General features: G+C 40.0%; 49 protein-coding genes, 2 tRNA genes and 2 pseudogenes (1 of these 53 running past the window's edge). 23 read left to right on the top strand and 30 right to left on the bottom strand.

The features are described 5' to 3' along the window. From ACWIUO_RS06265 to rplI, 10 genes are all read right to left on the bottom strand, one after another. Nucleotides 1-255: the start of a TSUP family transporter gene (locus tag ACWIUO_RS06265; protein ID WP_454177053.1), read on the bottom strand. It extends 519 nt beyond the left edge of the window; the window shows 255 of its 774 coding nt (coding positions 1-255); its start codon is at nt 253-255; the stop codon falls past the left edge of the window. A gap of 186 nt (nt 256-441) precedes the next feature. Then, on the bottom strand, nt 442-1,173 hold the full coding sequence (gene fliP / locus ACWIUO_RS06260) for a flagellar type III secretion system pore protein FliP (RefSeq protein WP_454177101.1): 732 nt from the start codon (nt 1,171-1,173) through the stop codon (nt 442-444). Nucleotides 1,174-1,558: 385 nt separating this feature from the next. Beyond that, nucleotides 1,559-2,710 carry a L,D-transpeptidase family protein gene (locus ACWIUO_RS06255; protein ID WP_454177052.1) on the bottom strand — a complete coding sequence of 384 codons (1,152 nt, stop codon included), beginning with the start codon at nt 2,708-2,710 and terminating at the stop codon, nt 1,559-1,561. 151 nt (nt 2,711-2,861) lie between these two features. Further along, nucleotides 2,862-3,926 (bottom strand): GTPase Era, encoded by a 1,065-nt coding sequence (gene era, locus ACWIUO_RS06250; RefSeq protein ID WP_454177051.1) that lies wholly within the window; start codon nt 3,924-3,926, stop codon nt 2,862-2,864. Between the two features lie 3 nt (nt 3,927-3,929). After that, the gene (locus ACWIUO_RS06245) at nt 3,930-6,548 is read right to left on the bottom strand and encodes a hypothetical protein (protein ID WP_454177050.1); all 2,619 of its coding nucleotides are present in this window, start codon (nt 6,546-6,548) and stop codon (nt 3,930-3,932) included. 54 nt (nt 6,549-6,602) lie between these two features. Continuing rightward, nucleotides 6,603-6,872, bottom strand: coding sequence for a type II toxin-antitoxin system YafQ family toxin (locus ACWIUO_RS06240; RefSeq protein ID WP_454177049.1), 270 nt, complete (start codon nt 6,870-6,872; stop codon nt 6,603-6,605). Further along, entirely contained in the window at nt 6,865-7,080 is a 216-nt protein-coding gene (locus ACWIUO_RS06235) for a hypothetical protein (protein ID WP_454177048.1), read from the bottom strand. The genes ACWIUO_RS06240 and ACWIUO_RS06235 overlap by 8 nt, the downstream gene beginning before the upstream one ends. A gap of 189 nt (nt 7,081-7,269) precedes the next feature. Further along, complete coding sequence (gene hslU / locus ACWIUO_RS06230; RefSeq protein ID WP_454177100.1) at nt 7,270-8,592, bottom strand: HslU--HslV peptidase ATPase subunit; 1,323 nt, start codon at nt 8,590-8,592, stop codon at nt 7,270-7,272. A gap of 70 nt (nt 8,593-8,662) precedes the next feature. Beyond that, the gene (gene hslV / locus ACWIUO_RS06225) at nt 8,663-9,217 is read right to left on the bottom strand and encodes an ATP-dependent protease subunit HslV (protein WP_454177047.1); all 555 of its coding nucleotides are present in this window, start codon (nt 9,215-9,217) and stop codon (nt 8,663-8,665) included. A gap of 96 nt (nt 9,218-9,313) precedes the next feature. Then, nucleotides 9,314-9,763 (bottom strand): 50S ribosomal protein L9, encoded by a 450-nt coding sequence (gene rplI / locus ACWIUO_RS06220; RefSeq protein ID WP_454177046.1) that lies wholly within the window; start codon nt 9,761-9,763, stop codon nt 9,314-9,316. Between the two features lie 182 nt (nt 9,764-9,945). Between rplI and ACWIUO_RS06215 the strand changes: the two genes are divergently transcribed. The 6 genes and pseudogenes from ACWIUO_RS06215 (at nt 9,946) to ACWIUO_RS06190 (ending at nt 19,589) form a co-directional block, all read left to right on the top strand. Further along, nucleotides 9,946-10,839 carry a M48 family metallopeptidase gene (locus tag ACWIUO_RS06215; RefSeq protein ID WP_454177045.1) on the top strand — a complete coding sequence of 298 codons (894 nt, stop codon included), beginning with the start codon at nt 9,946-9,948 and terminating at the stop codon, nt 10,837-10,839. A gap of 363 nt (nt 10,840-11,202) precedes the next feature. Continuing rightward, complete coding sequence (locus tag ACWIUO_RS06210; RefSeq protein WP_454177044.1) at nt 11,203-12,483, top strand: citrate synthase; 1,281 nt, start codon at nt 11,203-11,205, stop codon at nt 12,481-12,483. A 533-nt stretch (nt 12,484-13,016) separates the two neighbouring features. Next, nucleotides 13,017-14,504, top strand: coding sequence for a TolC family protein (locus ACWIUO_RS06205; protein ID WP_454177043.1), 1,488 nt, complete (start codon nt 13,017-13,019; stop codon nt 14,502-14,504). Nucleotides 14,505-14,577: 73 nt separating this feature from the next. Beyond that, nucleotides 14,578-15,291 (top strand): annotated as a pseudogene (locus ACWIUO_RS06200) (efflux RND transporter periplasmic adaptor subunit); the annotation flags it as partial. 347 nt (nt 15,292-15,638) lie between these two features. Further along, complete coding sequence (locus ACWIUO_RS06195) at nt 15,639-18,725, top strand: efflux RND transporter permease subunit (RefSeq protein WP_454177042.1); 3,087 nt, start codon at nt 15,639-15,641, stop codon at nt 18,723-18,725. A 99-nt stretch (nt 18,726-18,824) separates the two neighbouring features. Beyond that, the gene (locus ACWIUO_RS06190) at nt 18,825-19,589 is read left to right on the top strand and encodes a hypothetical protein (RefSeq protein ID WP_454177041.1); all 765 of its coding nucleotides are present in this window, start codon (nt 18,825-18,827) and stop codon (nt 19,587-19,589) included. Nucleotides 19,590-19,747: 158 nt separating this feature from the next. Here ACWIUO_RS06190 and lepA read toward each other — a convergent pair whose 3' ends face one another. The 16 genes from lepA to glyQ all read right to left on the bottom strand — a co-directional run bounded on the left by lepA (nt 19,748) and on the right by glyQ (nt 35,200). After that, a complete protein-coding gene (gene lepA / locus ACWIUO_RS06185; RefSeq protein WP_454177040.1) occupies nt 19,748-21,541 on the bottom strand; it encodes a translation elongation factor 4 in 1,794 nt (597 codons plus the stop codon). Nucleotides 21,542-21,584: 43 nt separating this feature from the next. Continuing rightward, nucleotides 21,585-22,184, bottom strand: a complete 600-nt coding sequence (locus ACWIUO_RS06180; protein WP_454177099.1) for a methionine ABC transporter permease — start codon at nt 22,182-22,184, stop codon at nt 21,585-21,587. Between the two features lie 683 nt (nt 22,185-22,867). Continuing rightward, nucleotides 22,868-23,929: a methionine ABC transporter ATP-binding protein gene (locus ACWIUO_RS06175; protein ID WP_454177039.1), complete on the bottom strand. Its 1,062-nt coding sequence runs from the start codon at nt 23,927-23,929 to the stop codon at nt 22,868-22,870. Nucleotides 23,930-24,045: 116 nt separating this feature from the next. Further along, nucleotides 24,046-24,132, bottom strand: a tRNA-Leu gene (locus ACWIUO_RS06170). Between the two features lie 144 nt (nt 24,133-24,276). After that, nucleotides 24,277-24,361, bottom strand: a tRNA-Leu gene (locus tag ACWIUO_RS06165). Nucleotides 24,362-24,511: 150 nt separating this feature from the next. Beyond that, nucleotides 24,512-24,877 carry a F0F1 ATP synthase subunit C gene (locus ACWIUO_RS06160; protein WP_454177038.1) on the bottom strand — a complete coding sequence of 122 codons (366 nt, stop codon included), beginning with the start codon at nt 24,875-24,877 and terminating at the stop codon, nt 24,512-24,514. 87 nt (nt 24,878-24,964) lie between these two features. After that, entirely contained in the window at nt 24,965-27,232 is a 2,268-nt protein-coding gene (locus tag ACWIUO_RS06155) for a polyribonucleotide nucleotidyltransferase (protein ID WP_454177037.1), read from the bottom strand. Between the two features lie 157 nt (nt 27,233-27,389). Next, nucleotides 27,390-28,307 (bottom strand): prolipoprotein diacylglyceryl transferase, encoded by a 918-nt coding sequence (lgt, locus tag ACWIUO_RS06150; RefSeq protein WP_454177036.1) that lies wholly within the window; start codon nt 28,305-28,307, stop codon nt 27,390-27,392. Nucleotides 28,308-28,362: 55 nt separating this feature from the next. Continuing rightward, nucleotides 28,363-28,794 carry a hypothetical protein gene (locus ACWIUO_RS06145; RefSeq protein ID WP_454177035.1) on the bottom strand — a complete coding sequence of 144 codons (432 nt, stop codon included), beginning with the start codon at nt 28,792-28,794 and terminating at the stop codon, nt 28,363-28,365. 17 nt (nt 28,795-28,811) lie between these two features. Beyond that, a complete protein-coding gene (locus ACWIUO_RS06140; protein WP_454177034.1) occupies nt 28,812-29,513 on the bottom strand; it encodes a hypothetical protein in 702 nt (233 codons plus the stop codon). Then, complete coding sequence (locus ACWIUO_RS06135; protein WP_454177033.1) at nt 29,467-30,522, bottom strand: RluA family pseudouridine synthase; 1,056 nt, start codon at nt 30,520-30,522, stop codon at nt 29,467-29,469. Before ACWIUO_RS06135 ends, ACWIUO_RS06140 begins: the two co-directional genes overlap by 47 nt. A 36-nt stretch (nt 30,523-30,558) precedes the next feature. After that, on the bottom strand, nt 30,559-32,079 hold the full coding sequence (locus tag ACWIUO_RS06130; protein WP_454177032.1) for a 3-deoxy-D-manno-octulosonic acid transferase: 1,521 nt from the start codon (nt 32,077-32,079) through the stop codon (nt 30,559-30,561). Between the two features lie 191 nt (nt 32,080-32,270). Further along, the gene (locus tag ACWIUO_RS06125; protein WP_454177031.1) at nt 32,271-32,612 is read right to left on the bottom strand and encodes a hypothetical protein; all 342 of its coding nucleotides are present in this window, start codon (nt 32,610-32,612) and stop codon (nt 32,271-32,273) included. Nucleotides 32,613-32,662: 50 nt separating this feature from the next. After that, complete coding sequence (locus tag ACWIUO_RS06120; RefSeq protein ID WP_454177030.1) at nt 32,663-33,436, bottom strand: zinc ribbon domain-containing protein; 774 nt, start codon at nt 33,434-33,436, stop codon at nt 32,663-32,665. Between the two features lie 10 nt (nt 33,437-33,446). Continuing rightward, the gene (locus ACWIUO_RS06115; protein WP_454177029.1) at nt 33,447-34,247 is read right to left on the bottom strand and encodes a Nif3-like dinuclear metal center hexameric protein; all 801 of its coding nucleotides are present in this window, start codon (nt 34,245-34,247) and stop codon (nt 33,447-33,449) included. A 62-nt stretch (nt 34,248-34,309) separates the two neighbouring features. Beyond that, on the bottom strand, nt 34,310-35,200 hold the full coding sequence (gene glyQ, locus ACWIUO_RS06110) for a glycine--tRNA ligase subunit alpha (protein ID WP_454177028.1): 891 nt from the start codon (nt 35,198-35,200) through the stop codon (nt 34,310-34,312). 328 nt (nt 35,201-35,528) lie between these two features. On the opposite strand from glyQ, the gene ACWIUO_RS06105 reads away from it, so the two are divergent. Beyond that, a complete protein-coding gene (locus ACWIUO_RS06105; protein ID WP_454177027.1) occupies nt 35,529-35,759 on the top strand; it encodes a hypothetical protein in 231 nt (76 codons plus the stop codon). Between the two features lies 1 nt (nt 35,760). After that, a complete protein-coding gene (locus tag ACWIUO_RS06100; RefSeq protein WP_454177026.1) occupies nt 35,761-35,889 on the top strand; it encodes a hypothetical protein in 129 nt (42 codons plus the stop codon). A gap of 168 nt (nt 35,890-36,057) precedes the next feature. On the opposite strand, the gene ACWIUO_RS06095 is transcribed toward ACWIUO_RS06100, so the two are convergent. Both ACWIUO_RS06095 and ACWIUO_RS06090 read right to left on the bottom strand, forming a co-directional pair. Next, complete coding sequence (locus ACWIUO_RS06095; RefSeq protein WP_454177025.1) at nt 36,058-38,772, bottom strand: TonB-dependent receptor domain-containing protein; 2,715 nt, start codon at nt 38,770-38,772, stop codon at nt 36,058-36,060. Nucleotides 38,773-39,179: 407 nt separating this feature from the next. Beyond that, entirely contained in the window at nt 39,180-39,605 is a 426-nt protein-coding gene (locus tag ACWIUO_RS06090; RefSeq protein ID WP_454177024.1) for a hypothetical protein, read from the bottom strand. Between the two features lie 464 nt (nt 39,606-40,069). Here ACWIUO_RS06090 and hemH point away from each other — a divergent pair. From hemH to ACWIUO_RS06065, 5 genes and pseudogenes are all read left to right on the top strand, one after another. Continuing rightward, nucleotides 40,070-41,059, top strand: a pseudogene (gene hemH / locus ACWIUO_RS06085) (ferrochelatase); the annotation flags it as partial. A gap of 247 nt (nt 41,060-41,306) precedes the next feature. Beyond that, the gene (locus ACWIUO_RS06080) at nt 41,307-42,089 is read left to right on the top strand and encodes a thioredoxin fold domain-containing protein (RefSeq protein WP_454177023.1); all 783 of its coding nucleotides are present in this window, start codon (nt 41,307-41,309) and stop codon (nt 42,087-42,089) included. A 93-nt stretch (nt 42,090-42,182) separates the two neighbouring features. Beyond that, nucleotides 42,183-45,551, top strand: coding sequence for a cytochrome c biogenesis protein CcsA (gene ccsA, locus ACWIUO_RS06075; RefSeq protein WP_454177022.1), 3,369 nt, complete (start codon nt 42,183-42,185; stop codon nt 45,549-45,551). A 28-nt stretch (nt 45,552-45,579) separates the two neighbouring features. Further along, nucleotides 45,580-48,195 carry a hypothetical protein gene (locus tag ACWIUO_RS06070; RefSeq protein WP_454177021.1) on the top strand — a complete coding sequence of 872 codons (2,616 nt, stop codon included), beginning with the start codon at nt 45,580-45,582 and terminating at the stop codon, nt 48,193-48,195. 40 nt (nt 48,196-48,235) lie between these two features. Then, entirely contained in the window at nt 48,236-48,430 is a 195-nt protein-coding gene (locus ACWIUO_RS06065) for a hypothetical protein (RefSeq protein WP_454177020.1), read from the top strand. 39 nt (nt 48,431-48,469) lie between these two features. Here the strand turns inward: ACWIUO_RS06065 and lpoB are convergent, their stop codons facing one another. After that, nucleotides 48,470-49,102, bottom strand: coding sequence for a penicillin-binding protein activator LpoB (lpoB, locus tag ACWIUO_RS06060; protein WP_454177019.1), 633 nt, complete (start codon nt 49,100-49,102; stop codon nt 48,470-48,472). A 47-nt stretch (nt 49,103-49,149) separates the two neighbouring features. Continuing rightward, a complete protein-coding gene (gene ppsA / locus ACWIUO_RS06055) occupies nt 49,150-51,576 on the bottom strand; it encodes a pyruvate, water dikinase (RefSeq protein WP_454177018.1) in 2,427 nt (808 codons plus the stop codon). A 313-nt stretch (nt 51,577-51,889) separates the two neighbouring features. Here ppsA and ACWIUO_RS06050 point away from each other — a divergent pair, with 313 nt between their 5' ends. From ACWIUO_RS06050 to ACWIUO_RS06005, 10 genes are all read left to right on the top strand, one after another. Beyond that, a complete protein-coding gene (locus ACWIUO_RS06050) occupies nt 51,890-52,264 on the top strand; it encodes a hypothetical protein (protein WP_454177017.1) in 375 nt (124 codons plus the stop codon). A 13-nt stretch (nt 52,265-52,277) separates the two neighbouring features. Beyond that, nucleotides 52,278-53,120, top strand: coding sequence for a hypothetical protein (locus ACWIUO_RS06045; RefSeq protein ID WP_454177016.1), 843 nt, complete (start codon nt 52,278-52,280; stop codon nt 53,118-53,120). An 83-nt stretch (nt 53,121-53,203) separates the two neighbouring features. Further along, the gene (locus ACWIUO_RS06040) at nt 53,204-53,518 is read left to right on the top strand and encodes a hypothetical protein (protein ID WP_454177015.1); all 315 of its coding nucleotides are present in this window, start codon (nt 53,204-53,206) and stop codon (nt 53,516-53,518) included. 252 nt (nt 53,519-53,770) lie between these two features. Beyond that, nucleotides 53,771-54,097 (top strand): hypothetical protein, encoded by a 327-nt coding sequence (locus ACWIUO_RS06035; protein WP_454177014.1) that lies wholly within the window; start codon nt 53,771-53,773, stop codon nt 54,095-54,097. 9 nt (nt 54,098-54,106) lie between these two features. Beyond that, nucleotides 54,107-54,625, top strand: a complete 519-nt coding sequence (locus ACWIUO_RS06030; protein ID WP_454177013.1) for a hypothetical protein — start codon at nt 54,107-54,109, stop codon at nt 54,623-54,625. 79 nt (nt 54,626-54,704) lie between these two features. Next, nucleotides 54,705-55,112, top strand: coding sequence for a hypothetical protein (locus tag ACWIUO_RS06025; protein ID WP_454177012.1), 408 nt, complete (start codon nt 54,705-54,707; stop codon nt 55,110-55,112). A 134-nt stretch (nt 55,113-55,246) separates the two neighbouring features. Beyond that, the gene (locus ACWIUO_RS06020; protein WP_454177011.1) at nt 55,247-55,621 is read left to right on the top strand and encodes a hypothetical protein; all 375 of its coding nucleotides are present in this window, start codon (nt 55,247-55,249) and stop codon (nt 55,619-55,621) included. Nucleotides 55,622-55,631: 10 nt separating this feature from the next. Continuing rightward, on the top strand, nt 55,632-56,396 hold the full coding sequence (locus ACWIUO_RS06015; protein ID WP_454177010.1) for a hypothetical protein: 765 nt from the start codon (nt 55,632-55,634) through the stop codon (nt 56,394-56,396). Continuing rightward, entirely contained in the window at nt 56,389-57,000 is a 612-nt protein-coding gene (locus ACWIUO_RS06010; protein ID WP_454177009.1) for a T6SS effector amidase Tae4 family protein, read from the top strand. The genes ACWIUO_RS06015 and ACWIUO_RS06010 overlap by 8 nt, the downstream gene beginning before the upstream one ends. A gap of 19 nt (nt 57,001-57,019) precedes the next feature. Further along, entirely contained in the window at nt 57,020-57,541 is a 522-nt protein-coding gene (locus ACWIUO_RS06005) for a hypothetical protein (protein ID WP_454177008.1), read from the top strand. Nucleotides 57,542-57,671 lie beyond the last annotated feature (130 nt).

Here is a 57,671-nt window from a genome sequence, read left to right as displayed (position 1 = left end):
GGCAAAAAGCGCGAATAACGCGCACTTTTTCATATCTAAATGCCCCTTTTTATAAAAATGCAATGCCGCGCTAAAACTCCCAAAAACCGCTTGAAATTTGTTTGTCCCTAGTGCTTCGTGTGGCGGGATTCCCACCATATATAGCGCGGGGATTGTTATCATTCCCCCGCCACCTGCGATACTATCCACAAACCCCGCCACAAGCGCGACAAGTGCGAGTAAAATAAGCGTGCTAATGCCTATGTCAAAATCCATTTTTGTCCTTTTGGTTTTGTCCTTTTAGGTTAAAAATGTGCGCTAAATTTTGCCAAAAAACACTTGCTATATTTTTGGTGGATTTTTGTGTTTTGTCATAATGGCTAGATTTTAGGGCTAGATTTTACTTTAAAAATTATAGAATTTAGTCTTAAAAAGTGGAGCAAAATAAACATTTTGGCAAAGCTACTTAAATCCTTGCACAAGCGAGCCTATGAGTAGATTAAACCCATCGACAAGCACAAAGACTAAAATCTTAAATGGCAGTGAAATCATCACGGGAGGCACCATCATCATACCCATCGCCATAAGGATAGAGCTTACCACCATATCGATGACTAAAAATGGCAAATACAGCAAAAATCCTATCATAAAAGCCGTCTTTAGCTCGCTAATCATAAACGCAGGAATCGCAATGCTTAGCGGGACATCGGCGGTGGTTTTGGGGTTTGGCAGGGAGCGGATACGATAAAAAAGGGCTAAATCTTTTTCGCGTGTGTTTTTTAGCATAAAGTTTTTGAATGGCTCGCTAGCCCTCTCAAATGCGACATCATAGCTGATTTTCTCATCGATATAAGGCTTTACGCCCTTTTCCCACGCTTCTTTGCCCACAGGCTCCATTATGAAAAATGTAAGAACTAGGGCAAGGGAGATTAGAATCTGTGTGGGTGGGGACTGCTGTGTGCCTAGCGCGGTGCGGAGAAAAGAAAATACAATCGCAAGTCGCATAAAACTTGTCATCACAAGTATGAGCGATGGGGCTAAAATCAGTAGCGTTAGGACAACTACGACATTTAGCGAGGTAACAAGCTGGGCTGGGCTATCTGGCGCGCTTAGAGATAGATTTACGGTGGGAATGGTGGTGGGGGCAGCGTGGATTAGGCTTGGTATAAATGCGAAAATGCTAAAAAAAAGCAGGGCAAAAATGCGTGATTTTAGGTGTAGTTTTGGGGGCAAAAGGTTTTTTGATTTTGGGGGAAGCAAGTTTTGTGGTTTTTGGGGTGAAAAGCTTTGTGATTTTGTGTGTGAAATATTTTTTGTTTTTGTGAAGTTGTGAAATTTTGCAACTTTGCCAAAATCTATAAAATCACAAAAAATAGATTTTGTAAAAAATGTAGCAAGGCAAAAATAAGATTTTGCAAAAATCTTAAAAACGCTAGAATCCATTAGATTTTGGGGTAGATTTTTTGCCACATTTTGCACTGCATTTTGCGCTATATTTTGCATTTGTGGATTTTGCCCCGTTTTTGTTTGCATTTGCGTTTCTTTAAGCTATTGGATTTGGTGTCGCTAGATTTTGCTTTTATCGTTCGGTTAGGATTTGCATTTTGCCATTTTCATAGGACACATAGAGGATTTTATAGTGGTTTGAAGCGTAGCTGATTTTGCCATTTTTATAGGCTTTGTAGTCTTGCTGAAAACTCACGCGAAACATTACGCGTTTTTCGTCATTTGGGTAGGGGACGACAGAGATATTACTAAGGATTATGTCTTTTTGCTCGGCTTTGGCAAAGACTTGCTTTTTTTGCGCTTTAAATGCGTTTAGCTTGCTACCATCGATTCTCATAAAATCCCTGTGATAAAACGCAAGATAGGCGTTTAGATTGTTTTTTTTCCACGCTTCGCGCCACTGATAAAGTGAGGATAAAATATTTGCCAAATCATCTTTGCTAGGCTTTGCCAACTCGCTTTCATAAGTGATAAGCACGGCTTTTTTGTAATCCACCATTTTGCCAAAATCGCTTAGCACAGCATTGTCAATCGCAATGCAACCACGCGTATTTAGCTCCTCTCTATTGCCATCAAGTGGCAACCCGTGTATCCATATCCCGCCACCTGTGCGTTTTAGGGATTTGTCGTAGTTGTTTGGGTAGTCTGTGGCGTAGGCTAGGGGACCATAGTAGGGCGGAAGCCCTGTGAGTTTGCCTGTGAAATCATACGCGCCAATGGGTGTCGTCAAATCCCCTTGCACGCGCTTATCCCCCTTGCCTTTGCCGACAAGTGCGGGGAGTTGTTTGATAAGTCTTAGATTGCCATTTGTGATTTTGTATAGGGCTAGATTTGGAGCGGATTTATCTGAAACAAACAAGTATTCATAGCCTTCAAAATACCCAAAATCCGTGTCTTTATCCTGCAACACAGACACCCAAAAATCTTTTCTTTGCAGATATTGCTCTAGCAAAAGTGCGGTTTTTTCTACGCCTTGCGTGCGGTAAGTTTGGATAAGTTTGGTTGTGTCTTTGTCGATTGCTAGTGCAAAATCAAACGCCAAAAAAGCAAGGCAAAAGCACAAAAATCTAGCCAAAAAAGCGCGGTGGATAAAATCAAAAAAAGTGTGAAAAAAGATTGTAGATTTTGCAAGGGGGGATTTTGCGGTGTTTGCGTTATTTATGGGATTTGTAGATTTGATTACATAAGATTTTGTGGATTTATAAAGTGTTTTTTTGGCTGGCATTTTTGTCCTTTGTCTTGCCGATTTTGTATTTTTGTGGATTTTTGGGCTTGTAATCGCGTTGTAATTGCGCAGTAATCGTGTAATAATCGCCGTAGCAATGGCATAATAATCGTGCGAAAACCCTATATTAAGCCCTAAATTTTGCGCAAAATCACAAGTCAAAATTATAACCTAATCTTTGTAAATCTTTTTTGCTTTTTGCCCACTCTTTGCGGACGACTACGCTAAGGCGTAAAAATATTTTTTGGGCTAGGATTTGTTCGATTTTTTGTCTTGCACAAATGCTTATGCGCTTGATTGCGCTACCATTTTTGCCAACTACGATTAGCTTTTGGCTTTGCTTTTCTACGAGTATGCGAGCGGTGATATGCGTGGTGTGAGATGTTGCATTTGGCTTATCATCTGGCTCTGTAAATGATAAAATCTCAACATCGCTTTGGTAGGGAATCTCATCGCTACAAAGGTTAAAAACCGCTTCTCTTATCGCTTCTTTGGCGATTTGTCTGCTTGTGTGAGTGGTTAGCAAATCCTCATCATAAAGTGCTGGCGAGCGAGGCAAAATCTCACAAATAGATTCTAGGAATGTTTCTAAATTTATACGCTTTTTTACGCTTAATGGCACAAGGGCGTAAAATCTATCGCTAAAACGAGAAAAAAGAGAAATATATCGCGCTAGATTATCGCTATTTGCGCTATCAATCTTGCTAATTACCACAATATGTTTTTTGTCATAGTTTGCCAAAAACTCCTCATAATGCTTCAAATCATCGCCAAAAGCGCACATAAACGCGCAAATATCGCAATCCCCTATCGCTTTTATGGTGGATTGTAGCATAAACTGATTTAGCAATTTTTCACGCTTGTGGATTCCGGGCGTATCGATAAAAACGATTTGGCAATGCTCGCTTTTTGTGCTTTGGCTAGAATCATTTGTGTTTGTAGATTTTGGCTTGGTGGTGTAGGGGACAATAAAGTGCATAATGCTACGCGTGGCGTTTGCTTTGTGTGAGACTAGGGCTAGATTTTCGCCACTTAGGGCGTTTAGCAGGCTAGATTTTCCTGCGTTTGGTCGCCCGATGAGCGCGACAAATCCCGCTTTTGTTACTTCATTTTTCTCATTTTTAGTGATTTTGTTTGTTTGATTTTTTGTTGGATTTTGTGCCATTTGGCTTTTTTGGCTTTTTGGATTGCTGTTTTTTTGCGTTTTTTGAGGCATTGTTTATTCCTCTAAAAATCCGTATTCATAGATTTTGGGTTCTAGTTTTTTGGCGAGATTTGAGAGGGCTAGATTTAGGCTAGACATAAGCGCGTTAAAATGCTCATCTTTGCTTGTGGCGTTTAGTTTGCCTTTTTTAGTTTTGCCATTTTCGCCCTCTTTGTCGCTCATTTTGCGCCCTTTGAAAAACTCTTTTATATCATAGAGGCTTGCGTTTGCATTGTAGGGCGCGTAGGGGTTGGCTAGGCTTTGTGGGGAGGTTTTATCGCTTGCGCTTGCGTGGTAATATTTCCAAATCTCTTGCCCTGCTTTAAAAACTGCCTTTGCTTGCTCGCTAAACTCTAGGGGGGCTTGCGGGGTAAAGTCTTTGGATTCTACATAAAGGCTTGATTCTTTGAAGCCTTGTGGTTTTGGCGATTGAGGTTTGATTTTGCCATTGATAAAGTCGTGTAAAAAATGCGAAGTGAAGCTAGATTTTGCATTGACTTCCTTTTCGCTAAATGGGATAAAGTGGTTTATGGATTCTACCCCACCCCCTTTATCCACCTCCGCAATGGAGGGGGAATTTTTGGTAGAATCTCCACGCGCAAGGGAGGGGGAAATATTTGCGCTAATGCGATTTTGGGAGTGAAAGAGGGCGAATGCTAGGCAATCGTTTTGAAATTCTTTGTCTTTTTGCCATTTTTTATTTGGATAGAGAAATTGGTCTCTGTCGTTTATCCAAGAGGCTTTGATTGCTTGACGCACGGCGATATAAACGCTAGATTGAATCAAATTATACTCATTTATCCACATACCGCGCGGATTTACAACTTGCCTTTTTTGATTGACAAGATAAATTATGTTGTTATGCTGAAAATCATTGCCGTTGATTCCATCAAGCCAGCCTACGCTTTTTGCATTGTTTTTGTATTTATTTATCCATTTATTGATAACCTTATTTTTTTTAAATAGATAAAAATTCTTTTTGCCGTTTCGTTTATTGCTTTCATTAAAAATATCCACTTTTATTTTTTTGATTTCTTTTTTATCGCCTAGATTCCACACTAAAAAGCCGATAGGGAATTGCCCATTGACATTATCAAAAGTATGGGCAGGACAAATAAAACCTTTTAAAAATTTTGCCTTAAATTCTTTTCTAAAATTTGCAAAAGCACTGCCTTGTATATGTTTTAATTTTGAAAAACTGCCCAAAATGCAGTTTGGGATTTCCTTATAGATTCGTATAAAAAACTGCGCAAAAAGCTCACGCCCCGCTGTTTGTAAAATATCTTTGTATTTAGAATGTATTGCCGATAAATTCACGCCTTTTTTGCCTTGAGGTTTTTTGCTAGAAACTTCCGCATACGGAGGATTGATAAAGACGACTAACTTTTGTGGCGTGTTTTTGATGATATGTTGCAAGGATTTTGGGAGCTTTGATTCTGCTAAAATCTCGCCATTTTTATCTATCGTGTCAAACAACTCATCATTTAAAAAATCAAATTGGAAAATATGCTCCTCGCAGAGATTTGCGCCATTGTGTATGCGCTCTTTGATGATGTCTATGTCGGCTTTATCTATCGTGCTTGCGTAAATTTTGTATTTATCGCTTAGATTTGCTAGTAGATTGCCAGTCCCTGCGGCACAATCCCAAATATAATACTCATCTTGCCAATCCTCCCCTAAGGCTAATGCTAGATAATCTTGTGCTTTTTGCACCCAAATTTGCGGGGTAAAATACGCTCCCTTGCGCTCTCTAATGTCTTGAGGCACAAGCAAATCGCGCCGCTTAATGATATAATCCCAAAATTCCTCTTTGGGCGGTCGCTCATAGATATTCCAAAACTTGCTATGCGCTTTTTGGCTATCTTTAAAAAACACTTCGCCAATGTTTAGCCTGCCACTTTTTAGCTTCTCTAAGGCGATACGATAGTGGTCTTTGCTTAGCAAGATTCTAAGGTTTTCATAGATTGCTTTGGTGGTGTTATCATAGCTTAGCAAATCTGCGAGATAAAAATCGCTATCCAAAATCTCTGGCTTCTCCGCCTCCCAATCAATGCTAATGCTAGGCTTCACAGCGTTTAGCCATTTGGCGTAAATAGCGATAAAGTTGTTTTTGGTTATGGTGATTTTGGAGAGATTTTTGTTGTTTAGTGTGAAATTTGTAGCGATGAAATTTTGTAGTTCTGCGTTGTCTTGCGCAAAATCAAAAATAAGGCTTTTTGATTCTAAAAGGCTTTTGATTTTGGCGTGGAGTTGCTTAAATTCCTTCGTGGTGTAATCACTTGGGGCTACATTCCAATTAAAATCATTTTGGTTAAACACGGTCATTATTTCGTGGTATTCGATAAAGGCGATTTTCTCACAATCAAACGCGCCCAAAAACGCGGGCGGTAGCATATCCTCATACAAATCCGCCTTGCCGATAGTCAAAATCAGCTGGACAAATGAGGTGTAAATATCGCTTTTGCCCTTTTTTGCCTCTGCCCATAGGAATTGTAAAGATTCTGTGTCGTATCGGTAGCTTATGCAAAAGTCGATTTTGCCAAATGGCTCGTAATCAAATGTCGCAAAAAATTCCTTTGCTACGCGTGCTTTAAGTGCCTCTTCGCTAATGTCAAGGGGGAAGTATGGTTGCATTTTTGTCCTTTTGGGTTTTGGGTGATTAAAACTTGTGAGTAAAGATTTTGTAGCTCAGAATAGCTCGCTATGTGAGCCTACACGCAAGCAGGTAAGCACCAAAATATCATCGTGCTTTTTGTAGATAAGTAGCAAATCTGGCTCTATGTGGCACTCTCTTGAGCCTTTATAGATTCCTTGCAATGCGTGGTCTTTGTATTTTGCCTCCAAAATCTTGCCACTTTCTAGTTTCTCAATCACGCTATCTACAATTTCAGCCTTGCCCTGCTTAGCAATTTTTTTATAATCTTTTTTAAATCTGCTTGTCCAATCAACTTTATACATTTAACAACGCCTTTTTTGCCTCTTTCCACGAATTATAAGGCTTTCTTTTGCCTTTTTTGATGTCTTTTATGATTTTTTCACTCTCAATAATCGCTTCAAGCGTTTCAATGTTTGGACTTTTTAGGACTTTTAGCTTTTTGTTAAAGCCTTTTAAACTCTCAATCACGCGTAAAGTTTCAACATTTGCATTTTCTATAATCAAAGTCATTGTATGCTCCTTAATGTTTATTTTGAGATTATAGCCAAATCGCGTATTTGTTTAGTTTTGCTATGCGTTTTTGACTTCATCTTAACTTTGCAAAAATTTGCAAAATTTCACAAAAACTTCACAAAAACTTCGCAAAATTTACCAAAATCTACCCTTCAAATCCACCCACCAAAATTTACACGCCAAAATTTACAAAATATAGCGCGACATATCCGCATTTTCTACAAGATTTGAGAGTTTTTGCTCGATTAGGGATTTGTCTATTTTGATTTTGGGGCTTTTTTTGGCGTATTCATCTGCGCTAAAGCTAATATCCTCAAGCACGCACTCTAGCACAGTGTGAAGCCTCCTAGCTCCTATGTCCTCTGTTTTTTGGTTTGCAAGATATGCAAAATGTGCCAACGCCTCCAACGCCTCCACTTCAAATTCAATCTCTAGCCCCTCTACGCTAAGTAAATGCTGATATTGCGTGATAAGCGAGTTTTTAGGCTGGGTTAGAATCTTTAGCATTGTCTCTTCGCTTAGCGAATCTAGCTCCACGCGCAGTGGGAATCTCCCCTGAAGCTCTGGGATTAAATCACTTGGCTTGCTTAGATGAAATGCCCCTGCTGCTACAAATAAAATATAATCTGTTTTTATGTTGCCAAATTTCGTAGCGACATTGCTGCCCTCTATTATGGGGAGCAAATCGCGCTGCACGCCCTCTTTGCTAGGGTCAGCCCTAGAATCCTTGCTAGAAGTGGCGATTTTGTCAATCTCATCGATAAAAATCACTCCGCTAGATTCAGCCCTTTTTAAGCCTTCAAGTTTGATTTCCTCCATATCTAGCGTGTGTTCTTGTGCTTCGGTTTTTAGGGCTTGTTTTGCTTCTTTTATAGTGAGTGTTTTTTTGATACTCTCACTTTTGCTAAGCACTTTGATTATGGATTCTTGGACTTTGATGATGTCTGGGGGCATACCATTTTCTAGCTCATTTAGCTCGCCTTTTTTGGATATTTCTATGTCGATTTTTAGATGGTCATTTTCGCCTTTTATTACCTTTTGGCGCATTTTGGCAAAGCTTGTTTCATACTCGCGTTTTTTGTCCTCGCTTACGCTATTTGGCAGGGGTGGGAGCAGGGCTCGCGTGATTTTATCGATGATATAATCTTGGATTTTTTGCTCATTTTTGCTTTGGTATTCTTTTTGGACTAGGGCGATACTAGCATTTACCAAATCCCGCACCATAGATTCTACATCTCTCCCCACAAAGCCCACTTCTGTATATTTGCTAGCCTCTACTTTGACAAATGGCAGGTGCATTATTTTTGCCATTCGTCTTGCGATTTCGGTTTTGCCAACGCCTGTTGAGCCTATCATCAAAATATTTTTAGGCGTGATTTCTTCTTGCACTTCTTTTGGCAAATTCATACGGCGGTAGCGATTGCGCAGGGCGATTGCGATGGCTTTTTTGGCTTCATTTTGCCCGATTATGTATTCGTCTAAAAACTCTACGATTTGCTTAGGCGTCATTTGCAGATTTGGATTTTGCAAATTTGTTGTTTGCAAAGTCGTTGTTTGTGGATTTTGATTTTGTGGATTTTCATTTGTCATTTTCTAGCTCCAAAATTTTGATATTTTCATTGGTATATATGCAAATCTCACTAGCGATTTTTAGCGATTCTTGCACGAGCATTTTTGGCTCTATGTTGGCGTGTCTATCAAGCGCGCGCGCAGCACTTAGCGCGTAGTTTCCACCACTGCCTATGGCTGCGATTTTGCTATCCTCTGGCTCTAGCACATCGCCACTGCCACTTAGGATAAAGATTTTTTGCGTGTTTAGCACTATCATCATCGCTTCTAGTTTGCGCAAATATTTATCACTCCTCCATAGCTTTGCAAACTCCACCACCGAGCGCATCAAATCCCCCTTTTTGCCCTCCAAAATCCGCTCAAAGCTATCAAACAAACTAAACGCATCAGCCGTGCTTCCTGCAAATCCGCTCAAAATCTGCCCATTATAAAGCGTGCGGATTTTGGTAGCATTGCCTTTTAGCACGCAGTTGCCAAAGCTTACTTGCCCATCGCCACCGATGATGGCGCATTTTTTGCCATTATGCTCGCCCAAATAGCCTAATATTGTCGTTGCGTGAAACATTTTTTCTCCTAGATTTTGTATTTTTTCGCGTTATGTTTTTGCGTATATTTTGCGTTGGTAATCCATAAAATTGCAAATCCATAAAATAAGTAGAATCTAAAATCTAGATTCTACCACTTGGAGTTTTAGCGTGGCATTTACGCCTTCTCCTAGCTTTATTGCTATTTCAAAATCCCCGATTTGTTTGATAGCGTCTTTGATTTCTATGTGTTTTTTATCGATTTCTATGCGGTGTTGTGTTGCTAGCTGGGTAGCGATTTCTTCTTTTGTGATAGAGCCAAATAGCGTGCCATTATTTGCTTTTTTTTCAATGGTGATTTTTAGTGCATTTAGCTTATCGGCTAGCCCTTTTCGCTTAGCAGATTCTAGGGCTTTTTGCTCGGCTAGGGCTTTTTGCTGGGCTTTGTATTTGTTTATGACTTCATTAGTGGCGTGTTTGGCTTTGTTTTTGGCGATTAAGAAATTTTGCCCATAGCCGTCTTTGACTTCGCACACTTCGCCTTTTTTGCCAAGCCCTTTTATGTCTTCTAGTAGCAATACTTTCATTTTATGTCCTTTTTTGTGGGATTGCATTTGTTGTTTGTTTAGTGTTGGGATTTGAAGTTGATAATTTTACCAAAAGTATGAAAAATCTATTGCTTAAAATTTGCCCTGCAAATGCAAAGCAAGAAAATCAAAGCGCGCAAATCAAACCAAAATCAATATCAAAAATATCAAAAAGGGTGGCTATGCTTTATAATAAACCAATCAATTTGTTGAATTATAATGAACGAAATTTGTTTAGCGTGGATTCTAAAGGCGAGATTGATTTTGAGCCTAGTGAGGAATTTTTGGTGTTTGAGGGGCGCAAAATCTTGCTAAAAAGCAAGATAAAGGGGCGAGGGTTTAGGCTTGGAATCTCACTGCTAAAAAAAACAAAGACACAACATCTAGCAAGCAAAATCAAAATAATGCTAAGCCACCCAAAAAATGCAAGACACGAAGATATAATGGAATTTTTACAAAAGCACAACAAATGGATAGCAAAAATTTGTGCAAACTATGAAAAAGAAATCCTAGATTCAAACCAAATCATAGAATCCCATAATGATGAGGTGCTACTTTTTGGCGAGTGGGTAAGCAAAGAAACTCTACTTCAAAGGGCGCAAACTTGTGAGAGGATATATACGATTTGCAAAGGGCTTGCTAGTAGGGATAGGGTTTCGCCATATTCGATAAATTCTACTTTGGAAAATCCTTCAAAGCCACCAAAAAAGCCCAAAAAACCAATGACAACAAAGCAGTTATTGACCCAGCAATTACTTTTTTATGTCGCTTGTCGCACCAAAGAAATAGCCGAGCAAATGGGGCTAGAGTATGGCAAAATCATCATTAGAGATACGGTTAGTCGCTTTGGGAGCTGCACGGAAAATCGGCTTAGTTTTTCACTGCTACTTGTGTGCGCTAAAAAAGAGCAAATCGATTATGTGATAATCCACGAGCTATCACATATCGTGCATAAAAATCATTCAAGCAGATTTTGGAATCTTGTGGCTACTTATTGCCCGCAGTGGAATGAATTGCGAAAATCCTTAAAGCAAGATTACGCGCTTTTTCGCAATTTTTTGCAAGCCATAGAATAATTTGCAAGCCCTAGAGTAATTAGAGAATAAAATCTTTTGTGCAAAAACTTTTTGCACAAAATCTTGCAAAATCTTAGAATCTACTTAGAATTTATTTAGAATCTAAGTCGCTAGATTTTGTGGTTTATTTTGTGATTATTTTGCGATTAGATTTTGTTATGAGAGGTTGTGGCTAGATTTTGGCAAAATCTTATGTTGCTTTTTGGTATAAGGGTTTTTAAGATTTTGGCAAATAGTTACGATTTTGGACATTTGGCAGAAAACTTTGCAAAAAGTCAAACAAAAATTTACTTGTAATAATAAAATCGTGTTATGCTATTTTCCACAGAGAGATTCTCTAAATCTACATAAAAAGGAAGTCAAATGGGCAACATTACTCTTACCAACAACGAAACCAAGCAAAGTTACGATTTTGAGCTAATCCAATGCACTCGCGGACCAAAAGCGATAAATTTCTCCAAACTTTTTGAAACTACGGGGATTTTTGCTTATGACCCGGGCTATGGTAGCACGGCAGGCTGCACTTCAACGATTAGCTATGTAAATGGCAAAGATGGCGAATTGCTCTATCGTGGGCAGGCGATACAGGATTTGGTAGAAAAATACAAATTTACCGACATTTGTAAATTACTCATTAGTGGCGAGCTACCCAAAGGCAAAGATGAATCACTAGAATTTGACTTAGAGCTGCGACATAGGAGCTTTTTGCACGAGCGATTGAAGGGAATCTTTAGCGTATTTCCAGATTCTGCGCATCCTATGGCGACACTTTGTGCGCTTGCCTCCGTGCTAGCCACGCTATATCAAGACCACAAAGAAATGGACGATGAAGATGACTATCAAACAATGGCAAATCGTATGGTGGCAAAAATCCCCACAATGATAGCGTTTTGCTATCGCAATTCTGTGGGTGCGCCTTTTGTCGAGCCAGATGTAAGCAAAAGCTATGTGGAAAATTTTTTATATATGCTTCGGGCGTATCCACACGGGCGATTTAAGCAATCTAAAAAAGGCGAGTTAGAAACCACTCCGCTTGAAATAGAGGCGTTGGATAAGATTTTGATTTTGCACGCTGACCACGGGCAAAATGCTTCCACGACTACCGTGCGCAATGTCGCCTCAACAGGCGTGCATCCTTACGCTGCGATTGCTTCGGGGATAAACGCGCTATGGGGACCAGCACACGGCGGGGCAAACGAAGCGGTGCTAAGCCAGCTAGCCCAAATCGGCGATGTCAAAAATGTAGAAAAATTTGTCGCAAAAGCAAAGGACAAAAACGACCCATTTAGGCTAATGGGCTTTGGACATCGCGTGTATAAAAGCTACGACCCACGCGCAAAAGCCATCAAAAGCCTAAAAAATGAGCTTGATAAAAAAGGCATAAAAATGGACGCAAGACTTAGCGATATAGCTGAAAGGCTAGAAGAAGTCGCGCTAAGTGATGATTATTTCAAAGAGCGCGGATTGTATCCAAATGTGGATTTTTATAGCGGAATCATTCTAACCGCACTAAAAATCCCTACAAATCTATTTACGCCGATTTTTGTGCTAGGGCGAATGCCGGGCTGGTGTGCCCAGCTAATCGAGCATACCAAATCAGGTGCTAGAATCACGCGTCCTAGACAAGTGTATCTTGGGAAATAATTACGCGTTTTTGGTGTTATGATTGTTGCACGCATTGTGTTTTTTATAAAATCTGCAATGCGTGTATTTTTTATTGCGTGCTTTTTTTGATTTTTATTGATTTTTGTCATCGCGCTTAGGTGAGTGCGAGTGATAAAATCCGCTTTTTGTAGATTTTACTTTTTTTGATTCTTGCGACAAACCCCGCTTTTTTTTGACAAACCCACATATTCTTTGCAATAAACCTGCATATTTTTTTTGACAAACCTGCAAAAATATTTTTTTTATCAATTTATTGCATAGCGACTTTTTTTGCAAAATCGTTGTGAAAAAAAACATTATCGCAAAATATTATTGCAAAATTTGAGTGCAAAAACTTGAGCGCAAAACTTGTGTGCGTAATACAAAAAATACAAAATAGTTGTATATGCAACTATTTTACAATCGATTAAACAAAAATGTGCTATACTGCGACCACTTGTTAGTTTGCAATATTTGCAGTATTTGCAATGTTTTGAATCGTTTTTAAGTTTATTGTTTTTAGGAGAATTGCTATGTGTTTGTTTTTGCGTTTTTTGGGAGTGGCGTTTGCAAGTTTGTTTAGCATTGTTGCAAGTCCGCTTTGTGCTACTCCAAATCCAATCCAAAATCCTATTTCAAATTCGCTAGATTCTAGCCTAGATTTTGGTGAAAATAAAGATAATGCTCTAAATTCTGCGTTTGGCTCTCTTGCGAAAGAAGAGCAACTAGCAAATGAGTATTCCTCTCAAAATCTACAAGATGAAGTGGATTCTCTACTAAAAGAATCCAAACACCAAGTAAGCCTAAGCGAGCTTTTAGAAGCGGCAAAAAGTAATGATTATTTGCAAGCCCAGCTACTCCAAGTAGAATCCAATCGCCAAATCGCCCGTGTAGCAAAGATAGGCTTTATCCCACAACTTGATGTAAGCTATGGTTTGCAGCACGATTATGGAAGCATTGATGGGCAGACAAAATTTGGGCAAAGAGGTAACTATCGCACGCAAAATCTAAACGCTAGATTTTCGCTTGATTTGTTTAGCGGATTTAGCACGATAAATCTTATAAGAGAGAGGGCTGCGACATATCGCTCATCTGTGGCAAACGCCGAATACGCAAAGCAAAGTATCTACCTCCAAGTAATCCAAGAATATTACAGCTATTTTAATAACCTATCCCAACTACTATCCCTAAAGCGCAAATATGAAGAGGTGCGCTCAGATGAAACGCGTGTAAAAAAGCTATATAGCGCGGGACTATCCACCATCGATGATTTAGAATCCTTGCGTTCTCAACTATCCCTCACAGAGTATCAAATCGCAGATATGAAACTAAGTGTGGAGCAAAATCTACTTATGCTTCGTTATCTTACAAATTTAGATTTTGATGGACTATCTAGGCAGGATATTGCCACGCCTAGACTTAGTAGCGAGGAGCAAAGGCAAGATATTATCGCTTTATCCGAGCAGACAAAGGCATTAGAATTTCAAAAGCGACAATATCATTTTTATCCCACCATTAGCCTAGCAGATACTTATAGTTATAGGATAGAAGCACCAGCGTTTATAAATGACGCAAGTAATCCACAAATGGAGTTTTTTAAAGCGATGTATCCAGACCACTCAAACACCATTTCGCTAACCGCGACATTTCAGGTATTTGACAAAATCTCTGTTGGATTTCAACGCCAAAGCTACCAGCTAAACAAACTATCCAAACAAAAAGAGCTAGCCTATAAGCAAGCCGAAAAACAAAAAGATGAAGCGTTGTATCGCAAGCGACTAGAAATCGCCAAAAGTCAAATCCGCTCATCGCAAGCAAGCCTAAAATCTGCCAATATTTCGTTTGAAAATGTGCGCAAGCGATACAACTCACAATTAGTCAATTTCACAGACTACCTGCGCTCACTTAGCACCAAGTATGACGCAGAATCCACTTACAACCAAGCCTTAAACAACTACGAATTGCAAAAAGCAAACTATATTTTTTATAGCGGACAGCAAATAGAGGAGTATGTCAAATAACCTAATGCGCGAAAACATAGCGTGCCAAATATCGCACAAAAATAGCGCAAAATGTCGCATAAGATAAGGAGTGATGATGAGGATTTTATTGGCGAGTTTGTTTGTAGCGTTTTGTTTGGGGGGCAAAATCTATGCAGAAGATGTGTATGCGGTGTTTAATGTCAAAGCAATCAAAGATGCAAATTTAGCCATAGATGTGAGTGGCGTGGTGGAAAAAATCTTTGTCGATGTGGATAGCGAGGTAAAAAAAGGAGCGCAACTTTTAATCCTAGATAACAAAGACAAAGCAGCCCAACTAGAATCCATAAAGCAACAATATCTCTTTGCCAAAGCCCAATGGGAGCGATACGCCAAAAGCGCGGATGCTGTGGATAAAAACACCCTAGACCAACAAAAATCAAACTTCAAAAAACTAGAAGCAGACTACCAATACTACCAATCAATGTATAACAAAAGCGTGTTGCGTGCACCCTTTGATGGCGTAATCGCTGAAAAAAAAATCGAAGTAGGCGATGGGGTAGGGGGGACTAGCACGGCGTTATTTCGGCTTGTGAGTGCGGAAAAAAAGCTAGTCTTGCAGTTTGATTCTAAGCATTTAGACAAAGTCAAAGTAGGCGATAGCTTTGAATACTCAATCGATGGCACAAATAGCAAAGGCAGCAAACAATCTGTAACTATCAACAAAATCTACCCCACAATCGATAAATCCACCCGCAAAGCCACCGCAGAAGCTAGCGCGCCAAGTAGCCTAAAACCCGGACTTTTTGGAGATGGTTTTATCAAAACAACTAAAATCAATGCTCAACATTTGCCGAGTATGCAAAATCCCCAAAATCCACAAGAAAAACAGCAGATTTTGCAAAATCCGCAAAATCCGCAAAATCCGCAAAATATCCAAAATCCACAAATCCCACAAAATAAAGCCCAAACAAATGGGAATCCACCAAGCAAAAATGCTCCAAACAATGGCATTCAACGATAGTTTGGTTTCTACGATTTTGCGTGCAAATCAAAAAATATCAAAGTCAAAAAGCCCAAAATCTAAAATTTCAAAATCCAAAAATCTAAATAAAGACTAAGGCATAGCAATGAAACACCAAAAAGCACAAATAACCAACAAAAAGGGAAGCGGTAATGTATAAATTTGCCATAAATCGCCCCATTAGCACGATAATGTTTAGTTTGGGGATTATGTTTTTTGGCGTGCTAGGGCTAAAAAAACTCCCCGTTGCGCTGTGGCCTAATATCGATTTTCCTATCGTGATGATTTCTACTGTATATCCGGGGGCTTCTGCTACTACGATTGAGAGCAAGGTAACTGATAAAATCGAAGAGCAAGTGCTAGGAATCGATGGAATCAAAAATGTAACCTCTGTAAGCTCACGAAATACAAGCCTTGTAATCGTGCAGTTTCAGCTAGAAAAACCCATAAGCGAAGCGGTAAATGATGTCATAAACAAAGTCTCTTCGGTGTATTTCACAGACGCGGAGATACGAAAGCCATCGATTGACAAAATCGATACCAATGGACAGGCAATCATTTCGCTTTTTGTTAGCTCGACTACGCATTCTGCGCCAGAGCTTATGAAGCACGCAGATACAATCATAAAACCCCAGCTCCAAAAAATCAGTGGCGTAGGTGGCGTGCAGCTAAACGGATATAGAGAGCGACATATCCGCGTATATCCAGACCCTACTTTGATGGCAAAATATGACATCACTTATAGCCAAATATCCCAAAAACTAGGAAATGAAAATGTCGAAATCGATGGCGGTAAAATCATAAACGCCACGCAACAATTTTCAATCACCATAGATGGCAATAGCCCAAGTGTCGAAAAAGTCGGCAATATCCGTTTGAATGATAATATCTTGCTAAGCGACATAGCCGTAATCGAAGATGGGTTAGAGGAGTATAACACGCACGCCGCGTTTAATGGCGAAGCAGGCGTGATAATGGAAGTGCAAAAAATCGCAGGCTCAAATGACATAGCCATAGCCGATGGTGTCAAAAAGGCATTGCCCATCATAGAATCTGTAAGCGCGGGGTATAATATCCGCCCGTTTTTGGATACTACAGATTTTATCAAAGAATCTATCCACGATATTGAGTTTGATTTGATTTTGGGTGGGATTTTGGCAGTGCTTGTAGTATTTGTATTTTTGCGAAATCTAACCATTACGCTAGTGTCTGCTATCTCGCTTCCTATTTCGGTGCTAGGGACATTTGCGCTAGTGCAGGCTATGGGATTTTCGCTAAATATGCTTACGATGATGGCTATCACGCTTTCCATTGGAATCATCATCGATGACGCCATAGTCGTCATCGAAAATATCTACAAAAAGCTAGAAGAGGGCAAACAAAAAAGAGAAGCAGCCTATGAGGGCGTGCGCGAAATCGCATTTGCGATTTTTGCCATTTCGGCGATGCTTTTATCGGTGTTTGTCCCTGTGGGAAATATGTCTGGCATTATTGGCAAATTTTTCCAAAGTTTTGGGATTACAGTTGCGCTTGCTATCGGGATTTCATACATTGTGGTGATGAGTGTTATCCCTATGGTTAGCTCTCTTATCGCAAGCCCAAAACAAAGTGCGTTTTATACCAATACCGAGCCGTATTTTGTGGCATTGCAAGATTTTTATGCACGCACGCTACAAGTGGTAATGCAAAAAAAGATTTTGGTTTCTTTGGGCGTGTTTGCGGTGTTTGCAGGCTCTATCTTTTTGGCAATCAAGCTAGGAATGGAATTTATGCTAAAAGAGGATAGAAGTCAAGTGTATTTTTGGGTGCAAACAAACCCCGGGATAAGTATCTATGAGATGCGTGCAAAAACTGAAGCATTGCAAAAAGAAATAATGAAAGATAGCGCAAATGTGGAATACTCCACCATACAAGTAGCCTATGGACAAACCCAAAACGCTCACAAATCCAAAATCTATGTCCGCTTAAAAGAGCGCAAAGAGCGCAAAATCGACCAATTTGTATGGATGCGCGAAATGGGCAAAAGGCTTTATGCTTTGAGAGAATCTAGCGGGCTTACTATCACTCCCGCAGAAGTCCCGCTTATGAATGGCGGGGATAATTCCGCGCTTCAAGTCGCCATATACGCGCCAGAGCAAAGGCTAGTCGATGAGAGTGCAGCAAAGCTAAAACATCTATTATTTCACGATGAGAGGTTGAAGGGCAAAATAGTTGATTACCACGAAAATAGCTCGGATTGGCAGCCTGAATATCGATTGAGAGTGATTCGCGCAAATGCAAATGAATACGGCGTAAGCGCGCAAGATATAGGGCGCGCTATTAGCACGGCTTTTTCGGGCGAAACGCAAGTGGCGTATTATAGGGAAAATGGCAAAGAGTATAAAATCACTTTGCGCGTGCCAGATGAGAAGCGAATGAGTGTGGAGGACATAAAGCGCATACAGATTCCAAACAAAAACGGCGATATGATGTTTTTGGAAGGTTTGGTTGAGATAGAGGAGGGCAAAACCCCCACTACTATCAATCGCTATAACCGCCAGCGAAGCATAATGCTCTATGCCAACACCGCCACAAAGCCAAATGGCAAAAAATATCCGCTAAGCGAAATCTTACAAATACTTGAAGACACAAAAGGCGAATGGCTAACACAGGGCGCGACATACTCTCTAAGCGGGGAGGCAGAAAATCTAGCCGAGACGGGAGAGGCATTTGGCATAGCGGTGGCTACGGCGTTTGTGCTGATATATTTGATTTTGGCTGCATTGTATGAATCCATTTTAGAGCCTATTATCATTATGGTAACGATGCCTCTAAGTTTTTCGGGGGCGTTTTTTGCGCTAGGGATTGTAGGGCAGCCTTTTAGTATGTTTTCATTGCTAGGGCTTATACTGCTGATAGGAATGGTGGGCAAAAACGCCACTTTGCTAATCGATGTGGCAAACGAAAAACGAGAAGAGGGGCATAGTGTCGAAAAAGCGATTTTGCTAGCAGGGGAATTGCGACTTCGCCCCATACTTATGACGACTATTGCTATGGTGTTTGGTATGCTACCACTTGCACTTGCCACAGGGGAGGGCAGCTCTATGAAATCCGCTATTGGCATTTGTATGATAGGCGGGCTTATCGTTTCTATGCTTTTGAGTTTACTTATCGTGCCTGTTTTTTATCGGATTTTAGCCCCTATCGATGATAAAATCAAGCGATTTTATCGCGTGAAAAAAGCGCAGAGAATCGCGTAGTTTTTGCGCTATTTTGGGAATGATTTTGTCGATTTGAAATTTTGGTTAATGTTAAAAATTTGTTAAGATTTTTATATGGTGGATTTTATGGATTTTGATTTGAAAAAATTTTTTAGATTTTATCTTGTTTTGGCATTTGCCCTAGCAAATATCGCAGGTGCAAAGCCCACGACAAACCCCAAAACAAACCACAAAAATCTAAAAACAAGCAAGACAAAAAAATCTAGCAAAAACGATATAAATCCATCGCTAAAAGTTACGCTCACACAAGAAGAGATAATCTCCAAAAACGCCAAATTTGATAGCCCTCATCGCATTTTCATAGGTGCGGGTGCGGGCTATGGGATAGAAATGAAAATCCCAAAAAATCCTAGCGCAAATGCCTTAGAAGCAAAAAATATCCTTCAAAGCAGCCAAGAATGGCTACATTTGGGATTTCGCGCAGGGTATGAGTATATGCCTTTGGCACTTAGGCGTTTTTTGGGACTGCGCGTGTATTTGGACTATTTTTTGGGTGTGCGTCCTATCGGGCTAGAGACAATCACTAGCTCTACATTTTTAGCAAATCTAAACGCACAGGGCAAAATCTATGCTTTTAAGCGAGTAGAGATAGGCTGGGCAGGGGGAGTGGGCGTAGGCTATGGCACGCACGATAAGCAAATCTCTACAAACGATGAGCCAAACGCTGATAAAAACACAGATGATGGATTAGGTATTTTTCTAGGAAGTGTGGGGATTTTTGGGATTATCGATAAACGCCATAGAGTAGAGATTAGCTCTAAAATCCCTATTCGCTCATTTGGCGAGAGATTTTATACTTACAAACCATATAGCATTCTTTTTGTGTATGACTATCTTTTTTAGGTAGATTTTTAAGTTTTTTTGACTCAATTTAGTTTAAGTTTTTCTTGTTTGGGCTTTAAGTTATTTTAAGCCAAATAACAATTTAAATACAACGCACCAAGACACAAAATAATAACCTAACTAAAAAATAAGACACAAAATAACGCCCAAAATCCACACTAATCAATCTTAAGCACCGCTAGGAACGCCTCTTGAGGCAAATCCACCTTGCCGATGGCTTTCATTCGCTTTTTGCCCTCTTTTTGTTTTTCTAGCAGTTTGCGCTTGCGCGTGATGTCGCCCCCGTAGCACTTTGCCGTTACATTTTTGCCCATAGATTTCACCGTCTCGCGTGCGATGATTTTGCTCCCAATGCTCGCTTGAATCGCCACTTCAAAGAGTTGTCGCGGGATTAGCCCTTTCATCGCTTCGACTAGCGCGCGCCCCTTTTCTTGCGCCTTGCTTCTATCGACAATGATTGAGAGCGCATCGACTATTTCGTTTGCCACGCGTATATCAAGCCGCACCAAATCCCCTTCGCGTGATTCTATGGGTTCATAGTCAAAGCTCGCATAGCCCTTCGTGCAGGATTTTAGCTTGTCATAAAAATCCATTACGATTTCATTGCTCGGCAGGGCGTATTGCAGTAGCACGCGATTTTGCGTGATATAGTCCATTTTTTCTTGCACGCCACGGCGGTTTGAGAGAAGCGTTATGATATTGCCGACAAACTCGCTGGGGGTTATGATATTTGCCCGCACAAAAGGCTCTTTGATAAATGCGATTTTTTGCACTTCGGGGAGCTCGCTAGGATTTTGCACGCTTAGCACGCTCCCATCGGTGCAATGCACCTCATACACCACGGTGGGCGCAGTGGCGATGAGACTTAGCCCAAATTCGCGCTCCAATCGCTCCTTTACCACCTCCATATGCAGCAGTCCCAAAAACCCAACTCGGAATCCAAAGCCCAATGCCACCGAAGTTTCAGGCTCATAGCTAAGCGCGGAATCATTGAGGGCAAGTTTATTAAGCGCGTCTCGTAGCTCCTCAAATTTGTCCGTTTCAATCGGGTAAAGCCCCGCAAACACAAATGGCTTAGCAGGCATAAATCCCTCAATCGCTTCGCTTGTGGGATTGCTAGAATCTGTAATCGTATCGCCCACGCGCAAGTCATTAAGCGATTTTAGCCCTAGACATACGATACCGATTTCGCCACAAGAGATTTGCTTGGTAGCGATTTTTTGCACGGGGTGGGGATAATAAAGGCTTAGCACCTCGTATTTTTTGCCCGTGCTCATTATCAGCACTTCGCTTCCTTGCGCAAGATTCCCATCTTTTAGTCGCACGAGGGCTAGCGCACCCAAGTAATTATCAAACCACGAATCATAGATTAACGCCTTTGTGGGTGCATTTGGATTCCCACTTGGGGCGGGGATTTTCTCTATTATTGTTTCGATTAGATTTTGGATTCCTACGCCACTTTTGGCACTCACTTGCAGGGCATTCGCACAATCTAACCCTATGCTTTCTTCAATCTCTATGCTGACTTTGAGCGCGTCTGCGGCGGGCAAGTCGATTTTGTTGATGACAGGGAGAATCTCTAAATTATTATCCAGCGCGACATAGACATTTGCAATCGTTTGTGCTTCCACGCCCTGCGTAGCATCGACAACAAGCAACGCCCCCTCACAAGAGCTAAGTGAGCGCGAAACCTCATAGCTAAAATCCACATGACCGGGGGTGTCGATGAGATTGAGCGTGTAAGTCTTGCCTTTGTAGGTGTAGTTTAGTCGCACGCTTTGTGCCTTTATCGTAATGCCTCTCTCTTGCTCTATATCCATAGTGTCCATCATTTGGGCGTGCATTTCGCGCTCACTCACCGCGCCACATACTTGGAGGATTCTATCTGCGAGCGTGGATTTGCCGTGATCGATATGGGCGATGATAGAGAAATTACGGATAAGATTTTGCATTTTACGCCTTTGAATGTGCTTTTAAAAAATATTTATCAAAAGATTAGCGATATTTGCGCAAATGCGCGACTAGAGAATCCCCTATGCCCTGCACGCATTGCACCAAGATAATAATCACAACCACAGTGCTACATAAAATATCAGGCTGATAGCCTTGAAATCCTAGCCGAATGGCTGTATCACCTAGCCCACCAGCCCCTACCGCACCGCCCATAGCCGAGTAGCCTATAAGCCCGATAATGGTGATAACTACGGCATTGCAAATGCTAGGCAGGGCTTCGGCTATCATCATTTTTATTACAGCGATTTTAGAAGCACCTAGACTTAAAGTCGCTTCGATTAGCCCTTTATCCACTTCATCTAGCGCGCCTTCAAAAAGCCTAGCGATAAATGGAATCGCTGCGATTGAAAGCGGGATAATCGCGGCACTAGAGCCAATAGAAGTGCCTACAATCAAGCGCGACAACGGAAGTAGCAAGATGATAAGAATGATAAAAGGAAAAGAGCGGATAATATTTACTATCGAGCCGACAATAGAATTTAGCCATTCACAAGCAAAAATCCTCCCCCTTTTTGTTAGGCAAAGTAGCACCCCCAAAGGCAGCCCAAAAATCACTGCAATAATCGTAGAAATGCTAACCATATAAAGCGTGTCATAAGTGGGGGTGGAAATCTGCGTGTAGTTATAAACTAGCTTTTGAGAAATGAAGTTTTCTAAAATCTTATTGGTGGAATCTTGTGGTTTTTGTGAATTTTGTGGGCTTTGTGGATTTTGCGATTCTTGCGATTCTTGTGTGGATTTTGTGGTATCGGTATGAAAATCTGTAAAATTTTGCATTGATTCTACCTCGCTAGAATCTAGCACAAAATCGCGTAAAATACCGCCAAAATATTTGATGATAGCAGGGCTTACAAAATGCAAAAAATCGCTAAAGGCAGAATCTATATCTTGTGCTTTGTTTTCTAGAAAATGTGAAAATGCGTGCAAAAAATACTTGTTTGATTGTGCGTTTGCCTCTTTAGCCAAATCTAAGGATTCTTGCGGATTTTGTGAGTTTGTAACATCTGATTTTAATAAAACTTCCTCACTATGCCAAAATTTTTCATACGCCACATTGCTAAGTGTGCTTATATCGCGCAAAAATGGCGCAAGACTTAATCCAAACAATAATAAAATCCCAAAAATGATAAGGCAAAATCGCACAAAAAAAAGCATTTTTTTAAGCATAATTTTTGCCACAGAGCTAGCGGAATTATTTGCCACAAAATCTATTAAAGCGTTTGTAAAATTGCTTAAAAAATTTATGTTTTTTGCCATATTATCCCTTATGTTGCTTGTTTCTCTTGGCTTGCTAAATGTGTAACAAGCAATCCTTTTTCTTGCAAATACTTGATAGAATCTTGCATTTTTTGCAAATCGCTAGAATTGTTTTGGCTAAATTCTACAAGCAAATGCCCAACCTTAGTCGTGCTAAGAGGCTCGATATTGCCTGCCAAAATATTGATTGTTGCGCCAAATTTTTGGATTACTTCGGTGATTAGGGGTTCGTTGATATGCTCGCCTACAAAAGAGATTTTATAGACATTGTTAGGATTTTTGATTAGGGAATTTGTGCCACTGCTAAGATTGCCACTGAAAAACTGCTCATCAAAAAGATGGGTAGGCATATATGAGAGTAGCTCGCGGGTTATGTGGTTTTGCGGTGCGCTAAAAATCTGCTCCACACTCCCCCTCTCCACTATCTCTCCCGCGCTCATCACGCAGGCTTTGTTGCAGATTTGCTGGACGACTTCGATTTGGTGTGTGATAAGCACGATAGTAAGCCCCAAATCCCCTTGAATGCGTTTAAGTAGCTCTAAGATAGATTTTGTAGTCTTGGTATCAAGCGCACTAGTAGCCTCATCGCATAGCAAAATATCAGGGTAGTTGCTAAGAGCGCGGGCTATGGCTACGCGCTGTTTTTGCCCCCCACTAAGCTGGCTTGGATAAAAATCCGCCTTTTCACTAAGCCCCACGATTTCTAGCAATTCTTTGACACGAGAGTCGATTTTGTCTTTTTGCCATTTTGCAATCTCAAGCCCAAAGGCTACATTTCCATATACAGAGCGCGAGGACAAAAGATTAAAATGCTGAAAAATCATACCGATTTTTTGCCGTTTTTTTTGGAGTTTTGCTTGGGAGAGGTTTAAGATATTTTCGCCATTGATAAAGACTTCGCCACTGCTTGGATTTTCTAAACGATTGATAAGGCGAATAAGGGTTGATTTGCCCGCACCTGAATAGCCGATGATTCCCATAATATCGCCTTTTTGCACTTCTAGGCTAAGAGGCTTTATCGCGCAAAATCCATTTGGATAAACTTTAGAGACATTGCGGAGGGAAATCATTGTTTATCCTTATTTGGTTATTTGGATTTGGTTATTTGGTGCAAAAATCATAAAAATCATAAGCATAAAAATCATAAGGAAGTTTAAAGGGAGTTTTAAATATTTTTGTGAATTTATGGTGCCGAAGGTCGGACTTGAACCGACACAGGGTTGCCCCTACTAGATTTTGAGTCTAGCGCGTCTACCAGTTTCACCACTTCGGCGTTTTGGATAGCATTTTGGAAAATCACAAATCAAAATGTATTTTTTGCTACGCTATCGCATTGTTTGTGATTGCTTATTGTTTGTGATTTGCGTTATGAGGGTGTATCGCAACTTTTTTGCAAACCTCAAAATGCCAAACTAGATGGTGCGCTGAGCGAGACTTGAACTCGCACGAGTTGCCCCACCACCCCCTCAAGATGGCGTGTCTACCAATTCCACCACCAGCGCAACAAAAATAAAAATCTAAATAACACAAGAATCTAAAAAGATTCTCTTTGCCACAGGGCTAAAATACGGCTAAATACGCTAAAAATGTCAATAAAAAAACCCGCTTAAAAAAGCCAAAGGCTACATTTAAGCGGGCATACAAAAGCTAAATTATTTTAGCAACGCGCTAAACGCATCAACGATTGCGCCTGAATCTGGTAAAAAAGGATTACCATAAATAGCGATAATCGCAAATACAAGCGTGTAGATAACTTGCGCTTCGATAAGTGCTAGCGCGATAAACATTGTCCCTAGCAATTTACCACCGATTCCCGGATTTCGCGCTGTGCCTGAGATAGTCGCAGCAGCGGCATTTCCCATACCGATAGCACCACCAAGCGCAGCGATACCAAGTCCTACCACACCGCCTGCCACAGACAATGCCATAAGAAGTGATAAATCACTACCGCTAAACACGCTCTCACCTGCAAAAGCAAAACCTACAAGTCCAAAAAACAAAATTCCAAGTGCTTTCATTCTTTTCTCCTTTCTAGCCTTTCGGATTTATCCCCTACTCGCGCTTTTTGAATGTGCAAATACGATTATGCCAAAACAAAGTTAAGATTACGCTAAAGCTAGCCCGATTTTGCCACGAAAAGTTTCTATAACTACGCATTTTAGAACTTGCCCTTGAGAGTATCGCTCTTTTAGTGGCGTATTTTCGCGCGGCAACTTGCTAATATGCAACAAACCATCGCCACCTTTTGGTAGCTCGATAAATAGCCCAAAATCTGCCACAGATTTGATTATGCCATCAAAAATCTCGCCTTGAGTGTAAGTTTCCTTAGGCGTGATAAGTGCTAGGATAAACGCCTTTGCATTGCTAATCGCCATAGAATCTAGCGCGTTTATTTGGATTTCGCCCTTGTCTCTAAAAATATCAATACTTACTCCAAATCGTTCCGTGATTTCTTTTATCGTCTTTCCGCCTTGTCCGATAATATCAGCGATTTTGGCACTTGGCACGGCAAATAATTCACTTTTTGGCAAAATCTCATCTTGGATTTTGATAGATTTGCACGCTTCTTGCATAATGCCTAAAATATGCTCCCTTGCTTCTTTTGCTTGATACAACGCTTCTTTTAAAATATCAAAATCTAATCCGCCTAGTTTTATATCCATCTGCATTGCGTTTATGCCATTTTTGCTTCCTGCTACCTTAAAATCCATATCCCCATCGTGGTCTTCTAGCCCCATAATATCCGTCAAAATCGCGTATTTTTTTGCGTTATTTGTAGAATCTTTTTTGCTAGATTTCGCGCTAGATTTTGTCTGCGCTTCATCGCATATAAGCCCCATAGCCACGCCTGCGACTAGCTCATTTTCTATCCCGCACGCCCTTAGTGCCATAGCCCCGCCACACACGCTTGCCATAGATGAGCTTCCGTTTGATTCTAGGATTTCAGAGACTAGGCGAATGATATTGCGACTTGCCCTATTGCTTGGCAGGCTAGATTCTAACGCTTTTTTGGCAAGATTTCCGTGTCCTAGCTCGCGTCTGCCCACTCCCCCTATCATACTTGCCTCACCCACGCTAAAGCTAGGGAAATTATAATGAAAGCTAAATTTTTCTTTTACAGGGGTGCTTTGAGGCTGGGGAGAGGCATTTACACCGCTAAAATCATCTAATATTTGCGCGTCATTTTCGCCACCTAGCGTGCAAGTAACAAGGGCTTGCGTCTCACCACGCGTAAAAAGTGCGCTAGAATGCACGCAGGGCAAGATATTTGTCTCAATGCTGATTTGGCGCACATCTTTTAGCCCCCTGCCATCAGCGCGGATATTGGATTCTAGCACCATTTTGCGCAGTTCTTGTTTTTTGTAGAGATTTAGCATTTCTTTTATGCAGGATTTTAGCTCTTTTGTTTGGGTTTCATCTAGCTCTGTGCCTGCGTTTTTGGATTCTAAGATTTTGGATTCTAGGATTTGTTTGGCGATAGAATCTATCTCGCTACTTCGTTCGGATTTGCTCATCGCTTTTATCGCTTCTAGCACGGGTTTTTTATAGTCTTTGGCGATTAGCTCATAGATAGATTCATTTACGATGGCTGGCTTTATGGGGAGGTCTAGGGTAGGGGCTTTGTGTGGTTTTAGTAGTTTGTCGTATTGTTTGCAGTCTTTTTGTATGGCATTTTGTGCTAGGGCAATCGCTTCAAGTAGGGAATCCTCATCGATGTATGGGTTAGATTGGCTAGAATCTATTTTAGATTCTGTGTTGGATTCTTTTGGGGTTTGTTTTTTGCCTTTCATTTCTATCATCAGCACATCTTTGCCACTGCCTGATACATACAAATCAAGGCTAGAATCTTGCATTTGAGAGTTGCTAGGATTTATCACAAATTTATTATTGATTTTGCCAACCCGAACGCTACTTACCGCAGGGATAAAATCTAGCCCCGATATTAGCAGGGCATTTGCCGCAGCGTGCAGAGCGCATACTTGCAAATCGCTCTCCCCCTCATAGCTAAGCGCAAAAATGCTAATTTGGGTTGGATAATAATAGCCCTTAGGAAAAAGTGGTCGCAAAGAGCGGTCTATGAGCCTAGAAGTCAAAATCTCAAATTCACTAGGCTTGCCCTCGCGCTTCATAAAGCCACCGGGGATTTTGCCTATGGCGTAGGATTTGTGGATATATTGCACTGTGAGTGGCAAAAACTCCTCTTGTCTTGCTTCATCATCTATCGTTACAACGGCTAGCATAATGGTTTTTTTGGACTCATACCACACACTTCCACAAGCTTGTTTAGCGACATAGTCTAGCTTGTAGGTTTCGTCTAAATTTTGCAGAGATACTTTTATGGATTTTGCCTGCGTTTGAGATTTGGGGTGCATTTTGCTCCTTTTTGACTTCTAATTTTTATCAACAAAAAAACGCATTATTTTAGCAAGCATAAACTTAAATTTATTTTATGATTGCACAAAAAATCAACATAAATTTTGTCTTTATTTTGAAAATTTCATTTTATTTGCATATAAAAGTGTATTTTTGCTATTTTTTGTTGATTTTGGCACAAAATCTATCTTTTATGCTATCCCACAAATATACATAAAATAAAATGCAAAATCCTGCAAATATCATAATCCCACACAAAATCTGCCCCATACTAAATCCGCTAAATCCCCCATCTATGCCAAAATAAAGCCCCATTTGCACATCTGGCTCCCTCCAATACTCCGCGATAAATCGCGCCACCCCATAGCCTATGCCATAAATGGCGATAAGCGCGCCACTTTTGCGCAAAAATCTAGCAAAAAACGCCACCACGACAAAAAGCACCACCCCTTCTAAAAAGCTCTCCAAAAGCTGGCTTGGGTAGCGAAGCTCGCCATTTACTAGGATTCCCACCATTTGCCCGAAACTATCATCATTTGGGACGATTCTGCCATAAAGCTCTTGGTTTAAAAAATTGCCCAGCCTGCCAAAAACATAAGCAAGCGGGACGCTAATCGCTAGCAAATCCATCAACTTCAAAAAGCCTTGTTTTTTGAAGCGACAAAAAAGCCACGACATAAGCAAAAATCCAACCGCCCCGCCGTGAAAACTCATACCGCTGATTCCTACAAAATTGCCATAGCTATCAAAGGGGCTAAAAATCTCTAGCGGATTTCTTAGATAATACATCGTATTTGTATCATAAATCAGCACATAGCCTATGCGAGCGCCCAAAATCACGCCCACTTCTGCCCACAAAAAATAGCTATCAATGGTGGATTCTGCGATGTCAAAACGAGTGGGATAGCGGCGGATAAAAAATTTGGCGATAAAAAATGCTAGGATTAGCGCGCACGCATAAGCGATACCATACCAATGCACTTTTAGCCCCAAAACGCTAAACGCCACAGGGTCAAATTGTGAATAAATGGTGTTCCAAAAGCTAAAATTTGCTTGATTAAAATCTGCTTGCAAAGTTGCTCCTTATCGTGTGGTTGTGCATAAAATTTAGTGTAATTTTCGCGTGCGATTATTGCGAATCTAAGACTTTGCCCTTTGTGGTAAGTCTAGGATCGGTGTCGATATTTATGTTAAAAACTTTGTTAAACTCGATATGCTCTAGCATACTTAGCAAACGATAATGATCAGTGGCTATGTCAAAATCATATTTGTTGTTTAGTTTTAGCTTTAAAATAAAGCCTAGCGCGTGGGTATTAAACGGATAGGCATTTACAAGCATAAGCCTAAAAAATGTATATTTTTGGATAGGCGTTATTTGTGTTTCCTCTTTTGGTTTAGTTGTGTCTTTGCTTTTTGGCATAGGCAAGGTGTGCGGATTGTCGATAAATTTTTCTAATGCGTTGTTTAGTTGGGATTTAAAAAGCAAAAACTCTTCATTGCTCTTTACTCGCCCAACCCAGCACACATAAAGCCTCTCATCTTTTAGCACGACACTTACCATTATTGCTCCTAAATGCTCTAAATTTTGGGCAGGATTCTCACGCGCAAAATCCGCTCTCTTGCGTTTAGAAAAAAGATTTTGGGTGTATCATAGCAGATTTTTTCTGCAAGATAGGCAATGACTTTGTTGCCTAGATGACTAGAATCTATGTGGCTAAAATCTTGTGATTGTAGCTCATAGTAGTGCAAAGAGTAAGTTTTAGGCGGGGTTATGGCAAAAGTCATAGTAGATTTTGGCATAGTAGATTTTGGATTTTTAGGTGGATTTTTGGTTATTTTTTCTGCGTTTTGTTTGGTGTTTTTTTGGGTGTTTTGTTTGTTGGGATTTTTTGCGTCATTTTTGGTGTGAAAATTTGCTAGTGTGAAGCCTGTTTTATAATGCAGTGATATTTCTACAAAATCGCTATAAACAAAGGCTTTTAAGTTGATTTTGCTAGAATCTATTTTTTCTAAATCTATATTTTTTAAATCTAATTTTGTGGATTTTACAAAATCCGCATTGCAGGAAGTTTTAGAGCTAACATTTTGGCTAGATTTTCTTAGTCCATATTTTAGCACATTGCTCCCTAGCTCCCAAAGTAGCGCGTATATATCATCGCTTGTAGATTTTGCGAAACAAAGGGCGTTTATGTTGCCAGATAAGATTTCTAGCCCATTTTCTAGCCCCACAAAGCTAGCTTCTAAGCGCAAATTCACTAGGCAACGCAGAGGTAAAAACATACTCAAAAATCCTAATCTCGCTAGCGTGTAGCATAAGCCTTGAAGCATTTAGCCCACCATAAAGACTATCGCCTAAAATAGGGTGTCCTATGGCTTGGAGGTGGGCGCGGATTTGGTGTGTGCGACCTGTGATTATTTGTGCTTCAAGCAGTGTTTTTTTGCCTTGAATAAATTTAGGCATTATGCGCGTAATGGCGGATTTTAGTTGGGTTTTGTTGTGCTGATTTGTGTCTTTGTTTGGGGTTTTGGGGGTGGATTTTGGGATTATGGCTATGGATTTTGCAGATTTGCCTTTTTTGATTAGCAGGGGCAGTGATATTTCGCATTCATCATTTATGATTCCGCTCACAATGGCGGTGTAGAGCTTATAAACGCGATTTTTGGCAAACTCATCTATGGCTTTTTTTGCAAAATCGCTACCATTTTTTACAAGCAACAAACAACCACTTGTTTGCTTATCTAGCCTATGAAGTAGCACCCATTCCTTGCTTTGTGTGTCTTGGCATTGATTTTGGATTTCGTAGCTATCCATAAATGCGGGCTTATCCACGCATAAAATATCCCTATCTTGGTATAAAATCCGCATTTCTTGGATTTGTGCTATGTGAAATTTGGTGCTTTTTGGCAGGGGGATTCTAGCAAGTGCTAGCTTTTTGCCATTTACGCTTACAAGCCCTCTATCGATGAGGGATTTTGCTTTTGCGTTTGAAATATTTAACTGCTCGCTTAAAAGTTTGTAGGCTTTTTGCTCTTTGTTTGAGGGTGGATTTTGCGAAGTTTTTGTAAGGCTTTTTTGTGGATTTTGTGGATTTTTTATCGTGCTTTTTTGCGGGTTTTTTTGCGTGCTTTTTGCAGGGCTTTTTTGCAAATTTATTTGAGTAGATTTTGCGTTTTTTGCAAATGTGTTTGTGCTTTGTTTTGTGGATTTTGTGCTAGCTTTTTTTGTCGCTTTTTTTATTGTTTTGTTTATGGGGTTTTTTGGTGTTTTTTTTGCGGTCTTTTTTTGCATTTTTGTTTCTTTTTTTAGATTTTAGCTAGCGCGATTTTAGCGCAATGCGTTGTTTATGGATTTTAGCAGGATTGATAATGAAATATTAGAGCTATCAATGTGGCTTTTTTGCAATGATTGATAATCTTTAATGGTTGATTCTAGCGTATCTTGCGCGATGATATAGGCATTTTTGACCTGCGCAAAAAGGGCTTTTTGGTTAAAAATATGCTCCCCGCTTATAAGCACATTTTCAAAATACGCTGGCTCTAATGGATTATGCCCGCCGTTTTTGCTAAATGCACCACCTAAAATGCTAATATCTGCGATTTTGTAGAGATTGTTTAGCTCGCCTAGCATATCCACAAGCAGGATTTTTGCCTCCCCTCTAAATGCCTTTTCATAGCCATCGCTCAAACGCGTAAAATGCAGATTTTTGGATTCTAGCAGTCTTGCCACTTCGCCAAATCGCTCGGGGTGGCGCGGGATAATGGCTAGAAATTTATCGCTAGATTTTGCTAGATTTTTTTTAGAATCTAGCGTAGAATCTAGTGGGGTTTGCAATCGCTTTTTTGCTCCAAAATCTTTTTTTTCAAAATCCACATTTTTAGATTCTTTATTGCCAAAATCTTTGTCATTAAAATTATTTCCAAACGCATTGAGAAAGGCTTGCAAGATGATTTCTTCTTCGCCACTATGTGTGGAAGCTGCCAAAAATAGCACTCCATTTGGCTTGGCATAATTATGCGTGATTTGCGGGGGATTGTGCGTTTTTAGATTGCCTATGGTGTGGATATTTTTTCCCCCTAGCGATTCTAAGCGGGATTTGTCCTCATCACTTTGGGCAAAAACGCTATCAATGAGCGCAAAAATATGACGATAAAAAAAAGCAAACTTGCGATAGCGCGGGAGGGAGCGAGATGAGATTCTAGCGTTTATTAGCATTGTTTGGGATTTTAGTGTCTTAGCTAGGGCAAAAAGATTTAGCCATAATTCTGCTTCAAATACGCAAAGCAATCTTAGTGATGAAATATTTTTGCTAGTGCAATCGCTAGATTTTGTGTCGTTTTTAGAATGAGATTTGTTGCCAAAAAAACATTTTGCATAAAAAGGCAAAAAGATTTCAAAGGGCAAAAATTCTACGCGCACATTTTCGCTATCTGCGTAGGTCTGCTTTGCTAGCGTGTAGCCTGTGTGCGTGATAGTGGTGAGTAAAATCTGCAAGTTTTTGGGTCGCAATTTGGGATTTTTAGATGTGGTAGAATCATTGTTTGTGAAATCTCGTTTGGCATTTTTTTGTGCTAGCTCATTAGGATTTTTGCCTAAAAGAAAAGCCATAATGGATTCTAGCGATTTGACTTCGCCATAAGAGCAGGCGTGTAGCCACACTTGCGGGGTGAAATTTTGGCAAAATCTTTGCGCAGAGCTTAGCCCAAAAAATCGCAATATAGGAAAAACAAAGGGGAAAAATCTGCGCGGAATCGACAATCTATGCTTGCGCTTAAAACTTGTCAAAATCAACAAAGGCAGGCTAATAACATACAAAATCAAACACGCAAAAAGGTAAAAATAGCGCAATGTCGCCCCTTATTTTGGATTTTATGGATTTTGGTGTGGATTTTAGATTTTTTGCTTTTTTGTTGTTTTTTGCTTATTTTTTTATTTGTTGATTTGTTTTCTTGTCCGCTCTATCAAAATCTTATCGATTCTTTTTCGCAATTCTTCATCGTGCGCACTTACCTCCCATTTAGCTCTTAATTCGCTAGAGCTTAGCTTGCTAAGGGGGTCTGCTTTTTCTTTGTCTTGTTTGTTTTGTTGGTCTTGTTTTTGGGCTTGCTTAGGTGTTTGTTTTTGTGTGGATTTTGGCTTTGTGCTGTGTCTGTTTTGTCGCTAGGATTCCACCGCGAAAATGAATAAAACGCCAAAATAATCAGCAAAATAGCGATGATAAATTTCGCCACCCCCGCAAACAAATGCCATAAACTTGCTAAAAAACTGCTCCCGCCCTCTCTTTGCACTCGCCTAGATTCTAAAAAACATACAAAAATTAGCCCCGCTAGATTAAAGATTAAAACAATGATGATATATCCCAACAGGCGCAAAAAACTCATCGCCAACCCTCTTAAAACGCAATCTTTTTAATGCTTAATTGCGCATTATGCTATGCTTCTTGTTTTTCTGCCTTGCTTTTTGTTTTTTTCTTGCTTACTTCAGGGGTGCTTACTGCGATATCCTCGGTAATGTATAAAATCCTACCGCAATGTGGGCAGTTTATGATTTCGCTACTTTGCAAAATATCAGAATACAGCTTGTCATTTAGACGGATAAAGCACCCGCCACACGCTTGTTTTTTGACAGGGACTACGCTTGAGTCTTTTGCCCATCGGCGTATTTTTTCATAAAAAGTGATGACTTTTTGGTCGATGGAGGCGATATGCACCTCTTTTTTCTTAAAAATCTCTTGTTGTTGGGCTTTGATTTGGCTGATTTCTTTTTCGCAGATTTCTTTGGCTTCTTTGATATTTGCGCTTAGTTTTTCAAGCTCGGCATTTGTCTCATTTACCTGCGTTTCTCTGCTAGCTATTTCTTTGTTTAGTCGCTCTATTTCGTTATTAGAATGCCGAATCTGCTCTTTTGCCAAATCCTCTTCTATGGCTAGAGTGCGCGCTTCTCTATCGGAGCGAGGCTCGATTAGTCGTTGCTGAATGTCCTCTATTTTTTTAGAATTATCGCTGATGATAGTTTCATTGCGCGTGATGGTTAGCCTTGCTTCTTCTTGCATTTCATCGATAGCGCGAAGTTTTGCTTCTTGCTTTGCTTTTTCGGTTAGTAGTTTGTCTAGTTTTGCCTGTCTTTCTTGGACTTGCGGGTCTAGCGCGTCTGCTTCTTTGTCGATTTTGGCTATGGCGATAAGCTGGGTTAGATTTTTATTCATCGTGTTCCTTTCATACATAAGAAAATGGGGAAAAATTATCTAGCATTATACAATTAAGGCGTTTATTTTGCAAATGATTATGCAATATTTTTGCGAAATGTCGCTCGCTAGCATAATGCGTGGCGTCTATCAAAGCAATATTGGCACATTTAGCACTCATCGCATCGTGGTATTTTATATCGCTAGTGATTAGACAGGCGTTATTTTTTGGATTTTGTGGCGTGGATTTTGCATTTGTGGCAAAATCTGGTTTTATCTCGCCTTTTGCGATTTTGCTCCAAAAGCTAGCCGCACTGCCACAGACAAAATACACTTGCGACACCATAAAATCCTCTTTTGGTGTGCTATAAGCGATATGTGATAAATCTAGTTTAGATTTTATGAGATTTGCTAGAGTGGCGATGGGCGTAGGCGCAGTGGGGCAAAATCGCGTGAGATTATCACTACACACGCTAGCATCGCTAAATCCTAAAATCTCTTTTGCGAAATATTCATTTAAATGTGTTTTGTCAAAATTTGTGTGCGTGGCGATTAGGGCGCAGTTTTTTTGGATAAGTAGGCGCAGGATTTTGGCTGGATAGTGTGAAGTATCAAAAGATTTTAGCGGAGAAAAAATAAGCGGGTGATGTGTGATAAGCAGGCTATTTGGCGGTAGATTTGTAGCGATGTCTAAATCCGCTTCAAGGCTTATAAAAATCTCGCTTATTTCTTGGCTAGAATGTCCTAGATTGATTCCGCTATTATCCCACGATTCTTGCAGGGCAAAGGGGCTAATGCTATCTAAAATCCTATAAATCTCTTCAAGTTTCATTTTTTCTCTTTTTGTGGATTTTATCGTGTGCAAATCTTGCAAAATCTTATTTAGATTTTGGGCTATTTTGCACTTGCTAGCCGTGCTTCTCGCATTCCCTCTTGCTCTTTATACAGCACAGCGCACGCTTTGGCAAGCTCGCGGATTTTTAGGATATAGTTTTGTCGCTGTGCGACCGAAATAGCCTTGCGCGCATCAAGCACATTAAAATAATGGCTTGAAAGCATAGTGTAATCATACGCGGGCAATGGCAAACCAGCCTCTAAGCACCGCTTCGCCTCGCCCTGCGCGCTATCAAACGCGCTAAAAAGCATCGCACTATCAGCCACTTCAAAATGATATTTGCTAAACTCAAACTCACCCTCTTTATGCACATCTTTGTAATACACGCGCTGTTTGAGAGAATCTAGCCCCCAAAAAATATCAAACACGCTCTCCACACCTTGAATATACATCGCAAGTCGCTCCACGCCATAAGTGATTTCCACCGCCACAGGCTCGCAGGGTAGCCCACCAACTTGCTGGAAATAAGTAAATTGCGTAACTTCCATACCATCTAGCCACACTTCCCAGCCTAGCCCCCACGCGCCAAGCGTAGGAGATTCCCAATTATCCTCCACAAAGCGCACATCGTGCTTAGTCGTATCGATACCAAGTTGCTTTAGCGACTCTAAATACAGCTCTTGGATATTGCTAGGATTTGGCTTTATAAGCACTTGAAACTGATAGTAGCTCCCTAAGCGGTTTGGATTCTCCCCGTAGCGTCCATCGGTGGGACGGCGCGATGGCGCGACATACGCGACACTCCACGGCTTAGAATCCAAACTCCTAAGCAAAGTCGCAGGGTGAAATGTCCCAGCCCCCGCAGGAATGTCATAGGGCTGGACTATCAAACAACCCTGCTTAGCCCAAAACTCTTGCAACGCTAATAAAATCTCTGAAAAACTTCGCACGAAATGTCCTTATATGCTTACTTGCAATGCGTAAATGCGCAATAAAACAAAAAATCTAAATGCCAAAATCAACGCACAAAAATCCTAAAAATAAACCCTAGAATTGTATAAAAAAATGCTTAATGTTTGATTTAGATTTTATTCGTGTGTTTATTGTCGCGTTTATTAGCGTTTTTTGTTTTAGATTTTGTGAAGTATTCAAAGTTTTTAAGAAATTGTGTTGTTTTTTGCAGTCATTTTGTAGCCATTTTTGTAGTCATTGCGAAAAATTTTTGAATGTTGCGAGATTTTCAAATGTTGCAAAAATTTTCAATGTCATTGCTAGATTTTGCATTGCCGTCATTGTGAGCGTGGCTACGCCACGCGTGGCAATGACAGCATTGAAAATTCTCGCAATGATAGCAACACTTTCTATACTACCGACTTTTGTCATACTGCAAACACTTGTCATACTGAGCAAAGCGAAGTATCTCAAAATGTCAATAAAAACAGAGATATTTCGCGCTCACGCACTCAATATGACAATAAAAGAGAAGCTTTGTTTTCTACAAAATCGTAGTATGACAGCAAGCATTGTAGTCATTGCGAGCGAACGCAGTGAGCGTGGCAATCTGCAATGTAAAATAGGCAAAGTAGATTGCCACGCATTAGATTCTGCTAAAAAAGCAGAATCTAATTGCTCGCAATGACAGCGTGGATTACCACGAATCCACAATTTTTGTCTAGGTCGTAGATTTTCGCAATGACTGATTTACCCACCCTTTTTATCCCCTCCGCAAAAGAGTGAGAATCTAAAAGAGTGGGGAATCTAAAAAAGGGGAGAATCTTTTACATTCATTGCAAATGCAAATTATCGCCTAAAAATCATAAGTCAAACTAAGATAGTAGCGTCTGCCCTCGCGGATATAGTTGTAGTTGTTTGCCCACGACATTGTGCCGTTTGCGTTTGATTGATATTGCTGATAATCCACAAAGTTTCTATTAAGTAAATTATATATAGCAAAGGTTATGCGCAAATGCTCTGTGGGGTTGCCATAAAATCCTAAATGCGTTAGCAAAATCGGCTTGTAATATTCGCCAAGTGTGGCTGCTGCGGTGTTTGGCGTGTTTGGATTCCCGCGATAGAGATGTGTTTTTACCTCTTGTCGTATATATGCGCCAAAATACTTGCTATCGTAGTTTATGCCTGCATTCACACTATGAAGTGGGATATTGGTAAGTCTTTGGTCTGTGCTACCTGTCGCGCCTTGTGCGGTGCGAGAGATATAAGTGTGATTGTATGTATATGCCGCGTTTGCGCTTATCTCACCATAGCCTACGCTTATTGGCTTTAATCCTAGATAGATTTCTGCGCCATAGGATTTTGCTTCGCCTAGATTGGTGTAGTATGAGCAGCTATAGTTGCCTTGTGCGCTACAAATCTGCCCCGTAGTCCCCACCACACTTCCTATTGCAAATCCACCCACGCTTGTGATTCTGTCTTTGAAATCTGTGTAGAATAATGTCATACTTGCATTAAGATAATCATTTTCGGACAACATAGACACTTCGTAACTCACGCTAGTTTCTGGCGTAAGTTTTGGATTTCCATAAGTTGGCTGTTGCCCACTTGCTGAAAAACTTACTACACCATTTACGAGATTGTTTAGAGCAGGGGTTTTATATCCTGTGGATACGCCACCCTTTATAGCCACTCCATTTTGAAATTTATATGAAATATACGCACGCGGAGAAAAATTTGCCCCAAATAATGAGTTAAAATTCCCCCGCCCACCAAGTGTCAAAAACACTCTATCAAAAAGCATTAGCTCGCCTTCTGCGAAAATCGCACCGATATGCTGGTCTTTTAGTGAGCTAGCACCTTGCGCGACTACGGCTAATAATTTATCATTAAAGGTATTATACCAATACCTGCCACCTACACTTAGATTTAGCCCACCCCACGAGCCAAAGCTAAAAAGCATTCTGTCTTTGTGGTCAAAAATAATATCTTGTGCGATTAAGTCTCTGTCATCGCCTGCGGTTACGCCATTAAATGTCTGTTGAAGTGGATTTTGTGCTGTGCCTAAATTTCCATTTGGTGTAGATGTGCTAAAAGGCACGGTGCGTCCGTCATTTGACATTCTATTGTATGACAATGAGTTATCTACTTTTAGCGAAGTGAATATAGAATCTGGGCGATACACATAGCTACCGCTGTGCGATAAAATCGCATTTGTGCGGAAAATGTTGTAATCTGGGTCATAGCCATTTAATCGCCTTAGGTTATTTGTATCATTTCCCGGACGCCAATTTTGACTCCAATTTGATAGCAACAAACCATCGCTATTATCAAAAAGCTGTGCACCATAGTCCAAATCCACATAGACGCTATCGCGTGGGGAGTTGCCCGTTAAAGCAAGTGAATTCCACTGCAAGCGTCCGCCGATATTATACATTTGTCCGGGTGCTATGCCTACAAGCGTGCTAGCTTGCGCTGTATTGTTGCTTTGATGAGGAAGCATAAGATTTTTTAGCGGGACGCCAAAGCGCGCATATTGACTCCCACGCAGAGTTAGCCCCCAATTTTTCGCACTATTTAGCGGTCCTGCGGTATAGAAGCTAAAGCCCTGCTGATGTCCAAACCGCTTTTCTTCTTGCAAGGTGGTGTTAAGCTGGAGACTTGCGCCCCATTTATCAAAGTTTTTCTTTGTGATGATATTTACCACACCGCCCATAGCATCGCTACCATAGAGCGTAGAAGCGGGACCACGGATTACTTCGATACGCTCAATGGCACTCATTGGCGGGATAAAGTAATTTACCGCGCTTCCATAGCCATTTGGGAAAAGTGAGTTACCACCTGAATTTACACGATTGCCATCGATTAGGGTAAGCACATCAGTTGAGCCACGAATAGAGATATTATACCCGCTTGACTTAGAAATACCGCTATCTATGCTGACACCGGGCACATATTGTATCGCTTCGCCCAAATCTCGCACAGGACGGCTCATCACTTCTTTTGGGCTTACCGTGCTGATACTTGCAGGGGCTAGGGTGTAGTCTTGCTCAAAACCACCTGCGGTAACGACAACTTTTTCTAGTTGCTTTGCTTCTAGGTTGTCGTATTTTTTGTCTTGTTTTAGTTTGTTGTATCTTTGGGTAGAATCGGTGGATTTTGACTCGATGGGATTTGTAGAATCTGTATTTGTGGAATCTGTATTTGCAGAATCTAAGGATTTAGAATCCACATTGTCATACTGGGCAAGGCGAAGTATCTTATTTTGTGTTTTTGTGCTATTTGTAGATACTTCATTTTTGGATATTTTGTTGTGCTTGTCGCAAGACTCATTGTCGCAAAGAGATAGATTCCCACGCATTTTAGATTCTTTAGAATCTAAAATGTTCGCAATGATAATATTGCGTGAGTTACTCTCTCTCTCTCTCTCTCTCTCGTTATCCGCGAAAGAAAGCGAGCTAGCTAGGCTAAGCCCCAAAGCACAAGTTGCCATAAACTTACTAGGATTTTTACCAAAAATAGATTCTGTTTTAGAATCTAGCGCATTAAATGCGATATGTGAGAGATTCATAAATGCTCCTTTTAGATTTTGATAGTTTGTCTTAAAAATAAAACAAACGCAGGGCATTATAATCATTTAAAATAAAACTGCGCTTAATTCTTATAAACTCTCAAAATGATGTTTATAATGAGAAAGATTCGTTTTTTTGGTAGTTTTGAGGGGATAAAGTGTGGAATGTGTTTATTTTGATTTTAGTGGATTTTAGGATTTAGACTTCGCTAGAAATGCGCTATTTAGGCGATTTGACAATATAAGTAAATGAAAATTTATCGTTGTGAAGCAAAAGTGAAAAAATAAAGATTTTGCTAATTTTGCTTATAAGGTTATGAAAAGATTAGCGACATTGCAAGCAAAATCTAAAATCTGCAAGCAGTTTTTGTAGCATAAATGTAGCATAAAGTAGCATAAAATTTGCCTCACGCAAAAATCCTAAATGTAAAAACCACCGCCCCTAGCAAATCTAGCGCGTATAAAATCTTGCAAAATGTTATGTAGCTTAGCATTTTTGCTTCGCTAGTTTTTGCGATTTTTAGTCTTTTTAGTCGTATTATCTCGCCTGCAAATACAAATGCCATAAATCCACACATTGCCCACACACGCGCACTCATAGCCCATTGCACGCTTGCCAAAATAAATACCCCTGTAAAGCTGCCAATGCTTACAAGCAAAAAAATGATAGGCATTACAAACCAGATTTTGGTGATGACTTTTTGGTAGGTTTTGTAAGTAAAAAGCGTGTAGAGATTGATAAGAAATGGGATAGGGAAAAACCCCATAAAAAAGGCGTGGAAAAACACCATATCATTAAATGCTTTTGCCACCATATCGACTTCATTTGGCATATTTGCTCCTTTTTAGCGGTTGTTGCGTTTTTGGCGTTGTGTAGTTTTTGTATAGATTTGTATCGTTTGAGTGCTAAAAAAAATCGTATTTTAGCAAATCTATACTTCAAAAATCATTCAAAAATCATTGAAAAAAACTTGAAAAATCTTTCAAAAATTCTTGCAAAAATCATTGCAAAAACTTGCAACATATTTGGCAAACCCAAAATCACAAAAAGCAAAAATCGCAGGTTATAAAAATTTATGAAAAACATTTTGCGCTGTTTTGTTTGTAATATTTTGCTTAGATTTTGCTAAGATTTTGGTTTTGTTTTAGGCAGAGTTTTTATAAACGCAAGGTTTTGACAAATGCAAGGTTTTCACAAATGAAAAATATATCCACACAAGACAAAAACCCCCAAAAATCCACAAAAAAATATAGCAAAGAATCAAAAGATTCTAGCCAAAAAAGCACAAGTGGAAAAATCTACCCACAACATAGCACAAGTGGCAAAAGTGGCAAATCTACTCCCAAAACCGCAGTCGTGCTTCTAAATATGGGAGGACCCACGGATATTGCGGGTGTAGAGCCGTTTTTAAAAAACATTTTTGGCGACCCGCTTTTGTTACCGATACGAAATAGCCTAGTTCGCAAAATGGTGGGTAGCATAATCGTATCCAAAAGGCTAGAATCCGTCAAAGAAAACTACCGCAAAATCGGCGGCTGCTCCCCGCTAATAAAGCACACTTTCGCCCTTACCAATGCGCTAAACGCGCTAGATTCTAGCAAGATTTACACCTATGCTATGCGATATACGCCACCTTTTTGCCAAGAAGTGCTTAGTGATTTGCAGGCGCGTGGCGTGGAGGATTTGGTGCTTTTTAGCCTGTATCCGCAGTTTTCTACGGCGACTGCGTATTCGTCTTTTTTAGATGCAAAGCGGGGGCTAAAAGCCCTAGAATACGCTCCCCGCGTTAGCGTGGTGGAGCATTTTAGCGATTATGTGCCGTTTTATGAGTTTATCGTAGATGAGATAGTCGCTACTTTGCAAAAAAACAACGCACAAAATCCAAGCGAATTTGTGCTATTATTGTCCGCGCACGGATTGCCTCAAAGCCTAATTGATAAGGGCGATTGCTATGTGGAGCATTGCGAAAATGGCAAGCGCCTCATAAGCCAAATCCTAGAATCTAGGGGGGTAAGATTTGCAAACATACTATTATGCTACCAAAGCAAAGTAGGACCTATGCGCTGGATAGAGCCTAGCACAAGTAGCACCATCACCGCAAACAAAGATAGCAAAATCATCATTTATCCGCTAGCTTTTAGCATTGATAATTCTGAAACAGATTATGAGCTAAAAATCCAATACAAAGAGTTAGCGGATTCTCTAAAAATCAGTGATTATATCGTGTGTGAATGCCCAAATGACAAAGAGGGCTTTGCAAAAATCATCATAGATTTGGCAAATGACGCACTAAAAAAGCACGCAACACAGCAAATATCCCCCGCCACTGCACGAAAAAAATCAAAATTTTTGCAAATCAAAAATCCAAGCAAAAAAAATGCTTCAAAAACATACAAAGAATCTAACAACAAAAAATCTAATGCAAAATCTAAATCCCACAAAAGCAAAATCAACAAACAAGACAAACAAGGAAAACAAGTCAAAATAGCCACAAAATCCCACAAAATCAAACCCACAAACAAAGGAAAATAAAATGAAAAAAGTTTTTGACATATCGCGCAAAAAAATAATGCCAAATATCCCCCTTGCAAATAAATCTTTTGCAAAACGCCAAATCATCAAACGCCAAAAATACGCAAAAAATCATTTTGCAAATATGATTTTTGTGCCGTTTTTTGGTGCGTTTTTGGTGCTAAATATGTTTTTGCTAAACGGTTGCAAGGACGAGCATAGCCAAAACCTAGAATCTAGCGAACTAGATAAAAACTCATATTTAGGGTTAGAGCATATTTTTAGGGATACTAAGGAGATTAGCCCAAATGGCAAGTATATGCTTCTTATTTTTGGGGCAAATGGTTGCAAATATTGCGAGAGGCTAAAAAATGATATTAAGCAAGATAGCGAGCTGCAAAGGATTATAGGGGAGGAATTTAGCGCGTATTATATCAACCTAAGCTATGCCAAAATCCATAATTTTATAATCAGCAATACGGAATCCAAAATGGATTCTAAAACAGAATCTAAAACCGCCTCAAACACCACGCAACACGGCATAAAAGAAGTCAAACTCCCCACCAAAAAGCTAGCCCAAATCTATGGCATTTCCCCCACGCCTACTATCGTGCTAGCTAGCAAGGAAGGGCAGAGTATCTTGCAATATCCTAGCTACTTGCCACCAGCGCAGTTTAGGGCATTGTTAGGATTTATCACAAGTGGAAAATGGAGTGAGGCAAAAGGCGATGAAAAAAAGCTATCAATGCTAGTGCAAAAAGAGTTGCAAAACGCATTTGAGAGAGATAATGAAGACACTCAATAATGAGCGTAAAAAATCTACTAATATTTGCAGGGCAAAATCTAGCAAATTTTAACAACTAAAAATAGCCACAAATCACAGCGACAAAGGAAAAAAATGAGATTCTTAGACAAAGTAAAATCCCTAAAAAATGCTTTTAAAAATATTGCGCAAAATCAAGTGCAAAATCCAAAAAATGAGGCTTTGCAAAAAGAGGCACAAAATTCTGCTAAAAATCCAAAAAATAAGATTTTAAACAATCAAACCCAAAATCTGCCCCAAAATCAAGCGACAAATCAAGCCCCAAACCCATCGTATTTTAGGTTTTTTTATTCGTTTTGGACGATTTTGCCTGTGGCGTTTTTTTACGCGCTATCTTGCGCGGTGGCGACTTTTATCGAAAATGACTATGGCACGATAGCCGCACGGGCAATCGTATATAATTCGTGGTGGTTTGTCCTGCTTCATATTTATCTTATTATTGCGTTGATTGCTAGTTTTATCCATTATCGCTCACTTCCTCGCAAAAAATACATTTCAGCACTTTTTCATTTTTCCTTTATCATTATTATCATTGGTGCGGGTGTTACGCGATATTTTGGTAGAGAGGGGATTTTTGTGGTTAGCGAAAATCAAAGCGCGGATTTTTTCTATTCAAGTGAAAATTATATAAATATTTCTGCGATTGATGAGAATTGGCAAAAAGCACAGCCACAATTTGTAAGCGCGGATATTAGCGTGTATGGGACATTTTTTGCCAAACCCAAAATCAATGAAGTTGTAGAGATTTTTGGCAAGCCTTTGCATATCGCTTCAAAAGACATCGCCCTAACGCCCCCAAATGATGAAAATCCCAAAAATAGAGAAATGCTTTTGACATTGGAAGTAAGATATAATGGCGACACGCAGGAAATATCGCTTTTGGGCGGGGCAGGTGGCTCAAATGAGCATAGAATCTTGCGCGTAGAAGTGGGGGGAATGAAGTTTGGATTTCATTGGGGGGCAAAAAAAGTGGCATTGCCTTTTAAAATCCGTTTGTTGGAGTTTGAGAAAAAAACTTACGCAGGCACGGAAAATCCCTCATCGTATGCCTCACAAATCGAAGTGCTAGATGAAAATGATAAGATTTTGTTTCCTTTTAGAATCTATATGAACCACACGCTTGATTTTGGGGGGTATCGATTTTATCAAAGCAATTATTATTTTGACGATGAGGTAAATGCCTACACAAGCGTCCTTTCAGTCAATAACGACCCCGGCAAAATCCCAACTTATATCGGCTATGCGGTGTTGATTTTGGCGGGGATTTTATTGCTTTTTGATAAAAATGGACGATTTCAAATGCTAGCTAGATTTTTAGAATCCACAAATAATGCAAACAGCGCAGAATCTAGCCCAAAATCTACTAGCAAAAATACAACTTCTAGCAAGGTTTTAAGTAGCATTAGTAGCGTGTTTATCGCATTTGCATTGCTAAATCTAACCCAACTTAACGCACAATCAAATCAACTTAACACCCAATCAAATCCCACGCAAAATCAACCCCAAAATATAGAAACTCACTCATCTGCTCCCAAAAATAATCCACAAAAAAAACTTGCGCCACAAAACGCCACTCCACAAAATCCTGCGCCACAAACAAAACAAGGCGCGCAAAATCCCACGCCAAAAAATCCCACCCAAAACAATCAAAATCCACACGAAAATCTAAGCGATTTGGAAATGCAAAATCTACCAAACGCAAATTCTCTAAACATAACCCCCGAGCTAGAAAAAGCCCTAAATGACGCACAGATTAGCCCGTATTTGATAAATGAAAAACATATCAATGAGCGAATAGATTTGCTAAAAGCAAATGCGGGGGAATTTCAAAGTCGTTTTGGCAAAATCCAAACGCAAGATTTTATGGGACGCATTAAGCCATTTGATACGGTGGCTATGGAATTTGTCCATAAAATCCACAAAAAAGACGGCTTTAATGGGCTTAGCAATGTCGAAGTCCTGCTAGGAATGATAGCGTTTCCAAATGATTGGAAAAAAGTCAAAATCATCGCCACAGATACGCCACGATTGCGCGAGATTTTGGGCACTCCAAAAGATGCAAAATATGTAAGCTGGCTAGATATTTATGATAGCGATTTGGGAGAATCAAAGCTACACAACTACCTAGCCGAGACTACTAGAATCCCGCAATCAGAGCATAGCAAGTTTGACAAAGATATAATCGCTGTTAGTGAGCGGTTTGAGATTTTTACCAATACCCAAAATCTTCTTAGCCTGCGTGTATTCCCCGATAGAGAAAGCAAGCGGTGGTTTTCGCCTAGCGAACTTATGGTGCTATATATGCAAAATATGCTAAATGATGAGCAAAAAAAGCTCTTTGAAATGCAATATTCTATCATCAATATGTTTGCCTTTGGCGTGCTAGAAGGGGTGGTAACAAACTCGTGGAAAAACGCAAATATCGCCCTAAAAGCGATAGAATCCTATCAAGAGAGCAACGGCGGGAGCGACTATCTAAGCCAATCGCAAGTAGAATGGGAAATAATCTTAAATCATTACAATATTTTTGAAAAACTCATTTTTCCTTATATGATTTTAGGTTTGCTAGGGTTTATCGTGGTGCTTGTGTTTATCGTGCGGGACAAGGCATTGCCAAAATGGATTTATTATGGAATCTTTGGCATTTTGGGAGTGTGCGTGCTAGCACATAGCTTTGGGCTAGCTTTGCGCTGGTATGTCGCAGGGCACGCGCCGTGGAGTGATGCCTATGAGTCGATGCTATATATCGCGTGGGCTAGCGGGGTAGCTGGCGCGGTGTTTTTTAAGCGATATATTTTGGCATTGTGTGCGGCTAGCTTTTTATCTGGCATAAGCCTTTTTGTCGCACACGCGGGGTTTATGAACCCACAAATCACAAACCTAGTCCCCGTGCTAAAATCGTATTGGCTAAATATCCATGTAAGCGTGATTACGGCTGGATATGGATTTTTGGGATTATGCTTTGTGCTTGGCGTTTTTAGCCTTATTTTGTTTTTGCTCCGCACAAATGATAAAAACAACATTGATAAGGCGATTTTTTCTGTGGGCGCGATTAACGAAATGAGTATGATTTTAGGCATTTTGTTTTTGACGATTGGCAATTTTTTGGGCGCGGTGTGGGCTAATGAGTCGTGGGGGAGGTATTGGGGCTGGGACCCAAAAGAGACTTGGGCGTTGGTTAGTATTGTGGTTTATGGCATCGTGCTTCATTTGCGCTTTATGGGGTTTGCAAATATGCCTTTTGTGTTTGCAAGCGCGTCTGTGCTGGCGTTTTATAGCATTTTGATGACTTATTTTGGGGTAAATTATTTTCTATCGGGCAAGCATTCTTATGCCTCTGGAGACCCTATTGTGATTGAATGGTATGTGTATGCGTTTGTGGCTTTCACGCTCGCACTTATCATTTCTGCGTGGCAAAAAAGAGGGCTAAAAAGCGCGTATTAGCACTGCTAAAATCTAAAAAAGGCAAACATTGCGTAAGGTTTTTTTAAGTATTGGGATTTTTCTTGCCACGCTCATAGTGGGGGCAAATATCTTGCTTTTTACTTCTTTTGGCAACAAGATTTTAGCCCCCATACTTCAAGCAGGGATAAACGCAAAACTCCCCATTCGCACGCAAATAAAATCCTTGCACATTTCTTTTGGAAAAATCAAAAGTAGCCTTGTGCTAGCTGATACACTGCAAGCACAGGTTCAGGGTAGCTACTCTCTCAAAGGTTTTGATTTGCTAGTTGATTTTGCTCCCACAGATGAGCTAGCAAACGCGCTAAGACAACATCTAAACGCACAAAATCCATTTGCGCAATTTTTGCCAAATATCAATGCAAAAACCACCCAAAATCCGCAAAATCCTAAAACCTTGCAAAATCCACAAAATCCGCAAACAAAAAATCCACAAAATCCCCTGCAAACACCACAAAATCTAGCGCAAGATTCTGCCAAAAATGCTTTATCCACGCTTTTTAGACTGCGTTTGGTAGGCAAATATGATGATTACATTATCGCAAGTATAAAAGAGCCTAGCAATAAAGAATCTAGCATTAAGCCTAGCTTGGATTTGGCACGCGAGGCAAAATCTAGCGCGATTTTTAGCCCAAAATCTAGTCTAAAATCTAGCCCAAATGTGTATCCGCTTTTTTTTAGCAAGCCCCACGCCCTTGCTAAAAAAGCAAGCCTAGAATCTACAAATGCTAAACATAGCGATTTTGCACTAAATGATTTTGCCACTAGCAAAAATATGGCGAATGAAACTATGAATGAATCCACAAATAAAGCTACGAATGAAACTATGAACGAAGCTACGAACGAAAATGTGATAAATGATTTTTCGCTTGATGAGATTGCTATTTTTGATGATGATTTTGTGGATAATCCACAAAATCTTACTAATAATTTAGAATCTAATCCAAAATCTAATTTTGCGTTGGGGGAAAATATCGATTCTAGTCTAGATTTTAACTTGCTAGATTTGCCAAATGCGCAAGAATCTTTGTTGCTAGATTCTGCGCTAGACTACGCACTAGATATGATGCAAAATCCACACAATCAACCCCCAGAAATCAAAATCCTAGCGCGTGCAAAATATTTAGAAATCACGCAATATGGCTTGGAGTTAAAGGCATTTCCAGCAATCATAGCAAGTAGGATTTTGGATTTGCCCTATGTGTTTTATGGGATTTTTGATTTGCAAGCAAAGGGGGTGCTACATAAAAAAAGAGAAAAAAATCACATAGCAGGCTATCTAAATGCAAAAAATCTAATTATCCAAAAAGCCCAAAAAAACGCCACGCAAAGCATAAAAAATGAGCGCAATGCAAATGCAAATTTGCTAAGTTTGCAGGCAAAATTTGACACAAACGCAAATGAAAATGGAAAAAGTCTTTTAACGCTACTATCTATAAATCTAAAATCCTCCATCGCTTCTGCGTTTAGCCAAAAATCTAGCACCATAAAAAACCACAAAAAATCGCCCAGCACAAAAAAAGAGCTAACCCCAAATCTATCCATTCTCATAAAATCTAGCACCAACCTAAAAACGCTTGATACAAATGCAAAAATCACGGACAAATACGAAATCCCCATCGCTTCTTTAAAGCTAGAAAATCTAAATAGCGATGGGACAAGGGGCGAATATGATTTAGAAATAATAAATCTTATCAATTTAGGTGCAATGCTAGGGTTAAAACTTCGTGGCGACTTGCATTTGCAGGGTAGCTATGATTTGCAACAATCCACATTGCAGGGTAGAAGTAGCACGCTTGGCGGGGTTAGCGCGTTTGAGATAGCGGGGGAAAATCTAAAAATAAATGGCGAAAATATCGCGCTAGAAAAATTGCTAGGCTTATTTGGTGCGCCTAGTGAGGTTGCAAATGCGATTTTGGGTAGGGCGCAGATAAATGCAAATTATAATTTTGTATTTCACAAAGGTGCGATGAGTATCGCATCTAGCGATATTTCTACTAATATTTCTAGTGCGGATTTGAGTTTTTATGGGATTGAGGGGTTGGCACAGGGTGCAAATCACGCGCCACAGATGCTAGATTTTGGCAATATTTTGGGGGGCAATGAGCTAGATTTGACTAACATAAATAGCCAAAATCCTAACAAAGAATCTCAAAATAATCCAAACCAAAATAATACCACGCCCACAAATCAAAATCTATCTAGCCTAAGCCTACAATCCACGCTAAATGCGGGGGTAACGCAATGTAGTTTAAGCATAGACACGCCAAGTGAGAGGCTAGAATCTACGCGCTGTGTGATAAATCTAATATCCCAAAATCTACAAATAGCCCTAGCCCTAAAACCAAAAAACGCAAAATCAAACCCACAAACAAATACGCAGGAAAACGCGCAAACAAATACGGAATCTATGCCAAATATCATAGATGATTTGGGGATAGATTTTGGTCAAAATCTATCAAATCCGCAAAATCCTAACGCACAAAGATTGCAAAATGCAAATATACAAAATGCAAATATAATGGAGGGCTTAGAGATTAACATTAGCGGGGATTTTGCTTCGCCACAAGTGCAAAAAAAGCTCCCAGAATTGCCTGAAGATTATGAGGAATTTTTGGAATTTTAAGTGTTTTTTGTTTATTAGATTTTGGTGTATTTGCTAGATTTTGATTTTGCTTTATGTGGCGTATTTGCTAGATTTTGCTAGATTTTGCGACATTTTTAAAAACGCAAAACCTAGCAAACAAAATCTAGCAAATCTGCTTACTTTATCATCAAAAGTCCGCTTTTCAAAATTCCGCTTTGCAAAAAACGCGCCTGCCAAAAATCCATTTAGCAAAAACGCATTTGCCAAAATCTAGTTTGGCAAAAATAATCTTGCAAAAGCCTATTTGCCACCATTACCAAGCACTTGATTTATTTGAGCCTAGCTTTATGATATTTACTTCATTATCCCACACGACAAGCCCGCTTTTTAAATCCGTCAAAGTTAGCAAGAAAAAATAATCCACCCTTTGTTTGGATTTTACTTTTGTGTTGCGCTGGACAATCTTGCCTGACAAAGATAGTTCAGGTGGCAAAATCTCGCCTTTTTCGGGGAGGGCGTATTGATTTACTTCGTCATTTTTGCGAGAATCCCGCACAGAATCTAACATCTTATCTTTGCTACCGCCACTCCCTGCAAACGCCATAGTGAGGATAAATTTGCCACTATTTCGCATATCGCGCGTGATTTTGCGCGTAAGCTCCTCGGTAGAAAAATGCTGCATAGTGTCATTTATCACATCAGAAATCGCTAGGATTTTGGGTTTGTCTAGCCCTGCTAGATTGCGCACATAGCCACTCTCTAGCAAGCTAGCGATATTTTTGCTAGCAGCTTGCTCCAAATCGTGATAATCAATCCCTAGCGAAGTGTAAGATTTTGATTCTGCGGTATTTACATAGCTTACATTAGCACAGCTACTTAGCACTACTGAACCTACTAGCACGCACGCCAACGCTTTACTTAAAAGCAACATATCTTGTTTTTGCATTTTGTGTCCTTTTCTTATGGTTTATTAGCTAAAAGCTTCGCTTTTGCTTATTTTTTCAGTGTTTTTTCTAGCTCTACGATTCTGCTCCAAGTCCCCACCACAGAATCTGGATTTAGCGAAATAGAGGTTATCCCCTCACGCACCAAAAATTCTGCCACTTCTATGTAGTCGCTTGGGGCTTGCCCGCAGATACCACAATATTTATTATGCTTTTTGCACGCCTCTATCGCTTTTTTAAACATTATCGACATTGCAGGATTTCGCTCATCAAATATGTGGCTTACTAGCTGCCCATCTCTATCTACGCCTAAAGTTAGCTGTGTCAAGTCATTTGAGCCGATTGAAAATCCATCAAACATTCCCAAAAACTCATCAGCCAAAATCACATTCACAGGCAATTCGCACATCACATACACTTCTAGCCCGTTTTTGCCCGATTCTAGCCCTTTGCGGCGCATTATTTCTAGCACTTTTTTGCCCTCTTCGGGCGTGCGCAAAAACGGAATCATCACTTTCATATTTGTTAGCCCCATTTCCTCACGCACCTTATAGAGAGCCTCACATTCCCATTCAAACGCGACTTTATACAGCTCAGAGTAGTATCTGCTAGCCCCGCGATAACCTAGCATAGGATTTTCTTCCAATGGCTCATAGGCTAGCCCTGCTATCATTCCTCGATATTCATTTGTCTTAAAATCGCTTAATCGCACAATCACAGGTTTTGGATAAAAAGCCGAGCAAATCATTCCCATTCCCTCTGCGATTTTTTCGATAAAAAAGTCTTTTGGGCTATCATAGCCTGCCATTAGTTTTTCGATTTCGCCGCGCTCTTTTATGTCTTTTTTGCCATTTTGCAAATCAAGCAGGGCTAGCGGGTGGGCTTTGATTTGATTTAGGATAATATGCTCCATTCGCGCTAATCCCACGCCATCATTTGGTAGCTGGGCAAAACCAAAGGCTTTTTCAGGGTTGCCTATGTTCATATAGATTTTGGTTTTTGGGCGTCCTAAATCATTTAGCATTATGGATTCTACTTTGTAGTCGTGGATTCCTGCGTATATGTAGCCCTCTTCGCCCTCCGCACAAGAGACAGTTACTTCCATTCCTGTATATAATCTATCAGTCGCGCCCAATGCACCAACTATCGCAGGCACGCCGATTTCTCTCGCTACAATAGCAGCGTGGCAAGTGCGCCCACCACGATTTGTGATGACAGCAGAAGCCTTTTTCATCACAGGTTCCCAATCAGGGTCAGTGTTATCCGTTACCAAAATCTCGCCTTCTTTAAATGTATTCATATGTTCTAAATTGTTGATGATGCGCACTTTGCCCGCACCGATTTTGCCACCTATGGCACGACCACTTAGCAAAATCTCTCTTTCAGCATTTGGGTTTGTAAATTGGAATTTTTCTAGTTTTTGCCCATCGCCTTTTTTGTGCTTTTGGCTTTGCACGGTTTCTGGGCGGGCTTGGACGATAAAGATTTCGCCTGTTTCGCCATCTTTTGACCACTCCATATCCATAGGGCGATATTCGCCTGCTTCTTTGGTGTAATGCTCTTCGATTTTTATCGCATATCGCGCCAATGTCAGCACATCTGCATCGCTTATAGAAAAGCTATTAAACTCTTTTTTGGTGGTTTTGACATTTACCGTGGTGTGCTCGCTACCTTTTGGTGCATACACCATTTTTTTGTCTTTTGTGCCTAAATGTCGCTTGATGATGGGGCGTTTGCCCTCTTTTAGTGTTGGTTTAAATACATAAAATTCATCAGGATTTACAAGCCCGCCTACGACATTTTCGCCAAGCCCCCACGCCGAAGTGATAAACACCGCATCTCTAAAGCCCGTCTCTGTATCGATACTAAACATCACGCCCGCACTTCCTTTGTCAGCGCGCACCATTTTTTGCACGCCCACAGACAAAGCGACTTTGAAATGGTCAAACTTCCTAGACGCTCGGTAGCTTACCGCTCTATCGGTAAAAAGCGAAGCAAAGCAGGATTTTATGTAGTGGATAAGCTCGGTTTGTCCTTTGACGCTTAGATATGTATCTTGCTGTCCAGCGAAGCTCGCATCGGGCAAATCCTCCGCTGTCGCAGAGCTACGCACCGCCACATCGGCTTCTTTTTTGCCATATTCTGCGCTTAGGATTTTGTATGCTTTAAAGATTTCTTCGCGCAAATCATCGGGGAAAGGTGTCCCAAAGATTAGCTCGCGGATTTGCTTTGAGCGGGTTTTTAGCACATCGATTTCGGTTACATCTACGCCATCTAGCAAATCAATAATCTTTTGGCGGATTCCGCCAGAATCTAGCAAATACCAATACGCCTCGCTAGTGATAGCAAACCCATTTGGCACTTTTATACCAGCAGGGACTAGCTCTTGAAACATTTCGCCAATGCTAGCATTTTTGCCACCTACAAGGGGGACATCTTTGTTGTTAAGTTCTTTGAAAAACTTAATGTATTTCATCGCTTTCTCCTAATGTGTTGTGGGATTTGGAAGTCAAGGTAGTTTAGGCGTTATCTAATCGCCTAAGCAGTATAGCCAACATAAAAGAATATATTGTAATTTAAGAATCTTTATGTAGCACTTAAAAAGCGCAAAATAAATTTACCTAAGCCAAAATTGTAACACAACTTATGCTACAATCACGCGAAAAATTTTAGGGGCACACTAAAATTTAGGGGTTTTGTAAAAAAATATTTAAGAGCGATTTTGCAGATACATTGTCGCACAATCTTAGCCAAAACCCACAAAAATCCACGAAATAAAAGGAGGGCAAATGCAAATCCCAATGAGCGATATAGCCCAAGTGGCGGAGTTTTTTAGCATTATCCATCATATCCCGGGGCGCATTCGTATCCGCGTGAATGTAACCAAAATCCCCGCGATACAAAAATGGGCGAGTGAGACGAGCTTGCGTGAGATTTTGCCTCAAAGTAGCGCAGGGGAGGGGAGTGAGAGCTTTATCATCACACTTTTGCAAAGTCTGCCCGCTGTGAAAAATATCAAAGTCAATGCCATTGTGGGAAGCGCAACGATAGAATATGATAAAGCCATTTTTGAGCCTAGCTTGTGGGAAAATTGGGTAAAAAAAGAGAATCTAGAGGCGATTTGCGCGAAGCTAAATGAAATGGCAAAAAGTTTGGATTCATAAGTGAGCGTGGTAAATGGGAAAGATTTTAGCGACACAAAAAAGCGAAGAGAGAATCTTATTTTTAGCAATAAATGAGAGAGAAAAATCGCTCAAATTGTATGAATCCCTGCTAGATTCAAATGATATTTTAGATGAGCATTTGCGCGAGATATTTCGCCAAATCGCCCAAAAAGAGCGCGAGATTTTGACAAAGACAAAGGAGATTTTAAACGCGCTAGATTTAGGGGAATCTAGCGATTGTAATGCGAGTGATTTGGATAAAAAAGATGAGATTTTACTGCCAAGTGCGTTGCCAGAGGATATTTTGGGCGAGTTGCAACGCGAAATGGGGGCACTAGATTGCAAATCGCTCAATATTTTGGCGATGGGCGTTGAATCCCACCATTTGCAAACAAGCGATTTTTTAATCAAACAAACACAAAATCTATGCCAAAATCCCAAAGTGCTAGATATGCTCTACCAGCTCCAAGCATTAAGCTATAATCACCACATCGCGCAACTACAAGGTGAATTGCCCAAAGAAAATATAACGCCCTCAAATCCAATAAATCCAAACGCAAACCCCGCAGATTCTGCAAATTCTACAAACTTTGCAAGCCCTCAAAATCACGCAAATCCTGCAAATTCCCAAAATTCTGCAGATTCCACAAATCCTGCGCTTTCAAATGGTGCAAATCTATCCCAAATGGCGTTGCAAGAAGTGCTACGCCAAAATCCGCTTTTTGGCGAGATACAAACCTCTATTAGCCAAATTCAGCATTTTTATGCCGAGACAAAAGCCATGGTTGGCAAATTAGAAAAAGGCGAATTGCAAAAAGATGAGCTGGTGGCGTTTTTACAACGATTGCCTTTTTGATATGAAAATATTTTCCTAAAAAGACTTGCATTTTGAGAAAATATGTATTATAATGCGACAAATTTATCAAAAAGGAGTCAAAAATGGCACTACCATTTATAGCAGGACTAATCATCGGCGGCGGCGCAGTATATGCGTATAACAATAGAGATGAGCTAAAAAAGCAAGTCAAAGCAAAAAGCAAAGGCTTAAAAGCAGGGCTTAAAAAGGGCGAGGAGGCGTTTGGCAAGGTTTCCACCTCTATCAAAACAGGGGCAAAAAACCTAACCAACAGCCTAAAAAGCGCGGTCTCTACCACGCAAAGCACAAAAAGCGCGAAGTCAAAAGCACCAAGCAGTGCAAAAGCTCAAAAAAGCGCGGAATCAAAAACAGCGACTTTATCGCTAGAATCTAAATAAAGATTTGCAAGCCAAAATGCTACAAACTACAATCTATGGAGCAAAATTGTAGATTTTAGTTGTAAATCTTACTTTATAAAAGTAGAATTGCAAATCGACATTGCGAAAATTTCGGCAAACATTTTGGCGGAAATTTCAGCAAAATTTTCGCAAAATTTTAGAATTGGCAAAAGTCGCAAAGTTTCAAAATCGCAAGTCTTGGTGGCATAGGCTATCATCACGCAATCTTTAAATTTTAAAAAAGGAGCAAAAATGTTACTCAACACAGGAACGCAACGGTCAATCACAGGACACGCAGTCAGTGGCGGTGTAGCGGGAATCTTACTCGCTTCGTATATGAACTACAAAGACTACAAAGAGGGCAAAATCTCTCAAGAAAAAGCACTCAAAAACACTATCGCAGCGGGTGCGCAAGGCGCGGTGATTACCGCGTGTGCGATAGGCGTGGCAAACGCACTAGGCGGCAACAAAGGCGCGTTTCAAGCCCTACTAGAATCAAGCGCGTATCTATGCGCGGGCGTGGCAGGCGTGTATATCATCGATAATGTCGCAAATGACAAAAAATTACTCAAAAAATAGGGGGAAAAAATGGCAACAAATCAAAACAACACAAACAACGCAAATACCGCAAACAACTTGGATTCTTTGCAAAGCAATCCTTATATAAATAACGCAAACAACGCTGGGCAGGGCTTTGCAAATAATCAAAGCAATAATGCACAAAATTTTCAAGGCTCTAACAACGCGCAAAATCAAAACGCGCAAGGCTTCAATAATCAAAGCACAAATAACGCGGGCTTTAATAGCGCAAACAACGCGCAAAATTCTCAAGGTTTTGGCAATCAAGGCTTTAATAACGCCCAAAATCAAAACACGCAAAATCCCGCTACAAGCGCGCTTAGCTCGTTTTTTAATTCGGGCAATTCACAGCAAGATTTCCTCAAAGGTGCGTTTATCGGCGCGGTGGCGACTTTTATCCTTACAAACAAAGACGCCCAAAGCGCGATTTTCAAAGGATTTGCCAAAATCTCAAATCTCTTTGAAATGGGCTTAGAGGAGCTAAAAGAGCGATATGAGGACGCAAAAGCGGAAGTGGATTCTAAGTAAAAATGCGCGGTTAAATGGCTTCAAACAATCTAGCGTCTCCAAAATCTGTGCCACCAAATTCCGCAAATAAGGAATTGAAATGACTAAAAAGTTAGTGGCGTTGTGTGCGTTGATTGTTTGCACGATAAGCATTGTAATGTCTAACGATGGCTATGCTTTGCGTAGGTATAAGCCCGGCGAGCAACTTGAAATCTACAAAAAAGAGGGCAAAAAGTTTTATAGATTTTGGGGGCTTGATTATTGTTTGGGCTATTCAAAAAAAATACCCGGAAATACTATGGTAGCTAATCTCTTAAGAGAGCAAGAAGCTATTTTGCGGAATGTTGGAGGTGAGGAAGCGTTGACAGAATTGAAAGATTATATTGATAAAAATGTAGATGTGGGATTTAAAGACTTGTATTTTTGTATAGGAATGGTCTATGACTCCAAAGAATACCAAGATAAAGTCGAGCAAGTTATGAAAAAATACTGCAAAGAGTGCGAGTGAATCTGTGGTGGAAAATTTATTGTTGGGAGTTGAAATAATGAAAAAATTACTTTATATGATATTGTTATGTTTTGTTTCTAGTGTAAATGCAGGACATATACTTTTGGGATTTGATTGATTAAGGGGTGGGGGCTATGAGAAAGGTTGCATTGCAGTTTTTAATCATACCGCATATAGTGGTATATGCCTCGCCTCCTTTTGGTGAAGCTCTTGCGGTAACAAACCTTACACAATCATCTATCCTAGCGCAATGGGGGTTGCAATATTGTCTTCAATATGACAAAGAAAATTTATTTAAACCCATAGAGGAAAATAAATTATTTCAATTACGCAAAGATGTAGCACAAGGCAGACTAGATTTACAAGAATATTTTGATAAAAATCATAGATATTTGCCAAATACTACGGGAACTCATCGTTTTGAAGTTTGTATGATTATATATAAGCTAGAAAAATATAATTTGGAAGTTAAGCGAATCGTGAAAAAATACTGCAAAGAGTGTAAGTAAGGAATCTATAATGCCACCACTAAATCCCCTGCTAGAATCTGATTCTATTGAATGCGCTCATAAAGGCAAAGTAGTGCTTCAATCAACCACAAAAGACACAATGTGTGTGCAAGATTCTAATGGCAATGACGCAGGAATGATAAGTTTGCAAGATTTAGCAAATGCCTCCATCGTGGGTTGCACAAATAATATCGCAGGTGTGCCTAGCCCTTGCACGAAATTAGTAAATATCCCAAATTCGATTTGCTCCACATTGCTAGAAATTGACAATCAAAAAATAGTCCTAGCCCAAGCCATCTCTCAAGTCATCACAGACAAAGGCTCACCACTAATCCTGCAAGGTGAGCCAAAAGCAAAAGATATTTTCGAGCTAGATGAGGATATAGCAGATTTTGATAACACGCAAAATGGTAATGAAAACGCAGAATCTACAAGCAAATCTAGCGAAAAATCAAACGAATCTAATGCAGAATCTAACCCAAAATCAAATACAGATTTTAGCAATTCACAATCCCAAAAAGAAATCATCGAAATGTATTTTAGCTATGGGGAAGAAATGATAAGATTAGAGGATTATGACTCAAGGCATAGTAACGATATGAACTTGCATATCATTACGAGTGGTTACAACGATGATGAGCAAATGGAAATAGAGGTTAGAACGCAAGGCGAATCGTTTATCATAAATGTTATAATACACAACAATCAAGCATTGCTAAAAAATGTCTTTAATGGCAAAAATATACCGACAGGGGAGATTGAAATCTATGTCTGAAAAAAAGAAAATATTAGCAACAAATATAAGCAGACCGCAATGGGAAAGTGTGAAAAAGGCGTATGATGAGATAAATGGGGTTTATGGAGGAAATAATAATCAAGCAGTGTTTCAAAAGATTTTTCACACAAATGAGTCTTATAATACTTGTGCTATAAGGTTAAGCTATGCGCTTAATTATGGTGGAATGTCGATTGAAAAATCGCTACAAAATCCACAAACAAAAAGTGCTATTGATGGTGATACAAGAATTGGCAAAGACAAAATGAAATATGTTATGGGTGCTTGGGATATGGGTAAATTTTTGGATAAACTTTGGGGCGAAAAAGACAAAGATAAGTATTTTGATTTGACTAAAAGTAGGCTTGATGAGTGCATAAAATGGCTAAAAGAAAATGAAAATAATGGCATAATAGTAATGAAATCATCTAGCGCAAGAATACAAGCAGATGGTCTAACAGGGCATACAACATTATGGTATGGAGATAAACAATGTCTTGGAGACTATAAAGAAGTTGGCGTAGGCGATGAAATAGCGGAATTAAATTTTAGGGCTTTTTTTAATAATATTGACGCTGTAAAAATTATGTTTTGGAAGTTGTAATAAATTTGGGAGGCAAAGAATGCAAAAATACATCATCACTTTTATTTTATCGTGTAGCATACTAAAAGCATACGGTTGCACGGTTATAAGATTTAGTGAAGCAGATTATCCAAATGCTTCAAAAATATGCAAGACATTTGTTCCAAGCACGATTATCAATGTAGATGAGTGCCTCACAACAAAAAAGATGGGCAATCATTTCAAAATCTATGGCATCGCACATTGCCTAAATGTCAATCTACATCAAACTATTGCCCTAGCTGACAAAGAAGCCCAAAATCTAGCCCCTACTTTTGGCTGGTCAGTAGAAACAGATACAAGGCAAGATATATGGCGACTCCAAAGGCTATGTGCTGGATTTTTGTTTGATATTGACTCCCCGCTAAAAGAGCTAAAAACCTACATAGACAATATTTACAAAAGACAAAGCAATAAATTAAGTGCTGAAAATGTCGCACAATGCTTAAAAATCTATGATTCCCACGAATACAACGCCGAAGTGGAACGAATCATAAAAAAATATTGCAAAGAGTGCAAGTAAAAAATTTTTATTTTTGGAGACTTTAAATAAATGTCAAAAATGAAAAAATATATATTTGCATTGTTTTTGTTTATGAGTGTATGTAAAAGTGGTGGATTTGTGCCTTTGATACCACAAGGAGAGCTAGAAT

It is taken from the genome of Helicobacter sp. T3_23-1056 (genome assembly GCF_053654535.1).
Note: the sequence above shows the minus strand (reverse complement) of the source record. Positions and strands in the feature narration are given on the sequence as shown.

Coding starts and splice junctions, on each gene's coding strand:
- ACWIUO_RS06255 (WP_454177052.1), bottom strand. CDS start 2,710: ATGCCAGCCAAAAAAACACTTTATAAATCCACAAAATCTTATGTAATC.
- era (WP_454177051.1), bottom strand. CDS start 3,926: ATGCCTCAAAAAACGCAAAAAAACAGCAATCCAAAAAGCCAAAAAAGC.
- ACWIUO_RS06245 (WP_454177050.1), bottom strand. CDS start 6,548: ATGCAACCATACTTCCCCCTTGACATTAGCGAAGAGGCACTTAAAGCA.
- ACWIUO_RS06240 (WP_454177049.1), bottom strand. CDS start 6,872: ATGTATAAAGTTGATTGGACAAGCAGATTTAAAAAAGATTATAAAAAA.
- ACWIUO_RS06235 (WP_454177048.1), bottom strand. CDS start 7,080: ATGACTTTGATTATAGAAAATGCAAATGTTGAAACTTTACGCGTGATT.
- hslU (WP_454177100.1), bottom strand. CDS start 8,592: ATGACGCCTAAGCAAATCGTAGAGTTTTTAGACGAATACATAATCGGG.
- hslV (WP_454177047.1), bottom strand. CDS start 9,217: ATGTTTCACGCAACGACAATATTAGGCTATTTGGGCGAGCATAATGGC.
- rplI (WP_454177046.1), bottom strand. CDS start 9,763: ATGAAAGTATTGCTACTAGAAGACATAAAAGGGCTTGGCAAAAAAGGC.
- ACWIUO_RS06215 (WP_454177045.1), top strand. CDS start 9,946: ATGCTTTATAATAAACCAATCAATTTGTTGAATTATAATGAACGAAAT.
- ACWIUO_RS06210 (WP_454177044.1), top strand. CDS start 11,203: ATGGGCAACATTACTCTTACCAACAACGAAACCAAGCAAAGTTACGAT.
- ACWIUO_RS06205 (WP_454177043.1), top strand. CDS start 13,017: ATGTGTTTGTTTTTGCGTTTTTTGGGAGTGGCGTTTGCAAGTTTGTTT.
- ACWIUO_RS06195 (WP_454177042.1), top strand. CDS start 15,639: ATGTATAAATTTGCCATAAATCGCCCCATTAGCACGATAATGTTTAGT.
- lepA (WP_454177040.1), bottom strand. CDS start 21,541: ATGCAAAATCTTATCCGTAATTTCTCTATCATCGCCCATATCGATCAC.
- ACWIUO_RS06180 (WP_454177099.1), bottom strand. CDS start 22,184: ATGGTTAGCATTTCTACGATTATTGCAGTGATTTTTGGGCTGCCTTTG.
- ACWIUO_RS06175 (WP_454177039.1), bottom strand. CDS start 23,929: ATGATTTCCCTCCGCAATGTCTCTAAAGTTTATCCAAATGGATTTTGC.
- ACWIUO_RS06160 (WP_454177038.1), bottom strand. CDS start 24,877: ATGAAAGCACTTGGAATTTTGTTTTTTGGACTTGTAGGTTTTGCTTTT.
- ACWIUO_RS06155 (WP_454177037.1), bottom strand. CDS start 27,232: ATGCACCCCAAATCTCAAACGCAGGCAAAATCCATAAAAGTATCTCTG.
- ACWIUO_RS06145 (WP_454177035.1), bottom strand. CDS start 28,794: ATGGTAAGTGTCGTGCTAAAAGATGAGAGGCTTTATGTGTGCTGGGTT.
- ACWIUO_RS06140 (WP_454177034.1), bottom strand. CDS start 29,513: ATGTTTTTACCTCTGCGTTGCCTAGTGAATTTGCGCTTAGAAGCTAGC.
- ACWIUO_RS06135 (WP_454177033.1), bottom strand. CDS start 30,522: ATGCAAAAAAAGACCGCAAAAAAAACACCAAAAAACCCCATAAACAAA.
- ACWIUO_RS06125 (WP_454177031.1), bottom strand. CDS start 32,612: ATGAGTTTTTTGCGCCTGTTGGGATATATCATCATTGTTTTAATCTTT.
- ACWIUO_RS06120 (WP_454177030.1), bottom strand. CDS start 33,436: ATGAATAAAAATCTAACCCAGCTTATCGCCATAGCCAAAATCGACAAA.
- ACWIUO_RS06115 (WP_454177029.1), bottom strand. CDS start 34,247: ATGAAACTTGAAGAGATTTATAGGATTTTAGATAGCATTAGCCCCTTT.
- ACWIUO_RS06100 (WP_454177026.1), top strand. CDS start 35,761: ATGACAGCAAGCATTGTAGTCATTGCGAGCGAACGCAGTGAGCGTGGC.
- ACWIUO_RS06095 (WP_454177025.1), bottom strand. CDS start 38,772: ATGAATCTCTCACATATCGCATTTAATGCGCTAGATTCTAAAACAGAA.
- ACWIUO_RS06090 (WP_454177024.1), bottom strand. CDS start 39,605: ATGCCAAATGAAGTCGATATGGTGGCAAAAGCATTTAATGATATGGTG.
- ACWIUO_RS06080 (WP_454177023.1), top strand. CDS start 41,307: ATGAAAAAAGTTTTTGACATATCGCGCAAAAAAATAATGCCAAATATC.
- ccsA (WP_454177022.1), top strand. CDS start 42,183: ATGAGATTCTTAGACAAAGTAAAATCCCTAAAAAATGCTTTTAAAAAT.
- lpoB (WP_454177019.1), bottom strand. CDS start 49,102: ATGCAAAAACAAGATATGTTGCTTTTAAGTAAAGCGTTGGCGTGCGTG.
- ppsA (WP_454177018.1), bottom strand. CDS start 51,576: ATGAAATACATTAAGTTTTTCAAAGAACTTAACAACAAAGATGTCCCC.
- ACWIUO_RS06050 (WP_454177017.1), top strand. CDS start 51,890: ATGCAAATCCCAATGAGCGATATAGCCCAAGTGGCGGAGTTTTTTAGC.
- ACWIUO_RS06045 (WP_454177016.1), top strand. CDS start 52,278: ATGGGAAAGATTTTAGCGACACAAAAAAGCGAAGAGAGAATCTTATTT.
- ACWIUO_RS06040 (WP_454177015.1), top strand. CDS start 53,204: ATGGCACTACCATTTATAGCAGGACTAATCATCGGCGGCGGCGCAGTA.
- ACWIUO_RS06035 (WP_454177014.1), top strand. CDS start 53,771: ATGTTACTCAACACAGGAACGCAACGGTCAATCACAGGACACGCAGTC.
- ACWIUO_RS06030 (WP_454177013.1), top strand. CDS start 54,107: ATGGCAACAAATCAAAACAACACAAACAACGCAAATACCGCAAACAAC.
- ACWIUO_RS06025 (WP_454177012.1), top strand. CDS start 54,705: ATGACTAAAAAGTTAGTGGCGTTGTGTGCGTTGATTGTTTGCACGATA.
- ACWIUO_RS06020 (WP_454177011.1), top strand. CDS start 55,247: ATGAGAAAGGTTGCATTGCAGTTTTTAATCATACCGCATATAGTGGTA.
- ACWIUO_RS06015 (WP_454177010.1), top strand. CDS start 55,632: ATGCCACCACTAAATCCCCTGCTAGAATCTGATTCTATTGAATGCGCT.
- ACWIUO_RS06010 (WP_454177009.1), top strand. CDS start 56,389: ATGTCTGAAAAAAAGAAAATATTAGCAACAAATATAAGCAGACCGCAA.
- ACWIUO_RS06005 (WP_454177008.1), top strand. CDS start 57,020: ATGCAAAAATACATCATCACTTTTATTTTATCGTGTAGCATACTAAAA.